Annotated in this window: 40 protein-coding genes and 2 pseudogenes; 24 read left to right on the top strand and 18 right to left on the bottom strand. The window is 33.5% G+C overall.

The window, feature by feature from the left end; all coding sequences use genetic code 11:
- The 9 genes and pseudogenes from ABJF52_RS04385 to ABJF52_RS04345 all read left to right on the top strand — a co-directional run.
- Positions 1 to 1,095 (top strand): annotated as a pseudogene (locus ABJF52_RS04385) (hypothetical protein); the annotation flags it as partial.
- 465 nt (positions 1,096 to 1,560) lie between these two features.
- Complete coding sequence (locus tag ABJF52_RS04380; RefSeq protein WP_348146831.1) at positions 1,561 to 3,513, top strand: hypothetical protein; 1,953 nt, start codon at positions 1,561 to 1,563, stop codon at positions 3,511 to 3,513.
- Positions 3,514 to 3,542: 29 nt separating this feature from the next.
- Positions 3,543 to 5,564: a gliding motility-associated C-terminal domain-containing protein gene (locus tag ABJF52_RS04375; RefSeq protein ID WP_348146828.1), complete on the top strand. Its 2,022-nt coding sequence runs from the start codon at positions 3,543 to 3,545 to the stop codon at positions 5,562 to 5,564.
- A 4-nt stretch (positions 5,565 to 5,568) separates the two neighbouring features.
- Positions 5,569 to 6,522, top strand: a complete 954-nt coding sequence (locus ABJF52_RS04370) for a type IX secretion system membrane protein PorP/SprF (RefSeq protein WP_348146825.1) — start codon at positions 5,569 to 5,571, stop codon at positions 6,520 to 6,522.
- A gap of 419 nt (positions 6,523 to 6,941) precedes the next feature.
- Positions 6,942 to 9,788 carry a gliding motility-associated C-terminal domain-containing protein gene (locus ABJF52_RS04365; RefSeq protein WP_348146822.1) on the top strand — a complete coding sequence of 949 codons (2,847 nt, stop codon included), beginning with the start codon at positions 6,942 to 6,944 and terminating at the stop codon, positions 9,786 to 9,788.
- A 90-nt stretch (positions 9,789 to 9,878) separates the two neighbouring features.
- Positions 9,879 to 10,397, top strand: a complete 519-nt coding sequence (gene idi, locus ABJF52_RS04360) for an isopentenyl-diphosphate Delta-isomerase (protein WP_348146819.1) — start codon at positions 9,879 to 9,881, stop codon at positions 10,395 to 10,397.
- A gap of 11 nt (positions 10,398 to 10,408) precedes the next feature.
- Entirely contained in the window at positions 10,409 to 10,819 is a 411-nt protein-coding gene (locus ABJF52_RS04355; protein WP_348146816.1) for a 6-carboxytetrahydropterin synthase, read from the top strand.
- 66 nt (positions 10,820 to 10,885) lie between these two features.
- Positions 10,886 to 11,854, top strand: a complete 969-nt coding sequence (locus tag ABJF52_RS04350) for a type I phosphomannose isomerase catalytic subunit (RefSeq protein WP_348146813.1) — start codon at positions 10,886 to 10,888, stop codon at positions 11,852 to 11,854.
- 44 nt (positions 11,855 to 11,898) lie between these two features.
- On the top strand, positions 11,899 to 12,168 hold the full coding sequence (locus ABJF52_RS04345) for a hypothetical protein (RefSeq protein WP_348146811.1): 270 nt from the start codon (positions 11,899 to 11,901) through the stop codon (positions 12,166 to 12,168).
- 43 nt (positions 12,169 to 12,211) lie between these two features.
- Here the strand turns inward: ABJF52_RS04345 and ABJF52_RS04340 are convergent, their stop codons facing one another.
- From ABJF52_RS04340 to ABJF52_RS04310, 7 genes are all read right to left on the bottom strand, one after another.
- On the bottom strand, positions 12,212 to 12,919 hold the full coding sequence (locus ABJF52_RS04340; protein ID WP_348146808.1) for a DUF4369 domain-containing protein: 708 nt from the start codon (positions 12,917 to 12,919) through the stop codon (positions 12,212 to 12,214).
- Between the two features lie 66 nt (positions 12,920 to 12,985).
- Entirely contained in the window at positions 12,986 to 14,263 is a 1,278-nt protein-coding gene (locus ABJF52_RS04335; protein ID WP_348146805.1) for a DUF819 family protein, read from the bottom strand.
- Positions 14,264 to 14,296: 33 nt separating this feature from the next.
- Entirely contained in the window at positions 14,297 to 15,097 is an 801-nt protein-coding gene (locus ABJF52_RS04330) for a Cof-type HAD-IIB family hydrolase (protein ID WP_348146802.1), read from the bottom strand.
- A 16-nt stretch (positions 15,098 to 15,113) separates the two neighbouring features.
- Complete coding sequence (locus tag ABJF52_RS04325) at positions 15,114 to 15,278, bottom strand: Arc family DNA binding domain-containing protein (RefSeq protein ID WP_153755480.1); 165 nt, start codon at positions 15,276 to 15,278, stop codon at positions 15,114 to 15,116.
- Positions 15,271 to 15,765: a hypothetical protein gene (locus ABJF52_RS04320; protein WP_348146799.1), complete on the bottom strand. Its 495-nt coding sequence runs from the start codon at positions 15,763 to 15,765 to the stop codon at positions 15,271 to 15,273. The genes ABJF52_RS04325 and ABJF52_RS04320 overlap by 8 nt, the downstream gene beginning before the upstream one ends.
- Before the next feature lie 3 nt (positions 15,766 to 15,768).
- Positions 15,769 to 16,623, bottom strand: coding sequence for an SPFH domain-containing protein (locus tag ABJF52_RS04315; RefSeq protein WP_348146796.1), 855 nt, complete (start codon positions 16,621 to 16,623; stop codon positions 15,769 to 15,771).
- A gap of 93 nt (positions 16,624 to 16,716) precedes the next feature.
- Positions 16,717 to 18,966: a transglycosylase domain-containing protein gene (locus ABJF52_RS04310; protein WP_348146793.1), complete on the bottom strand. Its 2,250-nt coding sequence runs from the start codon at positions 18,964 to 18,966 to the stop codon at positions 16,717 to 16,719.
- Between the two features lie 187 nt (positions 18,967 to 19,153).
- Here ABJF52_RS04310 and ABJF52_RS04305 point away from each other — a divergent pair, with 187 nt between their 5' ends.
- Positions 19,154 to 19,927: a S1/P1 nuclease gene (locus ABJF52_RS04305; protein WP_348146790.1), complete on the top strand. Its 774-nt coding sequence runs from the start codon at positions 19,154 to 19,156 to the stop codon at positions 19,925 to 19,927.
- A 172-nt stretch (positions 19,928 to 20,099) separates the two neighbouring features.
- Here ABJF52_RS04305 and ABJF52_RS04300 read toward each other — a convergent pair whose 3' ends face one another.
- Together ABJF52_RS04300 and ABJF52_RS04295 are read right to left on the bottom strand one after the other, a co-directional pair.
- The gene (locus tag ABJF52_RS04300) at positions 20,100 to 20,693 is read right to left on the bottom strand and encodes an alpha-ketoglutarate-dependent dioxygenase AlkB (protein WP_348146787.1); all 594 of its coding nucleotides are present in this window, start codon (positions 20,691 to 20,693) and stop codon (positions 20,100 to 20,102) included.
- Positions 20,694 to 20,698: 5 nt separating this feature from the next.
- The gene (locus ABJF52_RS04295) at positions 20,699 to 21,571 is read right to left on the bottom strand and encodes an AraC family transcriptional regulator (protein ID WP_348146785.1); all 873 of its coding nucleotides are present in this window, start codon (positions 21,569 to 21,571) and stop codon (positions 20,699 to 20,701) included.
- 233 nt (positions 21,572 to 21,804) lie between these two features.
- Here ABJF52_RS04295 and ABJF52_RS04290 point away from each other — a divergent pair, with 233 nt between their 5' ends.
- Positions 21,805 to 22,386, top strand: a complete 582-nt coding sequence (locus ABJF52_RS04290; protein WP_348146782.1) for a hypothetical protein — start codon at positions 21,805 to 21,807, stop codon at positions 22,384 to 22,386.
- A 122-nt stretch (positions 22,387 to 22,508) separates the two neighbouring features.
- On the opposite strand, the gene ABJF52_RS04285 is transcribed toward ABJF52_RS04290, so the two are convergent.
- From ABJF52_RS04285 to ABJF52_RS04270, 4 genes are all read right to left on the bottom strand, one after another.
- Positions 22,509 to 22,868 carry a hypothetical protein gene (locus ABJF52_RS04285; protein ID WP_348146779.1) on the bottom strand — a complete coding sequence of 120 codons (360 nt, stop codon included), beginning with the start codon at positions 22,866 to 22,868 and terminating at the stop codon, positions 22,509 to 22,511.
- Positions 22,869 to 22,920: 52 nt separating this feature from the next.
- Complete coding sequence (locus ABJF52_RS04280; protein WP_348146776.1) at positions 22,921 to 23,553, bottom strand: MOSC domain-containing protein; 633 nt, start codon at positions 23,551 to 23,553, stop codon at positions 22,921 to 22,923.
- Positions 23,554 to 24,030: 477 nt separating this feature from the next.
- Positions 24,031 to 25,155, bottom strand: a complete 1,125-nt coding sequence (locus ABJF52_RS04275) for an AraC family transcriptional regulator (protein ID WP_348146773.1) — start codon at positions 25,153 to 25,155, stop codon at positions 24,031 to 24,033.
- Positions 25,156 to 25,316: 161 nt separating this feature from the next.
- Positions 25,317 to 25,664, bottom strand: a complete 348-nt coding sequence (locus ABJF52_RS04270) for a DUF6249 domain-containing protein (protein WP_348146770.1) — start codon at positions 25,662 to 25,664, stop codon at positions 25,317 to 25,319.
- Between the two features lie 137 nt (positions 25,665 to 25,801).
- Here ABJF52_RS04270 and ABJF52_RS04265 point away from each other — a divergent pair, with 137 nt between their 5' ends.
- A complete protein-coding gene (locus ABJF52_RS04265) occupies positions 25,802 to 26,392 on the top strand; it encodes a sigma-70 family RNA polymerase sigma factor (RefSeq protein ID WP_348146767.1) in 591 nt (196 codons plus the stop codon).
- Positions 26,373 to 26,783 carry a hypothetical protein gene (locus tag ABJF52_RS04260; RefSeq protein WP_348146764.1) on the top strand — a complete coding sequence of 137 codons (411 nt, stop codon included), beginning with the start codon at positions 26,373 to 26,375 and terminating at the stop codon, positions 26,781 to 26,783. Before ABJF52_RS04265 ends, ABJF52_RS04260 begins: the two co-directional genes overlap by 20 nt.
- Positions 26,784 to 26,785: 2 nt before the next feature.
- On the opposite strand, the gene ABJF52_RS04255 is transcribed toward ABJF52_RS04260, so the two are convergent.
- Both ABJF52_RS04255 and ABJF52_RS04250 read right to left on the bottom strand, forming a co-directional pair.
- On the bottom strand, positions 26,786 to 27,607 hold the full coding sequence (locus ABJF52_RS04255; RefSeq protein ID WP_348146761.1) for a hypothetical protein: 822 nt from the start codon (positions 27,605 to 27,607) through the stop codon (positions 26,786 to 26,788).
- A 96-nt stretch (positions 27,608 to 27,703) separates the two neighbouring features.
- Complete coding sequence (locus tag ABJF52_RS04250) at positions 27,704 to 28,432, bottom strand: hypothetical protein (protein WP_348146759.1); 729 nt, start codon at positions 28,430 to 28,432, stop codon at positions 27,704 to 27,706.
- Between the two features lie 141 nt (positions 28,433 to 28,573).
- Here ABJF52_RS04250 and ABJF52_RS04245 point away from each other — a divergent pair, with 141 nt between their 5' ends.
- Positions 28,574 to 30,172: a solute:sodium symporter family transporter gene (locus tag ABJF52_RS04245; protein ID WP_348146756.1), complete on the top strand. Its 1,599-nt coding sequence runs from the start codon at positions 28,574 to 28,576 to the stop codon at positions 30,170 to 30,172.
- A gap of 86 nt (positions 30,173 to 30,258) precedes the next feature.
- Positions 30,259 to 31,074 carry an inositol oxygenase family protein gene (locus tag ABJF52_RS04240; protein ID WP_348146753.1) on the top strand — a complete coding sequence of 272 codons (816 nt, stop codon included), beginning with the start codon at positions 30,259 to 30,261 and terminating at the stop codon, positions 31,072 to 31,074.
- 295 nt (positions 31,075 to 31,369) lie between these two features.
- On the opposite strand, the gene htpG is transcribed toward ABJF52_RS04240, so the two are convergent.
- Positions 31,370 to 33,259, bottom strand: a complete 1,890-nt coding sequence (gene htpG / locus ABJF52_RS04235; protein WP_348146750.1) for a molecular chaperone HtpG — start codon at positions 33,257 to 33,259, stop codon at positions 31,370 to 31,372.
- A gap of 407 nt (positions 33,260 to 33,666) precedes the next feature.
- On the opposite strand from htpG, the gene ABJF52_RS04230 reads away from it, so the two are divergent.
- The 4 genes from ABJF52_RS04230 (at position 33,667) to ABJF52_RS04215 (ending at position 37,902) form a co-directional block, all read left to right on the top strand.
- On the top strand, positions 33,667 to 34,320 hold the full coding sequence (locus ABJF52_RS04230; RefSeq protein WP_348146748.1) for a TetR family transcriptional regulator C-terminal domain-containing protein: 654 nt from the start codon (positions 33,667 to 33,669) through the stop codon (positions 34,318 to 34,320).
- A 17-nt stretch (positions 34,321 to 34,337) separates the two neighbouring features.
- Positions 34,338 to 35,648: an AarF/UbiB family protein gene (locus ABJF52_RS04225; protein WP_348146746.1), complete on the top strand. Its 1,311-nt coding sequence runs from the start codon at positions 34,338 to 34,340 to the stop codon at positions 35,646 to 35,648.
- 129 nt (positions 35,649 to 35,777) lie between these two features.
- A complete protein-coding gene (locus ABJF52_RS04220) occupies positions 35,778 to 36,785 on the top strand; it encodes a beta-ketoacyl-ACP synthase III (RefSeq protein ID WP_348146743.1) in 1,008 nt (335 codons plus the stop codon).
- A gap of 79 nt (positions 36,786 to 36,864) precedes the next feature.
- Positions 36,865 to 37,902 (top strand): sugar phosphate isomerase/epimerase, encoded by a 1,038-nt coding sequence (locus ABJF52_RS04215; RefSeq protein WP_348146740.1) that lies wholly within the window; start codon positions 36,865 to 36,867, stop codon positions 37,900 to 37,902.
- Between the two features lie 15 nt (positions 37,903 to 37,917).
- Here the strand turns inward: ABJF52_RS04215 and ABJF52_RS04210 are convergent, their stop codons facing one another.
- Complete coding sequence (locus ABJF52_RS04210; RefSeq protein ID WP_348146737.1) at positions 37,918 to 40,380, bottom strand: M14 metallopeptidase family protein; 2,463 nt, start codon at positions 40,378 to 40,380, stop codon at positions 37,918 to 37,920.
- Positions 40,381 to 40,553: 173 nt separating this feature from the next.
- Between ABJF52_RS04210 and bshC the strand changes: the two genes are divergently transcribed.
- Together bshC and ABJF52_RS04200 are read left to right on the top strand one after the other, a co-directional pair.
- Positions 40,554 to 42,164 carry a bacillithiol biosynthesis cysteine-adding enzyme BshC gene (gene bshC, locus ABJF52_RS04205; protein ID WP_348146734.1) on the top strand — a complete coding sequence of 537 codons (1,611 nt, stop codon included), beginning with the start codon at positions 40,554 to 40,556 and terminating at the stop codon, positions 42,162 to 42,164.
- A gap of 366 nt (positions 42,165 to 42,530) precedes the next feature.
- A complete protein-coding gene (locus ABJF52_RS04200) occupies positions 42,531 to 43,901 on the top strand; it encodes an aminotransferase class V-fold PLP-dependent enzyme (protein ID WP_348146834.1) in 1,371 nt (456 codons plus the stop codon).
- A 3-nt stretch (positions 43,902 to 43,904) separates the two neighbouring features.
- Here the strand turns inward: ABJF52_RS04200 and ABJF52_RS04195 are convergent, their stop codons facing one another.
- Positions 43,905 to 44,450 (bottom strand): pyridoxamine 5'-phosphate oxidase family protein, encoded by a 546-nt coding sequence (locus tag ABJF52_RS04195; RefSeq protein ID WP_348146731.1) that lies wholly within the window; start codon positions 44,448 to 44,450, stop codon positions 43,905 to 43,907.
- A gap of 250 nt (positions 44,451 to 44,700) precedes the next feature.
- Between ABJF52_RS04195 and guaA the strand changes: the two genes are divergently transcribed.
- The 3 genes and pseudogenes from guaA to ABJF52_RS04180 all read left to right on the top strand — a co-directional run.
- Positions 44,701 to 46,233 (top strand): glutamine-hydrolyzing GMP synthase, encoded by a 1,533-nt coding sequence (gene guaA / locus ABJF52_RS04190; protein ID WP_348146729.1) that lies wholly within the window; start codon positions 44,701 to 44,703, stop codon positions 46,231 to 46,233.
- A gap of 11 nt (positions 46,234 to 46,244) precedes the next feature.
- Positions 46,245 to 48,434, top strand: coding sequence for a LysM peptidoglycan-binding domain-containing protein (locus ABJF52_RS04185; protein ID WP_348146726.1), 2,190 nt, complete (start codon positions 46,245 to 46,247; stop codon positions 48,432 to 48,434).
- Positions 48,434 to 48,651: pseudogene (locus tag ABJF52_RS04180) on the top strand (OsmC family peroxiredoxin); the annotation flags it as partial. The gene ABJF52_RS04185 and the pseudogene ABJF52_RS04180, both read left to right, overlap by 1 nt.

Genomic DNA, 48,651 nt, shown 5'->3' with positions numbered 1-48,651 from the left:
CAACCCACAGTTGATGCTGGTTTAGATCAAACAATATGTAATGGTGATTCGGCAACATTAACGGCAACTCCAAGTGGTGGAACTGGTAGTGGTTATTCCTATTTGTGGAGTACAGGTGCAACTACCCAAAGTATTGTAGTCACTCCAACTGGAAATTCTAGCAGTAACGTTAATGTTGATTATTCTGTAACGGTAACAGATAGCAATAGTTGTTCAAATAATGATACAGTACGAGTTACAGTTGAACCTACACCTACAATTACCGTTTCTGATGCACCTAGTTGTAATTTTGCATTGTTTCAACCTACAACTTATACCTTAGAAGTTTCTGTAAGTTCTGGAACCGTAACGAGCACCTCAGGAACTGTCACAAATGTTTCAGGAACCATATGGGAAATTGCAGATGTAGCAGATGGAACTGATATAGTGGTTACAGTAACAGAAGGAAATTGTAGTAGCGATTTAAATGTGACAGCACCTAACTGTGCTTGTCCTACTGTCAACGCGCCAACTAGTGGAGGAAACCAAGAATATTGTTCAGGAAGTTCAATACCCACGTTAACAGCATCAGTTGGTGGTGGTGAAACTGTTGACTGGTTCGGTGCTTCATCAGGAGGAACGGCATTGGCATCTGGAACAACGAGTTATACACCAGTTAGTGCAGGTACCTATTATGCTGAAGCGAGAAGTACAACATTTGCAGGATGTACAAGTGCTTCACGTACAGCCATTTCCGTAACGGAGGAATCTCTATCTGTTGCTAATATTGGGCCCAATCAAAATGTTTTTGTAAATCAAGATGCAACTTTTACTGTGAGTACTGCTAATGCAGATACCTATCAATGGCAAGTAAGTACAGATGGTGGGTTAACATTTGTAAATATTTCTGATGGAGTGGAATACTCCGGTACGCAGACTACAACTTTATTAGTAAGTTCTGTTCAATTAGTAAAAGATCAATTCCTTTATCGTGTTAATGCATCGCTTTCGGGTTCATCTTGTAATCCGACTTCATCTAATAATGCAGTCCTAAATGTTAGGGTAAGAACAGTTATTACAAATAGAAGAATAACACACCGCGTAAAAAAGAATTGATCATAAAAACTAGTAGAATCTACTACATATTTACATGAGATAATTCTTACAATATATCTCTTAAACTCTTTGAAATACAGTGGTTAATCGATGAAATAGATTTTTTGAAACCTCATGTTTTAATGCCTATACAATGTATTTGATTGCTTACACAACAATTATTTTCAGTTGCTATGTGAAGGGTTAATTTTGTTAGGTGTAGTTAAATCACTAAAAGAATATGGTTTAATACCGCCCAAAGCATAAATATCTTAACCGCAAACTAACAATGCTTACTAAAAAAGTGTTAGGTCTTAATACAGAGATTAAAATATTAATCTTCTTATGGTTTTAAGAGCATTTTTATAGTGAATTTGTTTAGGGTTATTCAATTTAAATCTACCTATTTCTATACATGTTTGACTGTAATAAATTATGTAGAAATAAATGTTTGTGAATAAGACTATTGAAAGTAAAGTAATAGCTATGAGGAAAATAATTGTTGTTTTTGCATTTCTGATTTCAGGACTTGTATTTGGACAGACAACGGTTACATTGGAGGATCAATGTAATTGTGAAGTTTTAAGTGGGCCAGATGTTACTGCACCTGGTATGATAACTCCGGCAGGGGCTGATTTAGGAGATATTTATGTAAATACAAATACAGGCACCATTTATTTCTGGGACGGTGATTCTTGGGAGTTAACTTCAACAGATTTAAATACAACAAACGCTACTTTAACTGAAGATGGCACAAGCTTAATATTAACCGATAGCGATAATAATTCAGTTTCAATTTTGCTTTCAGATATTGCATCTAGTATCGATACAAATACAACGAATGTAACTTTCACAGTAAATAACGGTACCGGTACTTTAGATATCATGGACTCTGATAGTAACCTAGTTTCTGTTGCTTTATCTGATATTGCAACTGCTGTTAATACGGATAATCAAACATTATCAGAGGTGCTAGCGGATGGCAATGATGGAGGAGGAGCTGCTATTATAAATATAGCTAATCCAACCAATGCCCAAGACGCTGCAACTAAAGCTTATGTAGATGCATTGGATACTGATGATGCAGATTCTGACCCCAATAACGAGATACAAGATTTAGAAGATGTAATTGGCGAGGACCCCAGTGCAGGAAACAATGCTATTACAGATCTGGCTAATCCAACAAATGCGCAAGATGCAGCAACTAAAGCTTATGTAGATGCTTTGGATACTGATGACGCAGACTCGGACCCTACTAACGAATTAACCAATACAGGTTTAGGTGGTCCAACAGGAAGTCCAGTAAATGGAACGACTTATGTTGATACTGATACCGGACAATTATATGTATATGATGGAACTTGGCACCAAGTAGGAGGAAGTGCAACGCCGGCAGCTGATATTGTAACTACCCTTTCAACTATAGACAACATCACATATACTTATATTTCAGAGGATAATACAAGTACTTCATTTGATGGAACTGATGATCAAGATGGAGATGAAGTAGCTTTGGATGATATTGGTAATAATTTTACGACAGATAATGTGGAGGCAGCATTGGCTGAACTCGCTGGACGTACGGATAATGATACACAATATACGGCAGGTAGTGGTCTTGATTTAACGGGTACAGTATTTAGTGCTGAAATTAGTAGTACTTCAGGTAATGCACTTAGTGTTGATGCAAACGGACTTTATGTTTCTAATGTAGATAATGTAAATGATGCGGATTCCGTGATTGGAAACGAATCAGTAACTAATCTCGCTTTTGATGGAACGACCTTAACATTAACACAAGATGGAGCTGCTAATCGGACAGTAAATTTAAGTGCTGTTGACACCAATACGCAATACACAGCAGGTAGCGGTCTTGACTTAACAGGTACGGTGTTTAGTGCAGATATAAGTGGTACAGCGGGAAATATATTATCAGTTGACGGAGATGGGCTATATGCTACACAATCAGATGACCAGTATGACGACGAAGTGCCATTAAGAGTAGCAATGGATGTTGACGATGCAGGTAAAATAGCTGCTGAGGTTAGTGATGAAACTAATGTACAAGAGGTTATACAGGCAATTGCGCCAATAACATCTAAAGCCGCACGAATATTTTATCCTCCATCAATAGCTATAGATGCCTCAACAGTTGGAACTGATACTGTTGACTTGTACGCACAATATTTAGATCAATTTGGATCTCCAATGGTTGCCAGTTCTGGTCCAGGAGCTGGTAATACTGCTCCTTCCGCTATTCCTACTTATAGTGCGACAGAATTGTACTATTATGTTACGTATGCAGATGTTGATGTTTTTGGTAACGGAACAACGGTTCAAAATATGTCAATTGATGAAAATGGTGTGTTATCCTATGAGGTTTTTAATCAACCTGCAGATTACAATTCTTTAATTAATGTTGTTTTCGTAGTTAAATAACCAATAAATCAAAATCGAGCCAAATCAATTTGAATAAAATACCTACATATAAAAAAATTGTTCTCACTTTTATTTTCACCTTATTCGGGTTGGCAATTTCTAATGCTCAATTTTTGCTGGAGGTTCCGCCAAATACTGCAAATGAAATTAGAACGAATTATCGATGGTATGAGGCTCAAGATACAAACACCGTATTAAGTGTTGATTCATTTTTAGAGGTAACAGAGCAAGGAGTATATTTTGCTACCTATGATGGAACTTTATGTGGAAAGAATGCTACTAGTTATTTTATAGTTACTAATTGTAATTCGCCACATAATGAAGTGACTTTAGATATTACAGATAATCCTATCCCACCAGGAGCCACATTATCTTGGAACCCAACTGTTAGTGGTAATCAATCTAGTCCTACTGTTATAGCTACCCAAACTCCTCAAACTTACATTGTAACTATAACAAAGGCTGGAAATAGTAAAGACTTACCTGTTTTTAGAGTTGTTTGTATTAATGAAGCAGCAAATTTAGTAGATGATACAGTTGCAACTGATGAAGATGTTGCAATAGTAGTTGATATTTATGCGAACGATAGTGATTTACCTTTAATAGGTAATCTAACTACTACAAGTCCATCGAACGGAACCGTTACAATTGATAATAATGGCACGCCAAACAATCTAACTGATGATATTGTAACCTACACGCCAGACGCAGATTATAATGGTCCTGATTCTTTTGACTATACTATTTGTAATTCTTTTGGAGATTGTAGTACTGCAACGGTGAGTGTCGATGTTCTTCCGATTGTTGATGCTATAGATGATTCAGTGGTGACAACTGAAGACTCCTCAATTACAATTGAAATTTTATCAAATGATAACGATTTACCTTCCGTTGGAACTATGGTTGTAACGAATCCGTCCAATGGAACTATAGTCATTAATAATAATGGAACTACTAACAATCCTTCTGATGATAATATAACGTATACGCCAAACTCTGGTTTTATTGGTACTGACACATTTACGTATACTATTTGTGATGATGTAGGTAATTGCAGCACAGCAACTGTAACTGTTGTAGTTACTGATGCTATTGATTTAGATTCGGATAAGGATGGTATTGTAGATAGTTTTGAAGACTTAAACCTAGATGGTGATGGAGATCCTTCAACCAACCCTACGGATTCTGATAACGATGGAATTGCTGATTATTTGGATTTAGACAGTGATAATGATGGCATACCAGATAATATTGAAGCTCAAACGACGGTTGATTACATCGCTCCAGATGGAATCGATTTAAATGGAAATGGTTTGGATGATGTTTACGAAACTAATGGGAATCTTGGCTTATTTCCAACTGATACTGATGGTGATTCTTTGCCGGATTATTTGGATGAAGATAGTGATAATGACAATGTTCCAGATGCAATAGAAGCTCATGATAATAATCAAGATGGTATTGCAGATGTAACTGTGTTAGGGGTAGATAGCGATTCCGATGGATTGGATGATGCTTTTGAAGATTCAGTCTTAATAGATATAGACGTTAATGATGAGATTAGCGACCCGTATACCGATTTACCAAATACAGATGGTGATAATGAACCAGATTATCGAGATTCGGATGATGATGATGATGGTATTCCGACTATTGATGAAGATTTGGATGCTGATGGAAATTATGCTAACGACGATACTAATAGCAATGGCATACCAAATTATTTAGAACCTAACGCTACAGAAGACGAAATCGAAGTATTTAACGTTATTACACCCAATGGTGATGGAGTACATGATGTATTGACCATTTCGGGATTAGAGAATTATCCGGTTAATACGCTTAAAATATTCAATAGGTGGGGGGTTTTAGTATACGCTACTAACGCTTACAATACCGAAGGAAATGTATTCGATGGTAGTTCAGAAGGACGGGTGACATTGGCACAAGGTAAAGATTTGCCAGTAGGGACTTACTTCTACATCTTAGATTATGAAGATGCAACAAGTACAACAAAATCATTATCGGGTTACCTGTATATAAATAGATAAAATTATGGGCTTAAGAAGACCACATAAACATTACGTTGCCACACTGTTAGTGAATATTATAATTTTAATATTTATGACTAGTGTATCACTTTATGGGCAACAAGATGCTCAGTATACCCAATATATGTATAATACAGTTAGTGTTAATCCTGGTTATGCCGGATCTAGAGGACATATGAGTATTGCAGCATTACATCGTTCGCAATGGGCCGGACTAGATGGTGCGCCAACTACACAAACTTTAAATCTTCATACACCGGTAGGCTATAAGGGGGTAGGCTTGGGTTTTTCAGTGGTTAACGATATAATTGGACCTACATCAGAAACTAATTTTGATGTTGATTTTTCATATACTATATATACTTCAAATGAGGGTCGCTTAAGTTTTGGACTTAAAGCCAGTGCTCATTTATTGGATATACGATTTTCAGAATTAAATCAATATGCGCCTGATGCTGCCTTAGAAAACGATGTGGATAACCAGTTTTCACCAAATTTTGGTGCAGGTGTTTATTATCATAATGAAAGATTTTATGCTGGTTTATCTGTACCGAGGTTTCTACAAACATCACATTTTGATGAGAGCTCATTGTCTACAGCTCAAGAGCGAATGAACTTTTATTTTATCACAGGTTATGTATGGGATTTAAGTAGGTTTGTAAAATTTAAACCTACTTTGTTGACTAAAGTCGTACAAGGAGCACCATTACAAGTTGATTTATCAGCAAATTTTATGTTGAATGATAAATTTATTTTCGGAGCAGGTTATCGTTGGAGTGCTGCTGTTAGTGGTATGGTAGGATTTAATGTATCGGATGGTTTTATGTTAGGAATGGCCTATGATCGCGAAACTACTGATTTAGGAGATGCTTCTTTTAATGATGGTTCTTTTGAAATTATAATTCGATATGACTTTATAAAAACAAGAGGTCATTTAAAATCACCTAGATTTTTCTAATCGATACCTTGTCATATATTACCTTATGAATCCTTTCGCTGATACCTATATTTTGATGTAGGTAAAAACTTTGAAGTTTATATTTAAAATCATTTTTCTTGTAGAATTATTTCTATAAAAATAGCCGTAATCTCGGAAAGATTACCTACCAAAAATCATCTTTCTATAGCATAATCTATATTGTTAAACATCCTATAATTTTATTTTTGGTATAAGCACTACGTCAATGAAATTGGTAGTTGAACTGTATTCCGCAAAACCCTATACTGCATATTTATACGTTCAACTCCACCTTTTAAATATATAGTGCCCATAAGTCGAAAATAATTACAACAACAACGTTGAATTTTTGAGTAAAGATTTACTGAAATTATCTTTGAATTTGAACTTAATCCCAAATCTGTTCAAAAACTTTGATTATGAAGAAAACCTACTCTTCCAATTTAGTTCAATTTTTCATCTGTATAGTGGCCATCTTTGGTTGCACGCTAAAAATGCATAGTCAGGCTAATTCTATTAGAACTGGTGTAACTTTTAATTGGAGTAATACTCAGTCCTCGGTAAGTGATCCGGCAAATATTCAATCTATAAATATTGAAGGCGTAGATTATACAACATTCGTTGTGCCTTCTTCATATGAGATGACGCGTTTAGGCCCAGGAGGTGATGTTGAAAATAATATTTGGCTCGATGGTTCTCAAATTGTAACAGGTAGTGATGATCCAAATTGGATTCCTAGAGCATTAAGTGCATATCAATCATTGGACTTAAATCACTATTTTCAATCGCAGAATAATGGAGCAGATTTTTGCAATGATTATACCGCAATTACAACTACCAATGCTCAAATTCAAACAATTAGATACAACCCAGGTATACCTTCGAATCCTGATGGTGTTCTTGCTGTAACTGAACGCGGTGGTAATAATTGTATGTATATTGAACTTTATGGTATTCCTGCAGGTGGGGGTGCCGAACAATTACTTGGACGTACGTTTATTAGAAACGAAGGAAATTTAACGGGTGTAATTCCTCAAGCTCAACCAACTGCCAATAGTGATTATTGGAGTAGTGGAAGAAATAATGAAAATAATCAAGTAATAGGTATTGCACTTTATGAACTTTCAGAATTGGCACCAGTTGGTTCTACCATAAACTCTATTCGATATATGGGAGCAACAAATGATCATGGAGATGGAAAGTTCTTTTTAATGCAAACTTATGCTGAAGATGACAGTCTTAGAATAAAATTAGATCGCGAAGGAAATGGCGATATTGCAGCAAATGATATGGTACCACCCGGTAGTACGTATACTTTAAGTTCAACAACTTCTAATGGGACTTTAATGTTCAATGCTGATGGTACTTTTAATTATTTGCCAAACCCTGGTTTTACTGGTAATGATACTTTTGAATATGAAGTTTGTCTTCCTGCTCCTAATACGGCAGTTTGTGATACTGGTACAGCAATTATTATAATTAAACTAGAAGCTATTTTTGACAATGTAAATGTTTCACAAAACTCTTCGAACAACATTATTTATGTTCTTGATAATGATAATTTTGGTAGTTCTGGTCCTCGCGTGGATGGCGCAATCACAAATTTTACATCGCCAACAAATGGAAGTGTAACAGTAAATAATAATGGTACTCCGGCAGATACTTACGATGATTTTTTCGAGTATACACCGAATGCAAATTATATAGGGACTGACTTTTTTGACTATGAAATTACCGATGCCGTTGGTAGTGTTGATATCGCATCTGTATACATTACAATAGCATATGATACTGATGCTGATTTAATTAATGATAGAACTGATTTGGATGATGATAATGATGGTATCCTTGATAGTGTTGAAGGTCAGGAATGTATTGATGATGACTATTTCGCATGGGAATTTAATTCTCCCGTAGGTACCAGAACAAACGATTACGTTCAAAACCCTGCAATCACCAATTGGCTTGTGTCAAATACAACAAACGTTGTTACCGGAGCAGGTTTAACAGGAAATTCGCCAGCTGCTGAGTTGCAATTGACAGGTTTAGATGCAATTACTTATGCAGGTGCGATCGCAGCAAACGAATATGTCGAAGTAAGTTTTACTACGGCTTCCGGTTTAATAAACCCAATGATTGAAAGAATTGGAATGAACTGGTATAGAAATTCTAATGGTACTACTATTGGTAATTCATATGATGTGGCTATGGAAATTTCTAAAGATAATTTTGCAACTTCTATATTATTATACTCAGACATTAGAATACACTATCCTACAAATGGAGTTTCAGAGTTTTTTGATTTAACACCTGCAGGTTCTAGCTTTAACCTGGAAGAGAATACTACATATACTATTCGTTTGTATACGTATAATCAACAAGATGATGGAAATGTAGACTACTCCGTATTTGATGATTTTACGGTACGCGTTTCAGCTTGTGAAGAGCAAAATAGCGATAGTGATGATATTCCTGACCATTTAGATGCTGATAGTGATAATGATTTTTGTTATGATGTCTCAGAAGCTGGCCATGCCGATGCCGATGGCGACGGATTTTTAGGTGACTCACCCGTTGTTGTGGATGCTGACGGATTAATTATTGGTCAAGGTGGATTTACAGGTACGACAACAGAGGTTACAACACCGCATCAAATGGTAACGACTATTTCATCACCTACAGATCAAACGGTTAACCAAGGGGATAATGTAAGTTTCACTGCTACCGCTGACGGTACTGCAATTACCTATCAGTGGGAAGAAAGTACTGATGGTGGTGTAAATTGGAACCAACTTACAGATTCAGGAATTTACTCAGGTGTAACTACAACAACCTTAACTATTTCGAATATTCCATTTTCTTTACATTCAAATGTATATCAACTGGTAATAACTGATCCAAATAATCCTTGTATTTCGGAGTTTTTCACGGATGCGGCATTAATTACAGTGAACCAGCAAGAAGATGAATTGGAAGTGTTTAATGTGGTAACACCTAATAACGACGGTGTGCACGATGTGCTAACTATAAGAAATATTGAAAGTTACCCAACTAACGATATTCAAATTTATAATCGCTGGGGTATTTTGGTATATGAAACATTGGGTTACAATAATTTAAATAACAGTTTTGATGGTTATTCAAGAGGTAGAACAACCGTTAATCAAAATGAAAGATTACCTGTAGGCACGTATTATTATATCCTAAATTATACAGATAACAATGCAATGATGAAGGAATTAGCCGGGTACCTGTACCTCAATTAAAATTTATATAAAAGGTTTTCAATACAGCAATCTAATTTGATGAAAATTAGGTTGCTTTTTTTTACGATATAAACAGCCTATTTTTGTGTAATGGTTGAAGAAGAAAAAGTAATTCTGGTCAATGAAAATGACGAAGAGTTAGGCACTATGCCCAAAATGGAAGCTCATGAAAAAGCTGTCTTGCATAGGGCTTTTTCCGTTTTTATTATGAATAAGAATGGAGAAACAATGTTGCAACAAAGGGCAGCCGATAAATATCATTCTCCACTTTTATGGACCAACACCTGTTGTAGCCATCAAAGACTTGGAGAGACTAATATTGAAGCAGGTAAACGCAGATTGCAGGAGGAAATGGGCTTTACTACAGAACTTAGAGAACTTTTCTCATTTGTATATAAAGCTCCATTTGATAACGGACTTACTGAACATGAATTAGACCATGTAATGTTAGGGCATTTTGAAGGTGAACCTATTATTAATACTACAGAGGTAGCTGGTTGGAAATGGATGAAACCGGCAGCAATTAAGGAGGATATTGATAATTCTCCTGAAAACTATACAGCGTGGTTCAAGATTATTTTTGAGCGTTTTTACGATCATATAAATTAAAACCCTGGAATATGGCTAAAGTCAAAGTTAGTAGAAAAGCACATTTTAATGCTGCGCATAGACTCTATCATAAAGATTGGAGTGATGAAAAAAACGCTGCTATTTTCGGTAAATGTAGTAATCCAAATTACCATGGCCATAATTACGAATTAATTGTTAGTGTTGCTGGTGAAATTGATCCCGAAACAGGATTTGTGATGGATATGAAGGTCCTGAAAGACCTGATAAAGCTTGAAGTTGAAGAAGCTTTGGATCATAAAAATTTAAATGTTGAAGTTGCTGAATTTAAAATTATAAATCCGACTGCTGAGAACATTGCTGTGTATATTTTTAACAAGCTACGCCCACATATAGTAGCCGCTAATGAATTAGAAGTAACCCTATATGAAACACCAAGGAATTTTGTTACCTATAAGGGTTGAAAATATTTTGTAGGAAAATACGTTGTAATATCAATATTTCTTAATTTTTCAATTCAACCAAATATCATGAATGCATATCCATTAAAGTTTTACCCTATATTAAAAGAGCGTCTTTGGGGTGGTAAAAAATTGCAAACTGTTTTAGAAAAAAAGATAAACTCTGATATAACTGGTGAAAGCTGGGAAGTATCAACGGTAGAAGGAGATATATCTACTGTTGCTAATGGCAGTCTTTTAGGTAAAACACTGCAAGAATTAATTGAGCAGAATCCTGAAGATTTATTGGGTAAGAGCGTTTATGAAAGATTTGGTAAAGAGTTTCCTATTCTTATTAAGTTTATTGATGCAAAATTGGACTTATCAATTCAATTACACCCTAATGACGAATTAGCAAAAGAACGTCATAATTCATTCGGAAAAACTGAAATGTGGTATATAATGAATGCTGATGATGATGCTAGTTTAATTGTTGGTTTTAATAAAGATGTAACCAAAGAAGAATATGCTCAAAGTCTAGAGGACGATAAACTACTTGAGTTGTTGAATTACGAAAAAGTAAAAGAAGGTGATACATTTTTTATTAATACCGGTAAAATTCATGCAATTGGGGCAGGGGTAATGCTCGCTGAAATTCAACAGACTTCCGATATTACTTATAGAGTATTCGATTTTAACAGGAGAGATAAAGAAGGTAATCTCAGAGAATTGCATACAGAACAAGCTCTTGATGCGATTGATTACCAAAGGAAAGACGATTTTAAGGTGGACTATGCGAAAGAAGTAAATCACGTTAATGAGATGGTTGATTGTCCTTATTTTAATACAAAATATTTAAATCTTTCTCAAGATTTAAATCAAGATGTTACCGAAAGAGACTCATTTACTATTTATATGTGTGTAGATGGAGTTGCCACAATAGAAAGTGAAGGAGGTTCGGAATCAATTAAGAAAGGCGAAACACTTTTATTACCTGCAAAGTGTGCTACCATTAATATTCAAACTACTGGAGCTAAACTTTTGGAGATAACCATTTAAGCAGTCCGTTTTTTAGCTGTATTTTTGTAAAAATTAAAGAAACAATGGCAAGTGTAAGAGGTTTAAAAAAAGATATCAATAATGTTTTAGGTGATATCATAGAAGCAGTTTATATAGTAGAAGCTAGTAATGGTACTACGATATCAAAAGAAGGAGAAGGTATTATCGATAATGTTTTCAGTACATTCGAAGATTTAATTGCTAAAGTAAATCAAAGAAAAGTTGAAAATAGAAAATCACATTTAAACTCAGTTAAAAATGAGCTTGAGACAAAAGCACGTGATTTAGTTGAGCAAGTAAATAAATTAGGATAATTTTCTTAAGAGTACATTGAGAGACTGTTTTGTAAACAGTCTCTTATTTTTTGTCCAAACTTTCCAAATGCTTAGATAAAGCTTTACCGTATTTTGAATCGGCAACATTTGGCGTTAAACTATTTGCTATTGAGTCTAAGTATATCTTATTAGCATCAGCTACTTCGTTTAAAGCTATATATGGAGCGATATAAGAATCAGTATTATTCAAAGCAAAATTAAGAGCGTATAAATAACTTCTTAAAACGTTCTTTTCATTTAACTTTATTAAAGAATCTACCTCTGTAGTACTAAGCTCTAATTCAGAATTATTAGCATATTGAAGGATTTCTAAATCTTTTTTATTGAATTGCGACATAGTTTCTTGATATTCCTCCCATTTTTTTTGAGTAGCAGACCCTTCAATTGTTGCATTCGTGTCAAAAGTATTCCAGCTTGTATTGATGGTTATAGCACCTGGTTCTGCAAAAAAGGTAATTCTATCGTTGATATCATTGTTGTCTTTTTTGTTTAAATATAAATAATAGAATTCAGGACTTTCTAATTCAGCTTTTAAAGAGTAATTACCATCTCCTGAAATCTCTAACGAATCAACGGTCGTTAAAATAGTGTCATTTAAATGCTGCAGATATAATACGCCTTTTTTAAGACCTTTTATATTACCCGAAACTGTCATTGTTTCTTTTTTACTTTCTTCCTGACAAGAAATAATAACAATTGCGATACAAAATAAAACTAAAAACTTTCTCATTTGTCTTTTTTAATAGGCCGCAAATATCATGAATTAATTTAGATTAATAATGCTTATGACCAAATTCTAGACCTGCGACGCAACTTCCATGAGCAATGCACAAATATAGGCGCCAGCGGTACCTACAACATACCCAAAAACAGCTAATAGAATCCCCACTGAAGTTAAAGAAGGATGAAATTCAGCAGCAACCACTGGCGCAGATGCGGCTCCGCCCACGTTTGCTTGACTGCCAACAGCCAAAAAGAAAAACGGTGCTTTAATTAGCTTTGCCATTAAAATTAATAGGCCTGCATGAATTGAAATCCAAAGTAATCCTATAACAATTAACCCCGGATTTTCAAGTACTTTCCCGAGATCCATTTGCATACCAATTGTAGCTACCAAAATATATATGAACATTCCCCCAATTTTACTTGCACCCGCTCCTTCATAATTTTTAGCTTTGGTAAATGAAAGCGCAATTCCTACTGCTGTTGCAAAAACTACCATCCAAAGAAATTTGGAACTCAATGAGGAGAAAAAATTATCTTTATCTCTTATGACTTCAAATGTATTTTCTAATAAACCCGAAAAGTTATTTCCTAAGAAGTGTGCCAAGCCGACTGCCGTAAACGATAAGGAAAGCATAATTATATAATCGGGTAGGGTAGTGATGCGTGTAATTCTTTCGGTATGTTCAGAAACTTTTATTTTCAATTTTTCAATTGATGAAGTATCGGCTTTTAACCATTTATCTATTTTTTTAGTTTTGCCTACGCCTAATAAAATAATGGCCATCCATAGGTTAGCAACAACAATGTCAACAAGTACCATACCACCAAATTTATCCGGATTGTATTTGAAAATTTCATACATGGCTGCTTGATTGGCACCTCCACCTATCCAACTTCCTGCAATGGTAGCGAGCCCTCTCCAAATAGCGTCTGGCCCACTGCCACCAACAGTTTCTGGAGAAAATATAGAGACAATTAAAATTGCAATTGGTCCACCTATCATTATGCCAATTGAACCAGTAAAAAACATAATTAATGCCTTAGGACCTAAATTTATTATGCCTTTTAAATCGATACTTAAGGTCATTAAAACTAGTGCTGCGGGTAATAAATACCGACTAGCCATAAAGTATAAATTAGAAGTTTCATCAGAAATTATGCCCATACTTGTTAGAATACCAGGTAATAAATAACACATTAATACAGTAGGTACAATCTTGTAGAATTTATTCCAAAAACCTGTTTTAATGGAGGAGGTATAAAATACAAATCCGAGACAAAGTGCTAATAGCCCAAAAACTATGGTGTCATCAGCTATAAGTGGTTGGGGTATTATTTTATCGGTCATTTAAAATTGTAATTACTTCAATCTCAAATATACTCAAATTAGGTGTTCCTTTATAAAGTGTGCAACGCCGTCTTCTGTATTTTTTAGTGCTGTGTAATCAGCTATAGCTTTAACTGCCTCTCTACCATTTGCTACGGCTACACCCACACCGGAGTGTTGAAGCATTTCAGTATCATTGTAATTATCACCAAAAGAAATTACATCTGATAACGATTCATTCTTTTTAAGCAACAATTGAATGGCCGATAATTTTGAAACTGATTTTGGTGCTAATTCTATTAATGTATCGTTCGAGCGATATATATTTATTTGTTCGCTAAATCTTTCAACAAGTATTGGAAAAATTTTATCAGACGAAGCCTTAGTTCCCATCATCATTATTTTATGAGCACTAATATTTCTCGATTTCCAATCAACTAAAGTTTCAGAGGTATTTCTGAAAATTGGTTCCGTACATGTATATTTTATTTCTTTCTCTACGCGTTCGGAAGTTTCCTCAACATACCACTCGCTGTTGTAATATAAACCAAGTTTAATGTTATCAGCTTCAGCTAATAAAAACACACTTTCTACGGTTTCAAAATTTATGGTATCTGAAAATATTTCGGTAGTCCCGTCAATGACTAAGGCTCCATTATAACATATAATAGGTTGATTTTCAATAGTTAATCTTTTTTGGAGGTAGGTCATGGATTGCGGCATTCGCGCTGAAACCAAAATGACTTTGGTTCTTTCTTTTATTCGTGCAATTTCGGAAATAGTAAAATCTGAAACATCACTTTTTGTAGTTAGGAGAGTTCCATCTAAATCAGAACAAAGTACTTTAAAATTCATATGAATGGGGATGGATTTAGTTGTTTTTATCTTTGGGATTCCTTTTTGCCTCTTTTAAAGTCTTCATTAACATCCATTCTATTTGCCCATTAGTACTGCGAAATTCATCAGCAGCCCATTTTTCAATTGCTTTGAGCATATCTTCATTTAAACGCAGTGCAAAAGCTTTCTTCTTACTCATCCCCTTTATTAAAATACCGGTGAATTACCTGTTCTACATCTTTTTCTTTCTGAGTGCCAATAAGAATTTTTTCTTTGCTTTTTAATTCTAATTGTATGCCTTTATTACCGCTAACATTGTAAGCTTTGTTTTTACTAAATGTGCCTCGAAATCCCCATCCGCCATACTCACTTATAGGTTTGTATATACGCAGGTAACATTCTCCAATTTCTGACCATCGAATAGTTTTTTTAGAAAATTGAAATGGAAGAAATTGATAATGAACACCAATCTCATCAATAGCAGTTTTTAATCGCATTAAAACTAACAATAGTATCACAGGTACAATGGTGAATATACCAATAATTAAGACAATTGAATATTCAGTAAATCCTTCAACAATAGAGAAATGATGATAACTATCGTAAATAATCACTCCAAAAATGGCTAGGAACAAAAGCCATAACCACCATTGGTTAAACCGTTGTGTTTCATTAAAAACGCGCATATTTTAATGATTTAGTGTTCCTGCATTTACAACAGGCGCGGCATCTTTGTCTGAGCATAATACAACCATTAAATTGCTTACCATGGCTGCTTTTCTTTCCTCATCTAAATCTACTACTCCTTTTTTATTTAGCTCTTCTAAAGCCATTTCCACCATACTTACAGCTCCTTCAACAATTTTATGTCTTGCTGCGACTATTGCCGTTGCTTGCTGCCTTTTCAACATAGCATTCGCAATTTCTTGCGCATAGGCTAAATAACCTATTCTTGCTTCTAACACCTCAATTCCGGCCATTGCCAAACGTTCTTGTAGCTCCTTTTCTAAGGCTTCACTTACCTCATTTAAACTCGAGCGTAAGGTAATATCTTCATCAAGACCTTCATCTGCAAAATTATCATAAGGATACATACTTGCAAGTTTTCTCACTGCAGCGTCCGTTTGCACACGAACAAAATTTTGGTAATCGTCTACATCAAAAGCTGCTTTATACGTATCTGTTACGCGCCAGACTAGAATGGTGCTAATCATAATAGGGTTACCTAACTTATCATTTACTTTTAATCGTTCACTATCAAAATTGCTCGCTCTTAAAGATATTTTTTTCTTAGAATATAATGGATTAATCCAAAACAATCCATTCTTCTTTATAGTGCCTACATATTTTCCGAATAACAAAAGTACTCTTGAACTGTTTGGATTTACTAATACAAAACCTGGTATCATTAAAATGGCAATTACCAATAAAGGTATGAAGGGTGGAAACCGTAGAATTGCAAAAATTCCTCCGGCTAAAAGCACAATAAAAAGGAGCGCCATTGTATAGCCATTCATTGGGCTAATTTCTTTTTCGTTCGTCATGATGTTTAATTTAAATGATATTAAAATGATATCATAAATATATCAAATTAAATAACATAAAAGCAAATTTTTTAGTTCAGATATGAAAATGTTTTATGAACTAGAATTTTTAGATCTAAATTTCTTTACTTTTTTCTTATTTGGATTCTTAAAAAGACGCTTGAAAAACCCATCTCTTTTAATAGGTTCACAATCAAGTACACTTAAAACCGAATTGGATGATCTTGGAAAACGGGCTTTTGTAATAGTATTGAATTCTGGAGTCTGATTCATTTTCTGCATCCAAAGGGCAAATAGGGGAAGGGCTGCGTTTGCTCCTTGACCTAAACTCGTACTTTTAAAACCGATTTCATGGTTGTCCAAACCAACCCAGGTTACATGTACTATTTTAGGTGTAAGCGCTACAAACCAGGCATCTTTATTATTTTGTGTAGTTCCTGTTTTACCTGCAATATCATTGCTTAATTTATAACTTGTACGCAGTCGAGATGCTGTTCCATGATTTATTGTAGATTTCATCATTTCGAGCATAATTTGACCAGTTTCTTTAGAAAATGCGCTTTTCACGGCTCTTTTTGGTTCAAAATTAGTTAAAACCGAATCTTCCTGATTTGTAATTTTTTCGATAAGATATGGAAGTACGGCCTTTCCATTGTTAACATAACTTGCATAAGCACCTGCCAATTCATTTGCATAAATTTCACCGGTTCCTAAGGCTACAGAAGGTTGTTTTGGCAATTCTGAAAACACGCCCATATTTTTAGCCTGAACCAAAACATTATCTATTCCTGTTTTCTCTAAAACTTTTACAGCAACGGTATTAACAGAATTGCTTAAAGCCATTTCCATGGAATAATTAAGGTACTTTTCATCTTTGTTCCCCGAATTACTTGGGGACCATCCCTTTAAATTATCATATTCAACTTCATCTGCAGAAAAATATGTGCAAGGTGATATCCCTATCTCCAAAGCTGCTGTATAAACAATAGGTTTAAACGTCGATCCTACTTGTCGTTTACTTTGAGCAACGTGATCAAATTTGAAATGCTTGAAATTAATTCCGCCTATCCATGTTTTTACTGCGCCGGTTTTTGAATCGATTGCCAATGACCCCGTATTTAAAAACTTCATATAGTGTTGTACGCTATCGATAACACTAGCATTAATGGTTTTATCTCCACTCCAATCGGTTAATGTTGTTGGTTTTTTTATGCGTAGCGAATCCATAATTTCGGAATCATTTAAACCAGTCTTCTTTAATTTTTTATACGTATTAGTGCGCTTAACATGTTTGTCTATAAGTTTTTTGTCTTTTAACCATGGGGCATTTTTACCATAACTTTTTTCAAATTTCTTTTGTAAAGAAGACATATGTTTTACCATTGCTTCTTCGGCAAAACGCTGCATTTTAGAATCTAGCGTAGTATAAATTTTTAGTCCAGATGTATAAATGTTGTAATCGTTTCCTTCTTCTTTTTGTTTACTTGTCCATTGCAATAATTTCTTTCGAACCTCTTCTCTAAAATATGGAGCTAAACCTTCCGAGTAATCAAAATCTCTATAGTTTAATTGTAAGGGTTTTTCTATAAGACTTATTTTTTCATCCTCAGAAATAAAATTGCTTTTAGCCATGGATTGAATAACCAAATTGCGCCTTTCTAAACTTTTTTCAGGGAATACGCGAGGATTATATCCGTAGGTAGCTTTTAGCATTCCCACTAATACCGCAGCCTCATCTACAGAAAGTTCTTGTGCTTTTTTGTTGAAAAATTTTAAAGAAGCACTTTCAATTCCAAAGGTGTTATCCCCAAAAGAAACAGTATTTAGATAATGCGTAATAATTTCATCTTTAGCATATAGTTCCTCCAAGCGGTTGGCAATAAACATCTCTTTTACCTTGTTAACAGCTATATTAGTTTTTTTACGTTCGCGTCTAGGATAAAGATTTTTTGCTAATTGTTGTGTAAGTGTACTTCCACCACCAGAAGATTGGTCTTGTAGCAGAATTGTTTTTACTGCTACTCGCATTAAGCTTTGGTAGTCTATACCTGTATGTTCATAAAAACGCTCATCTTCAATCGCAACTAATGCTTGAACCAAATGTTCGGGTATTTTCTCAAAAGAAATCGGTTGTCTATCGAATAAATAATATTTACCAATTAATACACTATCTGCAGTATATACCTCTGAAGCTCTTTGGTACTGAAAATCGGAAAGTTCGCTTTTAGTGGGCAGTGCGCCCCATATTCCAATTCGAACACTTAAAATAAAAAGCATCACTACTATAATGCCTGTTAAGCAGATTATTATTAAATACTTGAATAATTTTCCTTTTTTCAACACTTCTTATTGTATTAAGACTGCAAGATCAAATTAAATTTTTGAATGGGACGCAATCTTAACATTAGATTTTATTCCTCTAATTTAAATTTGAGATGCAAATTAATTATAACATATAGATCATAAATAAAACAGCTCGTAATTAAAAGAATTATTTTTGCGTATTGTTAGGTGATATTAAAATTACAGGATGAAAAGAACTTTTATACTACTATTATTATCAATTCAATTTGTATCTGCTGAAGTTCCCGTTTGGTCCAAAACAGGTCACAGAACTATAGGTGAAGTAGCGCAACCACATTTAAAGGGGAAAGCTAAAAAAGCGATTCGTTATTTATTGCAAGGAAAAAGTTTAGCTGCAGTAGCTAATTTTGCCGATGAAATAAAAGCAGATTCTATTTATAGAAAATTTAATGCATGGCACTACGCTAATATTGCTGAAGGAAAGGATTATGGTGATGATGCACCTAATAAGTATGGTGATTTAGTTACCGCAATAAATGACTGTAAACGAATTATAAAAGATAAAAACAGCACTAAAGCTGATAAGACATTTTATTTAAAAATGTTGATTCATTTTATAGGTGATTTGCATCAACCAATGCATGTAGGTAGATTGGAAGATAAGGGTGGGAATAATATACAATTGCAATGGTTTAATAAAGGTACTAACTTACATAAGGTATGGGATAGCAATATGATTAATGATTATGGCATGAGTTATACGGAGTTAGCAGCTAGTTTACCGGTACTTAATAAGCAAGCGGTAAAAGAAATTCAGAAAGGTGATATTTTAGATTGGGTTGAAGAATCTCAAGAAATTGCAGACCGTATTTATAATTCAGTTGAAATTGGCGATAAACTCTACTACCGCTATAGTTATGTTTGGTGGGATACGGTAGAGACCCAATTACAAAAAGGCGGACTACGATTAGCTAAAGTACTTAACGATTTATTTAATTAATTTTCTTTAGGATTGGAAACTCACCAAATTCTGGCATGCGATTTGCATAGTATAGATTGGAGTTGCGAGTGAGGAAATTAATATGAATTACCAACAGATTAAAGATAGTTCTCAGCTTCTTATCATAGGTTATAAAAAGACGTCTGGTTGCGAGTAGCAAGCGGACGTCTTTTTATTTAATAACTCTAAAAGTAAGATTTATTCTTTCTGAAATGGGCTTCGCTGTTTTCGCAATTTGATGCTGCCAATGCTGTTGGGTTACTCCTTTCATTAACAATAAGCTTCCATGCTGGAGAAGAATTTTACGTTTTAATTTCTTGTCCTCTTTATTCCTGAGGTGGAAAAAACGTTCTTGGCCCAAAGTTACTGAGGCAATAACCGGATTTATACCTAGTTCTTTTTCATTATCAGAATGCCAACCATTACTATCATTTCCATCCCTATATAAATTTAATAGGCAGGTTGTAAATTCAATTTTCGAGAACTTTTCTACTCTTTCTTTTATAACCAATAATTCTTTCGAAAATTTGTGCGGGTGCATGGTAATATTCGAATAGGAGTAGGGCATGCTATTATTTGCATACAGGGCTGTTAGTCTTGGTTGCGCATAAACTTTACCAAAAACCTTTATATTGTCTTGTTGCCAAGGTACATGTGTTTTTAAAACATCAAAGTAGTAGTTGGACTCCTCAATAGTTAAGAAATCTTCAAAATAAGTTAAATCACTATCTGGTAACTGTAAACGATATGGCCCTGACTTAAACAAACATTTTAATTAATTACTTGTCGCAATTGATTTCTATACTGTGATGGATTTTGACCCGTAAATGCTTTAAACGATTTATTAAAATGCGAAAAGTTGTTAAAACCACATTCAAAACATACCTCGGTAATACTTAAAGGTTGCTCTGCTAATAATTTTGATGCATGTACCAAACGATACTCATTTACAAATTGAGTAAAAGTTTTATTCGTAATTTTTTTGAAATACCTGCAAAAAGAAGGTATGGTCATGCTAACCAAATTAGATATCTCGTCTAAAGTGATTTCTTCTTTAAAATTGGACTTTACATGGTTGAAGACAATATTAATACGGTCATTATCCTTAACATCGGCAGCCATAGAAAAACCTGTGGCATTTAAAATGCGATGTTCTTCAGTAGTACTTAAACAATTTAGTACTTTTAATATAGATAATAAACGGTCAAAATTAGATTTCTCCTCTAATTCTTCCATCATTGCACCAAGTCTAGTTTTAGTCTCCCCAAAGAAAACCACACCAGCTTGCGCTATTTGAAAAAGGTTTTGGATTTTTTCCATTTCAGGAATACTAAAGAATTCATTTCCTAAGAAATCCTTTTTCATCTGAATAACAGTCTCATTCCTATTACCCGTTAATTCATCGGTAAATCCACAATGGGGTAAATTACTACCTATTAATATAAGGGTACCGTTAGTATAATAAGAAAGGTTACTACCAATTTGGCGCTTTCCTGCACCACCATTTACATATACCAGCTCTATTTCTGGATGATAGTGCCAAACATTGTTTTTGTTCAGTCTGTTTTTGTCAAATCTTTGATAAGTAAATGAATTACCAAAGTTTGGTTCTATCGCCTCGTAGGTTGGCTTAAGATTAATCATAAATAACAATTTTTATACAAAATTAAATACACCTTTTGGACTACATCTCTATAGAATTACCTCAAACATATGCTAAATTACCCCTTTGCATTTAATTAACCTAGCATTGTGTTAATATAACACACAAATCGGGAAAATCTGTGGTAGTCCACCTTGCAGAACTGGGGTATGTTTGTAGTGTAAATAATTCATTAACCTACTTACTATAAAAAGTAAGTATAAATGCAAAAATTATGAAAAAGGTAATCAGAACAGCAGCAGCAGTAGCTTTATTATTTGTTAGCACGTCAGTTTTGGCTAAAGAGCCTAAATTAGTAACTGATGAAACTTCAAAGAGCGTTGTATTCGAATGGGAAGATAACATGGCAAATACATCTTTAAGCTTTATTGATAGCGAAGGAAATACTATATATAGTGATTATGTAATCTCAGTTGAAGATTACGCTAAAAAGTTCAATTTAGAAACTTTAGCATCAGGTGATTATTTCTTAATTGTAGATAATACTATAAGAGAGATTACATATTCAATTAAAATCACTAAAAACGATATTCTTATCGTTGGTGAGAACGAAAAAGTAAAACCTGTATTTAGAAAAGAAGAAGGTGTAGTATATATGAACTACCTAAATGTTTCTAAGGAGCCAGTTGAAGTTTTTGTTTATGACACTACAGGTCGTAAACTTTTCACAGAAACTTTCGAGAATGAAATGGCTGTTGCAAAAGTATTTAATTTCAAAGACGCTTTTGAAGGTGAGTATTCTATCGTAGTAAAAAGCGATTCAGATACTTTCTACGAAGGGGTTTCAGTAAAATAGTTGATTAAGTTAAGTTAAGTTGAGTTGAAAGTGAAAACCGAAGGCATGAGCACCTTCGGTTTTTTTTATGCTTAAAACTGACCTAAATAATCTTGGGCTAATAGTTGTAAAACCTTATTAGCTTAATATTTTAAATAAATAGAAGCCCAGAACATTAATGCAACTTGTAATGGTATGCGCCAAATTAACACCCATTTTGGAAGACCCATTCCAGCTCTTTTATTATATAACATGTGAAAATGTACGGGTAAAAAGAAAACTAACATTGCAATAATTAAGTATAAAGCAATGTTCTTAGTTGCTGTAAAACAAATAGCCAGGCCCAGTACAATTTCTATTAAACCGGTAAACAATACTAAGAATTTATGACCTGGTAAATAACTGGGCAAAATGCGTTTATACACTCTAGGTTTAATAAAATGCATGATTCCGGCTCCTATATAGGCTACTGCCATAAGGTATAAATGCCAAGGAAATTTCATGTTTAAGGCTATTGGTTGTTAGCATTATAAGATATAGTATTTTATATATCAATCACAAAAATTTTTTTAGACGTTCGCGTTTGTAGGCTGGTAGCGACAAATTGTTAATTGCTAATTGTAGAATTTTAGGATCTTTTAACCGCGAAATAATAACCTCGAAACTTTGTTTTACAGTTAAAGAATTCTCCGATTGTTCAATTAAGTCTAAATTATCACCAGCACTTATATAACCTTCTTCTAAAATTCGGACATAAGTACCTGAGTAAGCATGTTCAATAAATTCTTTAATGATTTTTGGATTATTAAATCTAATTCCTAATTTATAACAAGGTTCTCGAGGCTGCGATACTTGTACTTTAGTAGCGCCAATTTTGTATATATCACCAATTCTAACAATTGACTCATCTAAATCTGATACCGTTAAATTTTCACCGAACATTCCCCAATCCCATTTTAGATTGGGATATTTTTTTTTCCAATAAGGATATTGATTTGCCGAAAATAGATAGCATGCTTTGTGTTCACCTCCATGATGTTTTCGGTCTATAATAGTATCTTTCTGAACGAGGGATTTTTCCAAGAATAAAGGCTGTGTAACTGGATATTTAAAAATACCGGTTTGTTCTTCTTTTCCATTCCATTCAAAAGTGGTAGGGTTGCCTAAGTTGGTTGATAAAATTTTCATCCACTAAAGTTAGAAAATAGTAACTTAACTTGAACGATAGGTACTATAAAATAAATGACCATTGCGACAATTGGTTAAGTGGAAAATAGTATTTAAAATTGTTAATATATCAATAGTATTCTAGTTTGTTTCTTTCACTTACAATAATATATAATATGTATACTGTGATAATAATATAAGCTGGTAATAGGTATAAATCAAAACGAATTAACGCGCTTTTGATATCTGGATGTAGGTGATAAATATAGCTTTCCCAGTAAATGAAAATCCCCCAAATAAAAATAAGCACAGACCAAAGGTGTATGTTTTTTGACATGAATTAAGAATTGTTGATTATAAGTTGTTATAAAATTGAAGGAATTTGCTTACGTAAAAAATATAATTACGGTAATATTGGTCTTGATTTCTGAAATTGAAACACCTTTTTTCGCACATATTATACTTTTATAGTTACTTATACTGTGCATTACAGGCATATTATTTCTCAACCAAGGCTTGTTGTAAATACTGCGTAGGGGTGGTGCCTGTCTCTTTTTTGAATGAGGAATAAAAGGCACTTTTACTTTTAAAGCCAACTTTATTGCCTATTCCTTCTACACTAAAATGTTCCGCATCTTTACTTTGCAGTACGGTTATGGCTTTTTCTACTCTAAATCGATTTATATAATTATTAAAGTTTTGTTTCTTAATGGTATTAATAGCAGTAGAAACTTTTCGCGGATGTACATCTAATAAATTAGCAACTTCCACAATTGTAAGTTCCGATTCTGTATACAACTCGGTTTCTAATAAATGATTTTCAATTCGATCTACAAGAGTTTTTAATTCTTTATAATCCACCCTTTGTTGATTTTTTAATACTAATGAAGGTGTAGCCGTAGTTTTGTTATTTGTGTCTTGTGCAATAACTGAATGGATATTAGTCTGCATAATTCCATAAAAGGAAAGCCAATAAATAATAGTTAAATCGATACAAAGAAAGAAAACCCTAGAATAAATATTTTTTGGCAATAAGTAAAATTGAAAAGCGTAAACAACTGTAGCTATTAGTGCGAAAATTATAAACTGCTTCACCCATTTTAATTCTTTATTTTTAGTTTCGGTATATTGATTTAAAACTTCTCTTTTATGATTCTCTATAAATTTCAGATTCCATATCGCTACCACCCATCCATAAAATAATCCAATAAATTTGGGAGTTATAAACCATGATTGTTCTGCAATAATTAGTTTGGTTTCATAGGGTAATAAAAAAATATAAAGCTGAAAAATAAAATATGCGATTCCTGGATAAAGTAACCAAATTTTGTTTTTCTTTTCTGATAAAATTGATATTTTCTGAGTATATATAAAAAATATTGGAAAGAGTAACCAATATGATATAGTTGGCAATAAGAATAATTCTGGATAAAGTTCAAAAATGTTTAGTTCTGCAAAAACAACAGTTACTCTTTGTAGTGAATAAAGGATTAAAATTAGGCCTAAACAATAGCTATAGTTTTTTCTTCTCTTATTAATCACTAAAAGCATAATGCCAAATGCTAATCCTTGTATAACACCGGCAGAATCCAAAACGGAGATTAAATTTATATCTAAAAACATGAGCAATAGATAACAATGAACTTACACTTTCTGTATTCAATTTACTGAAAATAAGTGGTTTAATTGGTTTTCCAATTTATGTTATACTACTGCAAAATTGTGGGTGTAATAATGAAATATATTTAAAACTTTCGGCCCAACGCATTTTTAATACTACAAACTTATTCCTGCTTTTCTATTTTTTTTGTTAGATAAAAACCGACTAATAATCCGATTCCTGCCAATATAAAAATTGTACCTGGATAGGCAACATCAGGATCAACACGCATTTCGCTTAATATCGCTCCAATAAAAATTCCAATGCCAATTGAGATTAATAAAACAGAAAGATTTAATAAGATGACTTTCCACATAGGAGTATCATTATTTTTCCCTTTCATAAAAATACTTGCGTCAGCTCCTTTTTCAATAAGTGCTAAACGCTCTTTGTTTCGTGTTGTGAAAAATAAATATGAAATTCCGAATACTGCTAATGCTATACTGCCTAGCATAAATACTGCTCCTGCCATAATGATGAATTTAATTGATTAATTTTAAATCGTTTATTGCTTATGACGACAAAAAAGAAAACTTGGTTACACCTTCGTTAAAATATTTTTTCAATATACCTGTAACCAAGTTGCTTTTTAAATCGTCAAATGCACATATGTCAATTCAAACCGACCAATTTTATGTTGATAAAATACTAAAAGGTGATACTAAAGCTTTTGCAGTATTGGTAAACAGATATCGTAATATGGTATTTTCATTAACAATGCAAGTGCTTAAGAATAGGGAAGAAGCAGAAGAAATATCACAAGACACTTTTGTGAAAATATACAAGCACCTTAATAAATTTAAGGGAGATTCAAAATTTTCTACATGGGTTTATCGAATAGCATATAATGCTTGCTTAGATAGAATTAAATTGAATAATAAACATAAGAATACAATTGAATTAAATCAGTTTGCAGAAAATCAAATTGGAACATTAGAAGATGCCTTTGATATTATGGATCGAAACGACCGTGAGTTGGCTGTTAAAAATTGTATTCAGCAAATGCCAGATGATTATGGTGTATTGATTACTCTTTTTTATTTTGAAGAATTATCATTATCAGAAATTTCAAAAGTAATGGGTCTAAGTACTAATAATGTAAAAGTGAAAATGTACAGAGCAAGAAAACGATTAGCAACAATTTTAATGACAACTTTAGAACCCACAATTTTAGAAAATTATGGACCAAAAAGCAGATAAAAAATTAGAGGAATTTACGGAAAAATTAATGCAAGATTTTTCACTAGAATCTCCTGCAATTGATTTTACTACAAAGGTAATGTCAAGAGTCGAAGGACTGTCAGATTCAAAAATCACCACTTATCAACCAATAATTTCAAAAAGAATATGGTGGCTTTTAGGTATTTCTATCAGTGGAGTTATTGCGTATTTCACTTTAGCGAAAAACAACCCAGCAAATTCTACATGGCTTTCTACTTTTACCTTTAACCCTTTGCAAAATAGTAATACACTAAACCTTATCAATATGGAAATCTCTTCTGTAGGTATTTATGCGATTATGGGATTCACTTTTTTCGTAAGTATTCAAATATTAATATTGAAAAATCACTTTAACAAGCGATTGGCTTAACCTTATTTTTGGTAATAAGGTGTGCGTTTCATTAGGTAGTTTAGTGCGGTTACATAATTATCACGTGTAGTGGCTAAAAAAGGAACTCTTTTTACATCAACTATTTTATTACCTCCCTTATCGTAAATTCTAAATAAAACTTTTGTATTAAATTCATCCATAGAGGTACTGTAATCGCTAGAATAAGATTTCACTCTTTTTTTCTTGGCATCTACTTTAGTTGTTGTTGAACCCGATGAAGAAGATGTAGTACTTCGGTAATCCACAGTAATTTTTCCTGTAACCATAATTCCAGCTCCAACTATTTTTGCGATTTCCTCCATTTCATAATCTCGCATATGGTTGGCTTCCGTAATACCCGCATTGCGTAATCTTTTACGGGTAACTTCGGGGTCTTGGTATGCAATTGTATTACGTTCTGGCTTGCGCATTAAGTTATTATAATAAAATTCTTGTGCTTCAAATCCTTCTTCAGGAGCCACTGCACCATCAAAAACAAACTCAAATGGTAAAATAGCTCCTTCGTTAGATTTCATAGGTGGGTATTCGAAATCTGCACTAACTACTCCTTTAGATGAAATACTAGTATTAAATGCTTGTTCACGACCACTTTTAAAAACAATTTTTAATACTTCAGTTTTCTCAACAATGTTTTCTAAATTTTCACCTAAATAACTAAAAGTTATCGTATTCGGTTCAACCTTTTTTACTGTTGCCTCAACTATTTCGCCGTTACCTAAATAAATTTGATCTGAAGCGTTTTGACCATTAGCCTGAAATACTATGCCTAAAAAATATACGAGTGTTACTATTGAAAGTTTCATTTTATTGATCATTTTGTTCATTTACAAAACTATATTCTTCTCTAACAATTTGAAATACCTGAAATCCTGTGTTTTTTGAGTATTCAATTATGATAATTACAACTTGTGGTAATATGGTGTTTGTTTCATTAAATAGTCTAACGTTATTTGATAACTATCTTTAGGCCCTGGTGTAAAAGGAGCCTCTTTTTTAGAAAAAATTTCCTTTCCATTTTTATTGTAGATGCTAAAATTGGTTTCGGTCTGGAATTGCGCTATCTCTGTATTTGGGCTTTGGTTAGGAACATCTGTATTGGTCGTGTTTATAGATATTTTTGCTGTAATTAATATACCAGCTCCAATTATTTTTGCAATTAATGGCAGATCAAAATAGTTTAAATCTTGAGCATCAAAAATGCCAGCTCTATTTAATCGCTCACGAGTGGTTTCAAGATCTTGATAGCTAATTTTATTTAGTTCAGGAGATTTCATAAGTGTACTAAAATAAAATTCTTGGGCTTTTATTCCTGCTTGTGATTTTATTGAACCATCAAATATGAATTCAAACGGTAGTATTGCTCCCTGTTTTGTCTTCATATCGGGATATTCGAAAAATTCAGTCTTGTCATTTGAATTTAGACTTCCATTATTTTCATGGTTTTGCCCTTCATTTTGATGTGTTTTTTGAGGGTAACTATAAACTACGGTGTTGGGTCCAACTTCTTTTGCAATTACTTCGGGATGGATTCCTCCAGCTAGCAATTTATTATTGGTATTATATGTCTGGGCATTAGAAACAAAAATTACCCCTAAAAAAATGCTGATTAAAATGTTAAAATGGTTCATATCGGTTATTGTTAGTATTCAATGACCAAAGTACAATTTGATGCAAATGGATGAAATACCTGATTTCCAGTATTTTTTAATACATAATTGCAGGTATTCGGCTAATTGTCATATTCATGGATTATTCCTATTTTTAGCCTTATGGCTTTATTAACTTTTATATTATTTACAGGTTTTGTTGCGTTTTATGCAACTTATAAATTACGCAAGGATAGATTAGATACTCGGGATGGGTATTTTTTAGGAGGACGTTCGTTAACAGGAATTGTTATTGCCGGATCGCTTTTACTTACAAATATTTCAACAGAACATTTGGTGGGTATGAACGGCTCTTCTTATCGAAATGGAGCTATTATCGTTGCTTGGGAAGTTACTTCGGCTTTAGCATTAGTAATTGGTGCACTTTATTTTGCTCCGAAATACCTTAAAATGGGATTAACTACTATTCCAGAATTTCTAGAAAAACGATTCGACGGACTTACAAGAACATTTGTTGCCCTACTATTAATAATTTCATTCGTAGCTACATTATTGCCAATAGTATTGTATACAGGTGCATTGAATATTGAGGCTATTTTTGAAATTTCTAATTTGCTTAATGTTTCTCAAGATCAAGGTATTCTTGTTACCATTCTAATTGTTGGAACCATTGGAGCAGTTTATGCCATTTTCGGCGGATTGAAAATGGTAGCTTATACCGATACTATTAATGGTTTTGGTTTACTTGTAGCGGGATTATTAGTGCCAATTCTTGCGCTTTTAGGTATTGGTGATGGTAATCTTTTTACTGGAATGGGAATGGTTTTCGATAATAGTCCCGATAAATTTAATGTGGTAAGCGATGAATCTGGAGTAGGGGAAGGCGCACGTTCAGCTATTCTACCTTTTGAGGTTTTGTTTACAGGGTTAATGGTTAATCAACTATATTTTTGGACCATGCACCAATCTATAATTCAACGAGTTTTAGGTGCAGTGAGCTTAGAAGAAGCCCAAAAAGGACTATTATTTACAGGATTACTAAAAATTTTGGTCCCGTTAATTATTGTATTACCGGGGTTAATCGGATTCTATTATTTCGGTGAAAGTCTTTATGATAACCCAGATAGTGTTTATCCTTTATTAGTTAAAAAAGTGCTACCCCTTTGGCTAACCGGATTTTTCGTTGCTGTGATGATGGGCGCAATTCTTAGTACTTTTAATAGTGCTTTAAATAGTGCTGCTACGGTTTTTAGCTTAGGAATATTTAAACGCTATATTTCCAAAGATGCCACTGAAAATAAATTGGTTAAAATTGGTAAATGGACCTCTGCACTTTTAGCAATCTTCGCTATTAGTATTGCGCCTTTTGTTGCAAATGCACCAGATGGACTTTACCAGCTTTTGCAACAATTAAATGGTATTTTTTTCATACCAATTGCCAGTGTGGTGATTGCTGGATTTCTCTTTCCAAAGGTAAATGCTATTGGTGCAAAAGCAGGCTTAGTATTTGGACTGTTTTTCTACGTTGTAATGTATTATTTAATTGAAGTAAATCTACATTTTGTACATATTTGGGGAATTGAATTTGTATTAAACATTGCACTTATGCATTTAGTTTCAATTTTAGTGCCTACGGATAGTAAATTTGAGATGAAAGATGCAGGTGTGTTAGATTTGAAACCTTGGAAGTTCACCAAGCCGTTTAGTCTATTCTTAGTTGTGTTTACCGTTATATTATACCTTGTATTAGGAAACGTTTAGAATTGAATTCTAATTTTATTAAATTAAGGCCCTAATAATTGACATATTAACAATATTTTTTAAAAAACTGATCATTAAATATAGCTATGGAAGAAGAAAAAGCATTTAGAAATTATGAAGCTCCAGATGTTTCGGTTGCTGTAAAAGAGCATTATCGTAAAATGCGTACAAATCAAACCTTAGAATATGTGCAAAATATGCATAAAAAGTATTTGAAGTTTGACAAACCTATGGATTTATGGGAAGCAATGCGCCATCTGAATAAATTAATTGATGTAAGTGATCCGGACTTAGATTTACCAAACATTCAACATTTAATTCAGAGTGCAGAAGGATTACGAGCTGATAATAGACCAGATTGGATGCAATTAACAGGACTTATACACGATTTAGGTAAAATAATGTATATGTGGGGCTCAGATGAAGATGGTACAAGTCAGGCTGAGCAATGGGGCTTAGTAGGTGATGTTTTTATCGTTGGCTGTAAGTTGCCAGATTCTTGTGTTTATCCAGAATTTAATGCACTTAATGAAGATATGGCGAACCCGGAGTACAATACTACTTTAGGTATTTATGAAAAGGGATGCGGTATTGATAACGTAGATCTAGCTTGGGGACATGATGAATATTTGTATCAAGTTTTAAATAATCACAAAGAAAATAAATTACCCGAAGAAGCTATGGTAATGATTCGTTATCATTCTTTTTATCCTTGGCATACTGGTGGTAGTTATACCGAATTGTTAAATGAAAAAGATGCTGAATACTTAGAAATAATTAGAGATTTTAATAAGTACGATTTATATACAAAAAGTCCAAAATTGTATGATTTAGACGAGGTACTTGATTATTATAAGCCAATTGCCGAAAAGTATTTAGGTACCGGGCCAATTTATTGGTAACCTATGCTATTCAAACTAAGAAGGTGAAATTTTATTTAAGATTTCACTTTTTTTATTTGCCGTTAATTAAACCTGGGCTAAAAAGAAAAAAACCGTCCAAAGAAAATCTCTAGACGGCTACTATAGCTATAGTTAATGGAGTGTCTCCTAAAAAGGAGAATAACAAATATAATTACGCCTTACACCTTATACAATACCTGAAAACCAGTAGTTTTTGCATAAAAAACAAAAAAACCGCCTTGTTATTCAAAACAAAGCGGTTTTACATAATTTCCATTTTCAGGAATATTTAGGCTTATTTCACCATTTCGTAACTGCGTTTGATGAATTCTGTTAACTCTTCACCTTTCAATAAACCTTTTGAAAGTCTAGCTAAATCTAAAGATTGATTAATTAATCGCTCTTTCTTTTTAGCTGTTTTAGTATTTAGAATTTCACCAACTAGTTCGCTATTCGTGTTTACAATTAAATTGTACATTTCTGGCATGTTACCCATGCCAAACATACCGCCACCACCGGTTTGTTGCATCTCTTTCATTCTACGCATAAACTCTGGTTCCGTAATAATAAATGGCGATGCATCACTATCCATTGCTTCCAATTGAACCGTGTAACTTTTATTAGAAATTGTTTCTTCTAAAGTCGTTTTAAGTGATTCTTTTTCTTCATCAGATAATTTAGAAATTTGAGTTTCTTCCTTTTTTATAAGGTTATCTAAATGATCAGCATCTACACGAGCAAAAGAAATCTTTTCATTAGAAGTTTCTAACTTTTGCATTAAGTGACTAATAATAGGAGAATCTAATAAAAGAACCTCGTAGCCTTTTGCTTTAGCAGCTTCAATGTAACTGTGCTGTGCTACTTTGTCTGAAGCATAAAGAACTACTAGTTTGTCGTCTTTATCAGTTTGCGTAGGGGCTATCTTTTCCTTTAATTCTTCAAAAGTGAAGAATTTACCATCCACTGTTGGATAAAGGGCAAATTTCTCTGCTTTCTCAAAAAATTTGTCCTCAGAAAGCATACCATATTCAATAACAATTTTAATGTCATTCCATTTTGCTTCAAATTCCTCTCTATTATTTTTGAAAAGTGAATTGAGCTTGTCACCAACCTTTCTGGTGATATATGAAGATATCTTTTTTACCGCACCATCAGCTTGTAAGTACGAACGAGATACGTTTAAAGGAATATCTGGAGAATCGATTACACCACGTAACATGGTTAAAAATTCAGGAACTATACCTTCTACATTATCTGTTACGAATACCTGATTTTGATAGAGTTGAATTCTATCTTTTTGAGGATTCATATCGTTCGTCATTTTTGGGAAGTATAAAATCCCAGTCAAATTAAACGGATAATCCACATTAAGGTGAATATTGAATAAAGGCTCCTCGAATTGCATTGGATACAACTCTCTATAAAAAGACTTGTAATCAGCTTCCTCTAAATCTTTTGGTTGTTTTGTCCAAGCTGGATTTGGATTGTTGATGATATTTTCAACTTCTTGAGTTGGTGCTGGGTCATCTTCTTTTGCATCTTCTGGCTTAGGAAGTGTTTCGGTGCGCATTCCGAATTTAATCGGAATCGGCATAAATTTATTATACTTCTGTAGTAAGCCTGTTATTTTTGAATCTTCTAAAAATTCTTTGGAATCGTCTGCAATAGATAAAATGATTTCGGTGCCTCTATCTTCTTTTTTTGATTTTTTAATTGTAAAGTTTGGTGAACCATCGCAAGACCAATGAACTGCAGGTTCATCTTTAAAACTTTTTGTGATAATTTCTACTTTATCTGCCACCATAAAAGCAGAGTAGAAACCTAAACCAAAATGACCAATAATACCTGCATCTTTCGCAGTGTCATCATATTTATTTAAAAATTCTTCAGCACCAGAAAAAGCAAGTTCGTTTATATACTTTTTCACTTCATCTTCAGTCATTCCAATCCCTTGGTCGATAACATGAATTTTATTATTCTCCTTGTCTACTTTAATTTCTATTTGCGGATTGCCATATTCAACACCTTTAGCTTCACCAATAGCTGCTAAATGTTTTAGTTTAAGAGTTGCATCCGTTGCGTTGGAAATCAATTCACGAAGAAATATTTCGTGATCACTGTATAGAAATTTTTTAATAAGAGGAAAAATGTTTTCTACTGAAACATTGATTTTACCTTTAGCCATAATATGTAAATTTTACCGTCATTTCTTCCAATGAAGAAATTTTGTTTAACTTTTTGTTTATAGTGAAGCCAAAAAAGCAACTTCAAAATTAATTCTACTATTGCACATTACAAAACAAAAAAAATACCAAAAATGAAAAAGTGACAAACTGACACCCAATATTTCTTTTGTAATAAAATCTTATTTGCATAATTTTTGTCTAATTTATTTGTTTTATTGTTAGACAAATAGTATATTTGAAAAGTGATTAGAGTTTGAAATTGTTATTAAAAAAAAATTATACAAGAAAGTTTGGTTGGTTACATAAAAACGTGTTCTCGCTTGGGAACGCGTTTTTATAATTTTTAGCACCTTATTTAGGTATATTCAAATCCTATTGAGCTTATTAATTTTTAAAAAAAATAAAGATGGTAGCAAAGTCCAAAAAAATAACTAGTGACCATATTATTTCATTTTATATGGCGTATGTACTGGAACACGAAGTAGTGCCTAAATCAGTATATAAATTTTGTAAGGTGCATCAAATAGAGGAGGTTATATTTTATAAGTTTTTTTCATCTATTGAGGGCCTACAGAAGTCAGTATGGAATACGTTTTACTCTAAAACAATAGCCTTAATAACGAAAAATAAGGATTATCAGTCTTTTTCTAATAAAGACAAAATGCTAACATTTTTCTTTTCTTTTTTCGAGTTACTGACCTTAAATAGAAGTTATGTTCTGTTTTCATTGAAGTATGATAAAAATCTTTTAAAGAATATGGAGCAATTAAAGGGTTTAAGGAAAAATATAAAGGAATTTGCTACAGCACTCATAGAAAATAATAATGAGCATAAAACTTCAAAAATCACACAACATAATCCAAAATTATTTTCAGAAGGAGCTTGGTTGCAATTACTATTCATTTTAAAATTCTGGATGGACGATGATTCTTTAGGTTTTGAAAAGACAGATGTTGCTATTGAAAAATCAATAAATACAATATTTGATGTTTTTGATAATACCCCATTAGACAATATTATCGATTTTGGAAAATTCCTGTTTAAAGAAAAAATGGCATAAAAACATTTATTTAAGTAATGAAGACACTAGACAAAATTCCTACCGGAAAGATAGAACGCGCAAGTAAGTTGGTTAAGACTGGCGTTAAAATTAGTGGTAATTATGTAAAGTATTATGGTAAGAAATTGGTTAATCCAGAGTTTACAAAGGATGAATTAAATGAAGACAATGCCGAGGATATTTATGACGGATTAAAGACATTAAAAGGAAGTGCTTTAAAAGTAGCACAGATGTTAAGCATGGAAAAGAACATGCTTCCCAGTGCATATGTAGATAAGTTTTCCCTATCGCAGTTTTCTGTTCCACCATTATCAGCGCCTTTAGTTCGTAAAACATTTAAAAAATATTTGGGTAAATACCCTGAAGAAATCTATGATTCTTTTGAAAAGAATTCTATTAACGCGGCTAGTATTGGACAAGTACATAAAGCTACGAAAGCAGGTAAAACCTTAGCCGTTAAAATTCAATACCCCGGTGTAGCTGACAGTATAAGTAGTGATTTAGCCTTAGTTAAGCCAATTGCCCTAAAAATGTTTAATATTAAAGGTAAAGACTCTGATAAATATTTTAAGGAAGTTGAAAATAAATTATTGGAAGAGACCGATTATTTATTAGAATTAAAACAGAGTAAAGAAATTACAACTTCTTGTTCGGCAATACATGGACTAGAATTTCCTGAGTATTACGAAGAACTTTCTAGTGAACGTATTCTTACTATGGATTGGATGAATGGTTTGCACCTTAGTGAATTTGCAAAAACAAATTTTTCCCAAGAATTGGGGGATAAGTTGGGTCAGACACTATGGGACTTTTATATGTTTCAAATTCATTTTTTACGTAAAGTACATGCAGATCCTCACCCCGGAAATTTTTTAGTTAGCAATCAAAATAATCTCATTGCAATAGACTTTGGTTGTATGAAATCGGTGCCAGATGAATTTTACAACCCTTATTTTGAATTAGCTAAAAAACAAGTTTTAAACAATGACATAAGTTTTACAGAAAAACTTTATGAATTGGAAATTTTAACTCCCACAGATACTGCAAAAGAAATTATATTTTTTAAAACTATTTTTAAAGAGATGTTAACCATTTTTACTGCTCCTTTAAATGAAAAGGAGTTTGATTTTGGAGCTGACGATTTCTGGAATAGAATAGCTGCCCTTTCTGAGCGATTTACTGAAGATACCGAAATAAGAAAAATGAATGGTAATAGAGGTTCAAAACACTTCTTATATATGAATCGAACATTCTTTGGGCTTTTTAATTTACTACATGATTTAAAAGCTAAGGTAAAAATCAATGATTATAAAAAGTATTTAAACTAGATACTATTCAACTATTTCTGAATTTTAATTTTGTTTCTTTATCTTAGAATAATAGTTTTGATTAAACTACATATTAAAAACCTTGATACTCTAATGTAGTTATTCAACCAAAACACTAAAGTAAAACTCATGTACAATTCTAAAATAACTGGCCTCGGGCACTATGTGCCGGATAATGTTGTGACCAATGATGATCTATCAAAAATTATGGATACTAATGACGAATGGATCCAAGAACGCACAGGTATAAAAGAACGTCGGCATGTTTCAGACCCATCGGACACTACTACTAGTATGGGAGTTAAGGCAGCAAAAATTGCTATCGAAAATGCAGGAATTGATAAAGATGATATCGATTTTATTGTCTTTGCAACATTAAGTCCCGACTATTATTTTCCTGGTCCAGGCGTATTAGTACAACGCGATTTAGGAATAAAAACTGTAGGTGCACTTGACGTTCGAAATCAGTGTTCTGGCTTTGTTTATGGTATTTCAATTGCGGACCAATATATAAAAACTGGTATGTATAAAAACATACTAGTTATAGGGTCTGAAATCCATTCTAAAGGTTTAGATATGACGACCCGTGGTCGGGGAGTATCCGTAATATTTGGGGATGGTGCTGGTGCTGCAGTTTTAAGTAGAGAAGAAGATGCTACTAAAGGTATACTTTCTACGCATTTACATTCCGAAGGACAGCATGCAGAAGAACTCGCTTTATTAGCTCCAGGTATGGGTGGTAGATGGGTTAGCGATATAGTTGCTGATGCGAATCCAGATGATGAGTCTTATTTACCGCATATGAACGGACAATTTGTTTTTAAAAATGCGGTGGTTCGTTTCAGTGAGGTAATCATGGAAGGGTTACAGGTAAATAACCTACCACCAACGGACATTGATATGTTAATTCCACATCAAGCTAATCTTCGTATTTCGCAATTCATTCAGAAAAAATTTGGTCTTTCTGACGATCAAGTATTTAATAATATAATGAGTTATGGAAATACAACGGCAGCTTCTATTCCAATTGCTTTAACAGAAGCATGGCAGGAAGGAAAAATAAAAGAAGGTGATTTGGTTGTTCTTGCCGCATTTGGTAGTGGCTTTACTTGGGGTAGTGCAATTATTAGATGGTAATAATTTTAATACTTCCTAAAATCCTATCCGCATTTAAAATCTAAATCTTAATCAACAAACTTTAGAAAATATCTTAATCATGAAAAATTCTAAAAACGCTCAATCAAGGAGAAAGTTTATTTCTAAAACGGCTGTCTTGGCAACAGGGGTAGTTTTAGGAGGACCAAAACTTTTTGGGGCTCCAGCTATTATTACTTCTTATAATAAACCATTTTCTAAAGTAAATGGAGTTCAAATTGGATGTATTACATATTCATTTCGCGATATGGAAGACCAAAGTGCTGAAGCCACTTTGCAGTATGTATTAGATTCAGGTATTAGCGCAATTGAATTAATGGGAGGTCCGGCGGAATCTTTTGCTGGTATGCCGACCAATCCGGTTGATAGAAGAACGATGCGAAGCTTGTCTCGCGTAGTAAATCCAAATGAAGATCAAAAGAAAGAGTTAGCCGATTTAAAAGCGCAATCTGCATCTTTTGCAAAACAATTAACCAAATGGAGAGCCAATGCGCCGTTTGAGAAATTCAGTGATTTTAAAAAAATGTATGCCGATAAAGGTGTGAAAATATATGCATTTAAACCAAATGCTTTTGGTAAAGAGAGTAGTGATATAGATATTAATTATGGCTTTAAAGCTGCCAAGGCCTTGGGCGCTAGTCATGTTACTGTAGAATTACCAGGGGATGACGAACATACCTTAAAATTAGGTCAAATGGCAGCTAAACATAACATGAAAATAGCATATCATGGACATACCCAACAAACACCAACTTGGTGGGATACTGCTTTAAAGCAATCACCATCAAATATGATGAATATTGATATTGGACATTATGTGGCAGCTGGAAATACAGATACTTTAGATATACTTAAGCGTAAAAATGAACGCATTAGTAGTATGCATTTAAAGGATCGAAAGAATAAGGTTAATGGACAAGAAAACATGGTTTTTGGAAAAGGTGATACTCCAGTGGTTGAAATTTTGCAATTAATGCGTGATAATAAATACAAGTTTCCTGCAACAGTAGAATTAGAATATAAAATTCCAGAAGGTTCAACTTCAGTACAAGAAGTTGCTAAATGTGTTGAGTATTGTAAGAAAGCATTAGAAAGTTAGTAGACTTACATTATGCTACTTCACCATAAATAAGGCATTTGCAAAGAAAAGTTTTCCATTTTCCCAGAAACCTCTAAATAATGGGTTGTCTATCATATAGATAACTTTTCCTTCACCATGACTTTCTACTCCGAAAATTAGACTCTTATCAATTTTGTTTTTGGCTTCAAAACCAGCAAATCCAGAAACAGGAATGTTATGGCCATTTTCGAGATATGCCACAGATCCTCCATCTAAATATTCATAAGAAGTACTACCTAATTTCATAGTAAAATAAGAGTCATCATAACCGTAGGCTAAAGGATGTGTATTGTCTACTTTTGTTTTGAAAATTGCTCCTGTAATTTCATCTGAAATCCGTTCGCGTTGTGTACTTCCAAAAGCGCTTAAATTGGCTGTAGTATCCTTTTCTGTTTTTTTAAGCTTAATATCAAAACCATCTTTATCAACCAAAGTATTTATAGATCCACCCATTGCAATGAGATTTCCTCCATTTTCAACCCAAACCCTTAGTTCGGCATATTTGCTTTCTGTAAATAAATTATCGTACTCTAGTCCATCTGGTAAAATAAGAACATCATAATCAGCTATATTAATCCATTTAAAATATGCTGCATCTAATATTGTAATGGGATAATTTAGTTGTTGCTCAAAGAAATGCCATATTTCTCCAAATCGCAATGTCGAGGCAGGTCCGCCAGATATCACAGCAACCTTAATATTATCTAGCATTTCAACATATCTAGAACCAAAGTCTTTGCCATTATCTACAAATCCTGTTTTAGTGGCAGTCAAAATTACGTTGTGATCTGCAGCTATTTTTTTAAGCTGAAATATGAAATTTTTATTATTCTTATTATCTGCTCTAGTTATTACCAAACTACCGCGCTGATGCTTTTTACCATCTGAAATGTAAGGTTTGTGTGCTACACGTACTCGAATATTTGCCTGATGTAAGGCTGCTAAAAAGCGGGCATCATTCATGCTATTCCAGTCGGTGAGATAGGCATAAGCATTTTCATTTAAATTAGTGTTGTCAACTGGATTTTCCTGTATTAATGGTTCACTAGATACTTCTGTAGTTGTTGCTATAGCATCTAGTCCATAAGCGTAGGGAAGTGACCAAGCTGTTATATCATACGTAAGTGAGTCTGTAAGTTTCGCATTAGGCTCAAAAAGAACCTTTACTAAAGTTCCTTTGGCCTGATCTGTAGATACCACAAGATTATTTCCGGTAATTCGTAGATTTCCAACTTTACCTGTTCCGTATTTGTACCCTTTTAAAGTGCCTTTATTTGTTCTGCCATAACTAATATCGTGTTGGTCTAAAAGTTTTGTAAGTGCATTAATTCTATCACCATCTCCGTTCATTACATAGCTTTTGTATTTAAAGTTACGGTTACTATAGAATTTTTTAAATTCATTATTCAACTTTCCTGCATTCTTACTAGCAATTTCTACGGTGGAAATACCTGTGGTATAATGGTGTTCCAATCGGTCATTTAAAGTTAATGTGTCGCCAATGTTTGTTTTAATTGCTAATCCCGCACGGCCGCTACCCCCTTGCTCATAAGTCATACCAATACTACCGTTGTACATGGGGTATGTATCTCCATAACTAGGGTACAAAAGGTCGTAGACTTCCTTGGTAAAATAATACCATCCATTATTATCAAAATACTTCGCATTGTTTTTGCCAATGGTGTTTTGAAATTCTCTTTGAAAATCTGTTATTACTTCGTGATATGGCTCAGCAGCAGGAGCAAAATAATACGGACTATCCACTCCTTGTTCATGAAAATCAACATGCACATGTGGCAGCCATCGATTATACATTTTTAAACGAAGTTGACTCTCCTTTTGTGTAAGCCAGGCCCAATCACGATTTAGGTCGAACATATAATGATTGGCCCTTCCATTTAACCAACCCTCATGGTGTTCTTTGCTATTTGGGTCAGTAGTTAAAAGCAAATTTTTATTCTCATTGTACCAATTTACATAACGATCTCGACCATCCGGATTTAAACAAGGATCCATTATAATGACCGTATTTTCTAGATATTCAGATTTTTTGGTTAGTAAATCATAGATGGTTTTCATTGCTGCCTCTGTGCCTACACTTTCATTTCCATGTACATTATAGCTTAACCATACGATTGCAATTTCGGAGTTTCCTTTCCCCGAAGTACTTTCTAAATGGTCTTTTCGAATGGCTTCTAAATTTTTCATATTCTCTTTTGATGAAAAATATACCAAGAGTAAAGGCCGACCCTCATTTGTTGAGCCGTATTCAACCAATTGCATTCTCTCTGGTGCTTTTTGAGTTAAGTACTGATAATAATCTACAACTTGATGGTGTCTTGTAAACTGGGTGCCTAACTTATATTTTAGGAATTCTGAAGGTGATTTTAATTCTTGAGTATTGCCAATAAAACACGTGAACAAGGTTATCGAGAGTAAAATTCTTATCATTTTCATATTACATTTGATGTAAAAAAGGCAGGGTACAATCTAAGAAATTTGTAGCTCATTTCTTTTTAAAGACTTTAATTCGTAAGGTTTTTTCGTTAAATGGACTATTGAGGCATTTAACGTATTTTTAGGAGCTGTTTTTAATGATTAGTATAACTTTATAGCGAATTTTGCCTTCTATGGATGTTGACTGTTTAAACTATAAGCAAACGGGTTTTTTTTCTAAACTAATTTGTGACTATCTCGAAGAAAAAGAGACTTTAAGTGGATTTTATAACAATTTTCCATCGTTAAAGAATTTTGAAGCCCAAATAGAAGAGAAACAACGTAGTTTTTCCGATAGTAGTCGTGCTGTTTTATATGATAGTTTAATGGCTCAGTATGCTGATACTGCTATAAGTAATAAAACTCGAGAACATATTATTCAATTAAAAGAACCGATAACATTTACTGTAGTTACAGGTCATCAATTGAACTTGTTCACCGGGCCACTTTATTTTCTATACAAGATAATTTCCACTATTAATCTTACCGTTGAGCTTAAAAAGGAATACCCGCAGTACAATTTTGTGCCAATTTATTGGATGGCTACAGAAGATCATGATTTTGAAGAAATAAACTATTTTAATTTTAAAGGAAAAAAGCTGCAATGGAATCCTGAAGGTAATCAGGGCGGTGCTGTAGGCGAAATTAAAAATGAAGGATTACAGGAATTATTTGAAGCTTTTTCGAATGAATTAGGTGGAGGGAAGAATGCAGATTTTCTAAAAAATCTATTTAGGAAAGCCTATTTAGAGCATGATAACCTTACAAGTGCCACGAGATATTTAGCAAATGAACTTTTTGGCACCTATGGATTAGTAATTGTAGATGGGCAAGATATTGCGCTGAAGAAATTGTTAATGCCATATGCTAAAAAAGACATTATTGAGAATTTGGCTTATAAAAGGGTTACGGAAAGTGTAGAATTGTTACAAAGCGCTTCAAACGATTATAAGGTGCAAGTTAACCCTAGAGAGATAAATTACTTTTACCTGAAGGAGGGACTTAGAGAGCGTATAATTGCTAAGGAAGATGGTTTTGGTGTTGTTGATACTAAAATAAATTGGAGTAAAGAAGAATTGTTAAATGAAATGGATCAATTTCCGGCACGTTTCTCACCAAATGTAATTGCTAGACCTTTATACCAAGAAGTGATATTGCCAAACCTATGTTATATTGGAGGAGGAGGGGAGATTGCTTATTGGCTGGAATTAAAATCTATGTTCGAGGTAATGAATGTCCCTTTTCCAGTGCTATTGCTTCGAAACTCCGCACTAATAGTATCTGAGAAATTAAAAACAAAAACAGAAAAATTAAATCTCCAGATAAAAGACTTATTCTTAGAGCAAAATAGTTTAATTAATAAAAAGATACGAGCAATATCCAATATTGATATCGATTTTTCGCCACAAAAGGAACTGCTTGAAAATCAATTTTTAGATATGTATGCTTTGGCTGAAAAAACTGACAAATCCTTTTTAGGTGCTGTAAAAGCTCAAGAAATTAAGCAAAAAAAAGGCTTGGATAATCTTGAAAAACGATTAATGCAAGCTCAAAAACGTAAATTAAAAGATCATGTGCTTCGAATAACCGAATTACAAAATCAATTATTTCCGAATCATTCACTTCAAGAGCGTACTTTAAATTTTTCTGAGCTTTATTTAGAATGGGGTGAAGACTTAATTCCACAATTACTAGTGGCGCTAAAACCCTTACACTTAGAATTTTCAATTTTAACTAAAAATTGATTCTTTACAATATCATTTTGTACTATCACAACTAATTTAATTGTGTGTAAGCCCTATTATATGGGCTTTTTTTTATTTTATTAAAAAAAACTCAAAAAGAAGGTAGGGTAAATTACGAGTTAGTTGTTTTATAATAAATTGCTATGAAAAAGAATTTTTTTTGAACTTAATTTAGTTCATGTGTTTAGGTTGGTTTTTTGATTTTGATTAAAAACCCTGTTTACAAGCTGTAAACGGGGTTTTTCATTTTAGTAACCTAAATAAGGTGTTGTAGAATTAATAGTGTAAACAGTTAAATAGTTCTGCATTTGGACTGATACAAGCACTAAAAAGCAAAAAACTTACCTTTGATTTATGAAATCTACAATGCATAATATCGATATTGATTTGGTTGAAATGACCTTAGATGTAATGAAGTATGCCATCCATAGAATTACGGCAACTTCTTTAGAATTAGGGCAACCAAAAAAGGAGGAAGAACTTCGAAAACTGGTTGGAGAAACTGTTACTTCGCAAGGTATTGGAGGTGAAAAGGCCTTTCAATTATTCAAAGATGTTTTGGTGAAAGCAACTGTACCAATTGATCATCCGCGTCATTTAGCTTTTGTTTCGGCTGCCCCAACAAGAGCTTCTATAATGTTCGATTTGGTAACGTCTGCCTCAAGCATACATGGTGCATATTGGATGGAAGGCGCTGGAGGAATTTTTTGTGAAAACGAGGCTATGAAATGGCTCGTATCACTTACCAATTTACCGAAAGGTGCATTTGGTGTTTTTACAAGTGGAGGTACAGCTGCTAATTTGTCGGCTATGGTTGCTGCACGCGAGAATTGGCGTAAAAATGATCAAAATATAGGTGTTCGGGGTTTAATAATTACGTCTGTAGGAGCCCATTCATCAATTAAGGCGATGGCAAAAGTTATAGATGCTGATATTTTGCTTGTTGATTCTGAAAATAGAATGACAGAAAGTGATTTAGAAAATACAATTGATGCACTTTCAGATGATATTCGAAAACGTCTTTTTGCAGTAGTGGGAACTGGTGGAACTACCAATGCGGGTATTATTGATGATTTAGATGGAATAGCAACCGTATGTGAAAAAGAAAATTTGTGGTTTCATGTTGATGCTGCTTATGGTGGAGGAGCTCTTGCGGCTGATTCCGTACGCCATCTTTTTAAAGGAATTGAAAAAGCAGATAGTATAACGATAGACCCTCATAAATGGTTTTTTTCGCCTTATGATTGTGGGGCGGTAATTTATAAACACCCAGAAAAAGCCAAAGAAGCTCATGCTCAAGAAGGTTCGTATTTAGATATTTTTAAAGATGAAGGAGCGGTAGGTTTCAATCCATCGGATTATCAAATTCAATTAACGCGTAGAGTAAGAGGTTTGCCATTGTGGTTTTCACTTGCTATGCACGGAACGGATAAGTATAAGAAAGCAGTGGAGCAAGGTATAGCATTGGCGCAAATTGCAGGTAAGCTAATAGCAAAAGAATCGTATATAGAATTGGTTCGTGAACCTAGCCTTTCTTGTGTTCTATTTAGAAGAATAGGTTGGGAGCCAAAAGATTATAATAATTGGACCTATAAAAACCATAAAGCTGGTTTTGCTTTAGTAACGCCAACTAAATGGAATAATGGTAATGAGAAAGAAACCGTCGCACGTTTTTGTTTTATTAACCCAGATACTACTACCGAGGATATTAGTGCCATTCTTAATTCTATGAAATAATTTTTAGGGAACTAAAAATTGGCTAACCCATCCATTAAAAGCATGATAAAATTGTACTTTGAAATGACTGGATTCTCTAAGTTTTAAATATTCAATTGTTTCTGAGGCTATTTTAACAATACAGAAGTAATTTTTTTCCTTTAGAAATGTAATTTCCTCATTGTTTTTTATAATAGTTCCTGGAGCCTCCGTCGTAGTATAATCTTTTCTGCCGTTACAAGTGATTTCTAACCATTTTTCTTTTATAAAATTTTCATCTTTTACAATTGTAGCGGTTCCTTTAACTTTAATTTGTATTTTTTCTTCGGGATGATAAAAAAGTAAACTAACCTGTGGGTTTTTTTTAATCTGTGATACTTTATTGGAGCGTTCATCCGTAAAAAGCGTAAAAGCATAATCTTCAGAAACATCTCTAAGCCCAATAATTCGAGATTCAGGAGTATTATCTAAACCTGTTGTACCAAGCACACAAAACTTTAAAGGATGATTCCTTTCCCGTATAGCAGCAGTTAAGAGCGATTTAACCTCAGACATATAAGTGTTAGTCATATTGAATAAATTATAGTTTTAAAAGAATAGCTAAAAGAAATTATTTTTATTCAAGTGTAATTAAGACTTTGTGAGGGAAGTATTGATTATCCAATTAAATGGAGTTAAAACTGAAATCTAAATACAATACAATTAACGAAAATTCAATATAATTGTTGTATTTTCTTACAAATTTTATTTCTTTCATATTTATGTTGTAAATATATTTTAGATAAGCTTTCTTAAAATTTTCAATTTGCTATTTTTGCCCATGCAAAACAAAGTCCTAATTCTAGATTTTGGTTCTCAATACACTCAACTTATTGGTAGACGCGTTCGAGAACTAAATATTTTCTCCGAAATAAAACCTTATAACAATCCTCCAAAAGATTTATCCGAATATGATGCGGTAATACTCTCAGGTTCACCGTATTCGGTGCGTGCAGAAGATGCACCTCATATAGATTTGTTGGAAATTCGTGGTAAAAAACCTTTATTAGGTGTTTGTTATGGTGCTCAATATCTTGCTCATTTTAATGGTGGTAATGTTGAAAAATCGAATACAAGAGAATATGGTAGAGCTAACCTTTCTCATGTAGATGCTGAAAGTCCATTTTTAGCAAATGTTAGCACTGGTAGTCAAGTATGGATGAGTCATGCAGATACCATTAAAAAATTACCGGATAATACGAAACTAATTGCAAGTACTACAGATGTTGAAAATGCTGCTTTTAAGTTTGAGAATGAAGAAACTTATGGCATACAATTTCACCCCGAAGTGTATCATTCGAAAGATGGTAAACAAGTGCTTGAGAACTTTTTAGTCAAAATTGCTGGAATTGCTCAAACGTGGACACCAGATGCTTTTGTAGAAACAGCCGTTGCCGAACTTAAAGAAAAGATAGGTGATGAAAAAGTAATACTTGGTTTATCAGGTGGCGTAGATTCTTCAGTTGCCGCTGTTTTGTTACATAAGGCTATAGGGAAAAATTTGCATTGCATTTTTGTAAATAACGGATTGCTTCGTAAAAATGAGTTTCAAAGTGTTCTTAATCAATATGAGGGTATGGGCCTCAATGTAAAGGGAGTTGATGCTTCGGCACGCTTTTTGGATGAATTGGCTGGAGAAAGTGATCCGGAAACAAAAAGAAAAATTATTGGTCGTGTTTTTATTGAAGTTTTTGATGATGAATCACATTTAGTAGACAATGCGAAATGGCTGGCACAGGGTACAATCTACCCCGATGTTATAGAATCTGTTTCGGCAACTGGTGGTCCCTCAGCAACAATTAAGAGCCACCATAATGTTGGTGGATTACCCGACTATATGAAATTAAAAGTGGTTGAGCCCTTGAAAATGTTATTTAAAGATGAAGTTCGCAGAGTAGGGGCTAGTATGGGATTATATGAAGAACTATTGGGAAGACATCCCTTTCCGGGTCCTGGTTTAGGGATTAGAATCCTAGGAGATATTACGCCCGAAAAAGTGACTATTTTACAAGAAGTTGATGATATTTTCATCAATGGGTTAAAAGAATGGGGACTATATGATGATGTTTGGCAGGCCGGAGCTATGCTTTTGCCCGTAAATAGTGTAGGGGTAATGGGAGATGAACGCACTTATGAAAAATGTGTAGCTTTGAGAGCCGTGGAAAGTACAGATGGTATGACTGCTGATTGGGTGAATTTACCTTATGAGTTTTTACAGAAAACATCAAATGAAATTATAAATAAAGTTCCTGGCGTAAATAGGGTTGTTTACGATATCAGTTCAAAACCCCCTGCAACTATTGAATGGGAATAACCGTAAAACATATGAATCAAGTTTTAAGAAACATACTTGTATTTTTTTTAATTGCATTCGTAGCTTGTAAAGCTACAGCTCAAAAATTTACAACACATTCAGTTAAAAAAGGCGAATCTTTAGAGAGTATAGCGAAACAGTATCAAGTTTCTACACAAACTATTCTCACGTACAATAAAGAGATTAAAAAAGGGCAAACTTTAAGAGCTAATACCATTCTTGTAATTCCTGCAACCGCGCAAGATGGGCAATCAAAACCCATTGTTGTAGGTGATATAAATTCAGAAGTAGTTGCTGAGAAACATGAAGAACCCATTGGTTTTATATCACATAAAGTACGTAGAAAGGAAACACTTTTTGGAATTACTAAGCGCTATAAAATTTCTGAAGACGAACTTAAACGGTACAATAAAGTGTTGTATTCTTCTGCATTGAAAAAGAATATGGTATTAAGAGTGCCAAAGTATAAGAGGGTTAAAAAACCAGATACTGAACTTAATCCTGAAAATTATATAACTTATAAAGTGGCTCCAAAAGAAACTAGATGGAGTCTTGCACACAAGCATAGTATTACTATTGATAGTATGATAGTTCTAAATCCAGACCTATCTAAAACAACTGATTATTTACGAGAAGGACAAGAATTACTACTGCCAAGAATTCCTGGAAGTTCTGTCGAAAATCAGGATACTCAAATTTTCACTTCATATACGGTTCCACCTAAAATGAACTTTTATCGATTAGAGCAGGAATTCGGGGTAAAATCAGATGAAGTAGTTCGATTAAATCCTGAGATTACAGAAAAAGGCGGTTTGAAAGAAGGTATGGTTATTCGAATACCGCAACAAAAGTTAGATGCCGGTGATGTAAATACAGATAACTTTAATTTTTACGAGGTAAAACCTAAGCAAACCGAATTTTCTTTAACTCGTAAATTGGGGATTACATATAAAGAACTTTTAGCATTAAATCCTGATTTATCTAAAGGTTTAAAGGCTGGTATGATTTTAAAACTGCCTAAAGATCAAATTGGAGACTTTGAAGTTCGCAATGCATTAGTTTTAGACAAGCTAAATCTTATCGATAGTATAAATATTGCAATTAAACCGAAGGTAATGTTTATGTTGCCTTTTCGTTTAAATCGCATCGATTTAAATGACGTAGAGGAAATTCAAAAACAATTGGATAAACCTAGCTTATTAAAGTATAGTTTAGGTTTTTATTCAGGGGCTTTGGTTGCGTTGGATTCTGTAGCGAAATTAGGTGTTTCTGTAGATGTTAAAACGGTTGATAATCAATTGAATCTTGCAAAAACTAAAGAATTATTGTTGCGAGAAAATCTATCAGATTATAACGCGATAGTCGGACCTTTTGACCTTGCATCCGTCCGTGAAGTAGCAGTTAGAGCTGCCGATAAAAATGTCCCGGTAATTACTCCAATTCGACCAAATAAAGATGTAAGCTTAAAGAATGTTTTCTTTTCTCTCACGGCGGAACAATTGTTAAGAGAAAAAATGATAGCTTATGTGAAAGAAGTTTATGTAGACCAGAATATTATTGTAATTGCAGATTCTACACATGTTGCCGCCAGCAATTTATTGGTTAAAAACTTTCCGGAAACGAAAATTGCAAAAGTAATAGAAGAGGAAAAGAATATTGGTGTCAGTATTGATATGTTAAAATCATTGCTTTCAAAAGAAAAAGAGAATTGGATTTTTGTTGAAAGTGATAATTTTAAGCTGGTTACTAGTGTAACTTCAATTTTAAATTCCTTAAATAATTCACTTTTGGATCCAGAAAATGATAAAGAAAAAGTGAAACTGAGAATGTTCACTACGCAAAAAGATAATGCTTTTGATAGCGATGTTATTTCGAGTACGCATTTATCCAATTTGCACTTTACATATCCTTCAGTTTTTCGTGAGCCCGCTAGTAATAGTTTTGAGAAGGCGTATCGAAAACGTTTCGGTAGCGAACCAGATCGTTATGCAATTCGTGGCTTTGATATTACATTAGACCTATTACTGAAATTAGCTTATAAGAATGATTTGTTTGAAATTTCTAAGTTAGTAGGGGAAACAGAGTATACAGGAAATAAGTTTTCTTACGAAAAAGATTTCGCCTCCGGTTATTTTAATCAGGCTTGTTATATAATGAGTTACGAAGATTTACGTTTACAAGAAATAAAAATGATTAATTAATGACATCAAAAGTAACCTATGAGGGTAATTTACGAAATACATGTGAACATTTACAGTCTGGCAATTCATTTACTACTGATGCCCCAGTTGATAATAATGGATTGGGTGAAGCATTTTCTCCAACCGACACGGTTGCAACAGGACTGGCTAGCTGTATACTAACTATGATGGGAATTAAAGCAAAATCCCTTGATGTAGATTTAGCGAATTCAACTGC

The sequence above is a fragment of the Aurantibacter sp. genome, from assembly GCF_039941195.1.
Lineage (GTDB): Bacteria > Bacteroidota > Bacteroidia > Flavobacteriales > Flavobacteriaceae > Aurantibacter_A.
The sequence above is the reverse complement of the archived record's forward strand: the minus strand, read 5'-3'. Positions and strand labels throughout refer to the sequence as shown.

Coding starts and splice junctions, on each gene's coding strand:
- ABJF52_RS04380 (WP_348146831.1), top strand. CDS start 1,561: ATGAGGAAAATAATTGTTGTTTTTGCATTTCTGATTTCAGGACTTGTA.
- ABJF52_RS04370 (WP_348146825.1), top strand. CDS start 5,569: ATGGGCTTAAGAAGACCACATAAACATTACGTTGCCACACTGTTAGTG.
- ABJF52_RS04365 (WP_348146822.1), top strand. CDS start 6,942: ATGAAGAAAACCTACTCTTCCAATTTAGTTCAATTTTTCATCTGTATA.
- idi (WP_348146819.1), top strand. CDS start 9,879: ATGGTTGAAGAAGAAAAAGTAATTCTGGTCAATGAAAATGACGAAGAG.
- ABJF52_RS04355 (WP_348146816.1), top strand. CDS start 10,409: ATGGCTAAAGTCAAAGTTAGTAGAAAAGCACATTTTAATGCTGCGCAT.
- ABJF52_RS04350 (WP_348146813.1), top strand. CDS start 10,886: ATGAATGCATATCCATTAAAGTTTTACCCTATATTAAAAGAGCGTCTT.
- ABJF52_RS04345 (WP_348146811.1), top strand. CDS start 11,899: ATGGCAAGTGTAAGAGGTTTAAAAAAAGATATCAATAATGTTTTAGGT.
- ABJF52_RS04340 (WP_348146808.1), bottom strand. CDS start 12,919: ATGAGAAAGTTTTTAGTTTTATTTTGTATCGCAATTGTTATTATTTCT.
- ABJF52_RS04335 (WP_348146805.1), bottom strand. CDS start 14,263: ATGACCGATAAAATAATACCCCAACCACTTATAGCTGATGACACCATA.
- ABJF52_RS04330 (WP_348146802.1), bottom strand. CDS start 15,097: ATGAATTTTAAAGTACTTTGTTCTGATTTAGATGGAACTCTCCTAACT.
- ABJF52_RS04325 (WP_153755480.1), bottom strand. CDS start 15,278: ATGAGTAAGAAGAAAGCTTTTGCACTGCGTTTAAATGAAGATATGCTC.
- ABJF52_RS04320 (WP_348146799.1), bottom strand. CDS start 15,765: ATGCGCGTTTTTAATGAAACACAACGGTTTAACCAATGGTGGTTATGG.
- ABJF52_RS04315 (WP_348146796.1), bottom strand. CDS start 16,623: ATGACGAACGAAAAAGAAATTAGCCCAATGAATGGCTATACAATGGCG.
- ABJF52_RS04305 (WP_348146790.1), top strand. CDS start 19,154: ATGAAAAGAACTTTTATACTACTATTATTATCAATTCAATTTGTATCT.
- ABJF52_RS04295 (WP_348146785.1), bottom strand. CDS start 21,571: ATGATTAATCTTAAGCCAACCTACGAGGCGATAGAACCAAACTTTGGT.
- ABJF52_RS04290 (WP_348146782.1), top strand. CDS start 21,805: ATGAAAAAGGTAATCAGAACAGCAGCAGCAGTAGCTTTATTATTTGTT.
- ABJF52_RS04285 (WP_348146779.1), bottom strand. CDS start 22,868: ATGAAATTTCCTTGGCATTTATACCTTATGGCAGTAGCCTATATAGGA.
- ABJF52_RS04280 (WP_348146776.1), bottom strand. CDS start 23,553: ATGAAAATTTTATCAACCAACTTAGGCAACCCTACCACTTTTGAATGG.
- ABJF52_RS04275 (WP_348146773.1), bottom strand. CDS start 25,155: ATGTTTTTAGATATAAATTTAATCTCCGTTTTGGATTCTGCCGGTGTT.
- ABJF52_RS04270 (WP_348146770.1), bottom strand. CDS start 25,664: ATGGCAGGAGCAGTATTTATGCTAGGCAGTATAGCATTAGCAGTATTC.
- ABJF52_RS04265 (WP_348146767.1), top strand. CDS start 25,802: ATGTCAATTCAAACCGACCAATTTTATGTTGATAAAATACTAAAAGGT.
- ABJF52_RS04260 (WP_348146764.1), top strand. CDS start 26,373: ATGGACCAAAAAGCAGATAAAAAATTAGAGGAATTTACGGAAAAATTA.
- ABJF52_RS04255 (WP_348146761.1), bottom strand. CDS start 27,607: ATGAAACTTTCAATAGTAACACTCGTATATTTTTTAGGCATAGTATTT.
- ABJF52_RS04250 (WP_348146759.1), bottom strand. CDS start 28,432: ATGAACCATTTTAACATTTTAATCAGCATTTTTTTAGGGGTAATTTTT.
- ABJF52_RS04245 (WP_348146756.1), top strand. CDS start 28,574: ATGGCTTTATTAACTTTTATATTATTTACAGGTTTTGTTGCGTTTTAT.
- ABJF52_RS04240 (WP_348146753.1), top strand. CDS start 30,259: ATGGAAGAAGAAAAAGCATTTAGAAATTATGAAGCTCCAGATGTTTCG.
- htpG (WP_348146750.1), bottom strand. CDS start 33,259: ATGGCTAAAGGTAAAATCAATGTTTCAGTAGAAAACATTTTTCCTCTT.
- ABJF52_RS04230 (WP_348146748.1), top strand. CDS start 33,667: ATGGTAGCAAAGTCCAAAAAAATAACTAGTGACCATATTATTTCATTT.
- ABJF52_RS04225 (WP_348146746.1), top strand. CDS start 34,338: ATGAAGACACTAGACAAAATTCCTACCGGAAAGATAGAACGCGCAAGT.
- ABJF52_RS04220 (WP_348146743.1), top strand. CDS start 35,778: ATGTACAATTCTAAAATAACTGGCCTCGGGCACTATGTGCCGGATAAT.
- ABJF52_RS04215 (WP_348146740.1), top strand. CDS start 36,865: ATGAAAAATTCTAAAAACGCTCAATCAAGGAGAAAGTTTATTTCTAAA.
- ABJF52_RS04210 (WP_348146737.1), bottom strand. CDS start 40,380: ATGAAAATGATAAGAATTTTACTCTCGATAACCTTGTTCACGTGTTTT.
- bshC (WP_348146734.1), top strand. CDS start 40,554: ATGGATGTTGACTGTTTAAACTATAAGCAAACGGGTTTTTTTTCTAAA.
- ABJF52_RS04200 (WP_348146834.1), top strand. CDS start 42,531: ATGCATAATATCGATATTGATTTGGTTGAAATGACCTTAGATGTAATG.
- ABJF52_RS04195 (WP_348146731.1), bottom strand. CDS start 44,450: ATGACTAACACTTATATGTCTGAGGTTAAATCGCTCTTAACTGCTGCT.
- guaA (WP_348146729.1), top strand. CDS start 44,701: ATGCAAAACAAAGTCCTAATTCTAGATTTTGGTTCTCAATACACTCAA.
- ABJF52_RS04185 (WP_348146726.1), top strand. CDS start 46,245: ATGAATCAAGTTTTAAGAAACATACTTGTATTTTTTTTAATTGCATTC.